Below are 57,497 nucleotides of genomic sequence, written 5' to 3' on the forward strand. Positions count from 1 at the left end.
ATGCCGGTCAAAACTTAACCGAACCCAAGGAAAAGCCGCCAAATGCTGGTGTTCTGCCCCTTGCGTTCTTTCATTGGAGAAGACCATGGCAAGGATCGCATTCATCGGGCTTGGCAATATGGGCGGGCCGATGGCGGCCAATCTGGTCAAATCAGGTCATGAAGTCTTTGGCTTCGATCTTGCGGCTTCGGTGCTGAAGGCGGCCGAGGAGAGCGGCGTCAAACCGGCAAGTCATGCCAGCCAGGCGGTCAAGGACGCGGAGATCATCATTACCATGCTGCCGCAGGGCAGGCACGTGCTGACGGCCTGGACCGATATCCTGCAGTCGGCCGCGCAAGGCACGCTGGTCATCGATTGTTCGACCATCGATGTCGACAGCAGCCGCAAGGCGCATGAGATGGCCAAGGCCGCGAGCTGCCTGTCGCTCGACGCCCCCGTCTCCGGCGGCACGGGCGGGGCAACCGCGGGCACGCTGACCTTCATGGCCGGCGGCTCGGAAGAGGCCTTCGCCAAGGCAAAACCGATCCTCGAGGCGATGGGAAAGAAGATCGTCCATTGCGGCGAGGCCGGCGCCGGCCAGGCGGCGAAGATCTGCAACAACATGATCCTCGGCATTTCGATGATCGGCGTCTGCGAGGCCTTCGTACTCGCCGAGAAACTTGGGCTCTCGCATCAGGCGCTGTTCGACGTTGCCTCGACCTCGTCGGGCCAGTGCTGGTCGATCAATACCTATTGCCCGGTGCCCGGACCAGTGCCGACTTCGCCTGCGAATAATGACTACAGGCCGGGCTTTGCCGCAGCCCTGATGCTGAAGGATCTCAGGCTTTCGCAGGAGGCGGCGCTGGCGAGTGGCGCGTCCACGCCGCTCGGCGCGGAAGCAGCGCAGCTTTTCGCGCTCTTCGAGAAGCAGGGTAATGGCGGAAGGGACTTTTCCGCCATCATCGAGATGTTCCGCGAGAAGGCTTAAGCGCCACGGGGTCAAGTCAACCCTTCGATACCGAGAAGCTGAGCCTGCTATTGCCGAGTTCGATGTCGATCTCGCCGGGTTCGGTCAGTTCGATCGCGCCGCTCAACGTGCCTGTGGTGATGAGCGCACCCGTCTTCAGCGATGTCTCGGGGCGCAAGCCATCATTGGCGTAATCGACGAGCCAGGTGAGAACGTCGCCCTTCGGATGCTGTGCCGGACCATCATAGATCGTGCGGCCGGCATGAGTGACCTTGAGCGGCGTTCCCCCGACGGTGTCGACAACGCTTTTTTCGAGCTTCGGACCGAGCACATAGCCGCTATTGCCGAGGCGGTCGGCGACGAACAGTAGAAAGGAAACGCTGCCGCTTTCCCTAACCGCGCTCACCAGCAGCTCGGCGCCGAGATGGACAGCGGAGATCGCCTTGACCACGTCGGCGCGGCTGTAGGGAACGCCTGTGCGGACCGGCAGATCACTGCCGAGACGGACGGCGATCTCGGTTTCGAATTTCAGGCCCGGATACCAGGGAATGTCAGCGCCCGAGACGGCTTCGGCATAGGGATGCAGCGGAGCGGTGACCGCCTGGCCCTGCGGCGAGACCGTCACCTTCCAGGCGTTGCTTGAAATACTGTCTGCAGCGGTGAGCAACTTCTGCGCCTCCATCGCCTGATGGAGATCGGCTGGCAGCGGGAAAGTGTCCGTTGCCTCCTGCCTGCCGGCCTGGCGCAGGCTGTGAAGCGTGGCTGCAACCGTGCGCGGATCGAATGTCTCTGTCATGCTATCTCCTCGACCTGATTTTCGAGGTGCCACACTAGAGCATGATGCCGAAAAGTGTGAGCGGTTTTCGGACGACATCATGCTCTAACTATATAATGTAGAACAGGATTCAGATTTTAGGCCGACCCGGCCTAAAATCATCCTGTTCTAGCGAGAAGGCAGGGACGAACAAGGCCGCTTTTGGAAAGACTCCTATTCCATCGCCGCGTACCAGCGGGTGCGATAGGCGGCCAGCCCCGGGATATCAGTCGGCGGAACATGCGTCTCGGCACCCGACACCGGCCGGATGCCGGTGAGAAGAGCGGCCCCCTGGCTGGTGCCGGTTGTGCCAGGAAGGGCCATGACCTCGCGGCCGGTTAGGGCGGCCAGCAGCGTGAGATAGGTCCCATTCAGGGCAAATGGGCCTTCGACGATAACAGGGCCTTTGGCGCCGATCAGTCCGAGGCAGGCATCGGTCATCAAGGCGAGATAGAGGCAGGCAGCGGCAGAGCGCTCCTCGCGGCTTGCCTCTTCAGCACCGATCCAGCGGCTTACCTTTCCGGGAAAAGGCCCGGAACCCGGCGCGATATTCGGCAGGAGCATCATGCCTTTGTCGATGACCGGGCCGATTGCCGCCTCGACGGCTTTTTCGTCGATAGGGCCGATCTCGGCAGAAAGAATTTCGAATTCCCGCCCGCCCATGAAACGCGAGGAGGGGACGGCCCGGCCATAGGCATCGACATTGGCGAGCGCATCGCGTTTCGGGTCGAGATGATCGAGATCGCCGCCGACGCCAAAATTGATGACCCATGTGCCGGTGGAGACGACCGCAAAGGGCGCTTCGCGACGCACCAGATGCGGCAGCAGCGAGGCATTGGAATCGTGAATGCCGCAATAGACCGGCACGGGTGCGGTAAGGCCGAGCTCTGCGGCGATGTCGGGAAGAACCGGGCCAAGCGCATCGAAGGCGGATCGGATCGGCGCCATGAGGTCGCGAATGCCAAGCCTGTCGACGAGCGAGGAATAGCTGCCGGCCCTCGGGTTCCAGAGGTCGGTATGACAGCCGAGCGAGGTCAGCTCATTGGCGGCAACACCCGTCAGCCGCGCCGTCCAATATTGCGCATATGTGAGGATGGTCGCAACCTCGGCGAATTCCTCGGGAAAGGCGGTCTTCTGGTAGTGCAGCTGCGCGCCGACGTTGAGGCCCATCGCGAGGTGCGGCGAGAAGGTTTCGTCGAAGGAGGGGCGCAGCCGCGTATAGGCGTCGCGGATTTCCTGCGGATATTCATGTTCATAGTCGATGACAGGCATGGCAAGCGTGCCGTCCCGGGCAAGGAGTGCTGCGGAGGCGCCATGGGTGGTGATCGAAATGGCGTCGAAGCCGGGCTCGCGCGCAAGGCTCTTCAGCGCATCGCGCGCAAAGGACCAGAGGGCCTCTACGTCGTAATGCGGATAGAGACCGGTTTTGATCGCGATATTCGGCCGTTTCAGGACGGCGACCTCGGCGCCCGTCTCGCTGTCGAGCACGACCACCTTGGCATTGGTCTTGCCGATGTCGAGGACGGCGATGCGGCGATAAGAGGTGGCGTTCATGGCATATGGAAGACGGTGACCAGGTCGCTCTGGACCGGCGAATTATCGGGATTGGTCGCCATGATATCGGCCATGTGCGCCCACCATTTTTTCATGACCGGATGGTCCGGCAGGCTTGCCATCCTATGGTCGGCGGGCCGCGTCAACACGCCGAACAGCGTGTTGGTCTCGCGGTCGAGATGAATGGAATAGTCGCTGGCGCCTGACTTGTGCAGGAGATCGACCAGTTCCGGCCAGATCTCGTCATGCCGCTTGCGGTATTCGGCTTCCATGCCCGGATTGAGCTGCATTTTGAAGGCGTGTTTTTCTAAAGTCATCGGGAGCTCATGACCTTGATGCGGCGGGCGATGATCGGGATGGCGATGGTGATGATCAGAAGCAGGCCGATGAAGATCGACATGACGATGCCTGGCACGTTCAGCAGGCCGAGGCCGAAGGTGACGAGACCCATGACGAAGGCGGCGATGACGACGCCGACGATGGTGCCGGAGCCGCCGAGGATCGAGATGCCGCCGAGCACGACCATGGTGACGACCTCAAGTTCCCAGCCCTGGGCGATTGACGGCCGGGTCGAGCCGAGGCGTGAGGTCAAGCAGACGGCGGCAACGCCGCTCATGACGCCGGTCAACAGGAAGAGGATGAATTTGACGCGCTCGACCGGAATGCCGGAGAAGCGGGCGGCGAAGTCGTTGTTGCCGATCGCATAGACCTGCCGGCCGAAATTCGTCGCATGCAGGAGGATGGCGAAGAGGATCGCCAGCACGATGAAGAGCACGAATTCGAAGGAGAATACCCAGACGACATAGCCCTGGCCGAAATAGGCGAAATCAGCCGGGTATTTGCCATAGGCCTGATCACCGAGGACGATATAGGAAATGCCGCGGAAAAGGCTCATCGTGCCGATGGTGACGACGATCGACGGCAGTTTCAGCACCGAGACCAGAACGCCGTTGAAGATGCCGCAGGCAAGGCCGGTGCCGATGCCGATCGCGACCAGGCCCGGTGTGCCGATGCCGACCTGCGCTGCCGCGCCCATTGCCGTCGAGGCGAGCGCGATGATCGCAGCGACCGAGAGGTCGATCTCGCCTGATATGACGAGCAGCGCCATGGCAAAGGCGATCATTGCCTTTTCGGTGAAGTTAAAGGTGGCGTCCGAGAGATTCCAGGCATCGAGGAAATAGGGCGAGGCGAGCGAATTGAAGATGAAGATCAGCACGGCGACGGCAAAGAGCAGCACTTCCCAGCTCGCGAGGATGCGGCGGAAGGGTGTGCCGAGGCGGTCGGGAATGACCCGCTTTTCGTGTGTGGACACGGTGCTCATGCTGCGGCCTCCGTTCTGATCTCGGCCGCGGCGCGGTCGCGCAGGATGATGCGGCCGCGGTTGCGCTCGCGCCTGGCGTTGAAGGCGACGGCGAGAATGATGACGGTTCCGGAGATCGCCATCTGCGTGAAGGGTGAAATGCCGATCACCGGCAATGCATTCTTGATGACGCCGAGGAAGAGCGCGCCGAGCACGGTGCCGGCGACCGAGCCGACGCCGCCGGCAATCGAGATGCCGCCGATGACGCAGGCCGCGACGCTGTCGAGTTCGAAGCCGTTGGCGATATCGACATAGGCAACAGCATAACGCGACACCCAGAGATAGCTCGCAAGGCCGGCGAGCGCGCCCGACAGGGCGAAGGCCAGGAATTTCGTCCAGCCCGTATCGATGCCGGCATAGACGGCCGCGGTCGGATTGCCGCCGGTCGCATAGGCCGAGCGGCCGAACTGGGTGTATCGGAGCAGGACATACATCAGGAGCACGATTATGATGCCCACCCAGCCGAGAACGGGCAGGCCGAGGATCGGCGTGCGCGGCACCGACAGAAAGACCGGCGTCATCTGGTGGGCGTTGACCCACGCCCCGCCCGACAGCACGAAGGCCATGCCGCGATAGATGGTGAGCGTGCCGAGTGTCACGACGATCGGCGGAATTTCGAGCGCCCAGACGAGAAGGCCGTTGATGGCGCCGAGGCAGGCGCCGATGACGATCGCGGCAAGGATGAGCACGACGAGCGGCAGATTGGGATAGGCGGCATTCATCATCGCGATCGCCATGCCGGTGAAGGCGAGGTTGGCGGCAACCGACAGGTCGATCGATTTCGTCAGGATGACCGTCATCTGCGCGAGCGCCAGGATGATCAGGATGGAGGTATCGTTGAAAATGCCGGCGAGATTCTCCGGCGTTGCGAAATCGGCAGCGCGCGTCGAAAAGATCGCGATCATCACGACGATGATGAGGAACAGCAGGGTTTCGCGTTTTCTGATCAGTCTTACCATGCTCTTACCTTATGAATTGCTGGGCCTTATGCATTGCGGGCCTCATGTATTGCCGGTGGCGGCGCGCACCAGCGCTTCCGGCGACAGCTCGGCGCGGTCGAAAATTCCGGCGGCGAGACCTTCCTTCATCACCAGGACGCGATCCGACATCCCGATGATTTCGGGCAGTTCGGACGAGACCATGATGATCGACAGGCCCTCGGCGGCGAGTTCGCTGATGAAGCCGTGCACGGCCGCCTTCGAACCGATGTCGATGCCTTTTGTGGGTTCATCGAGGATGATGACCTTCGGCGCCGTCGCCAGCCATTTGCCGATGACGACCTTCTGCTGATTGCCGCCGGAGAGCGTGCCGACCGGGACGGAAAGGGCAGCGGCGCGTAAGTCCAGCCGCTCGGCATATTTGCGCGCGAGCGCGAATTCGTTGGCCGCCCTAAGGAAGCCTCGGCGCGAGGTGCGGGCGAGCGAGGGCAGCGTCATGTTCTGGAAGATCGGCATCGGCAGCGCCAGCCCGTGGCGGCCGCGTTCCTCCGGCACATAGACGATGCCGGCCCGGATCGCATCCTGCGGCGAATGGATGGTGATCTCGCGGCCCTCGAGCATCATGGTGCCCGAGAGCGGCCTGGTGATGCCGAAGAGCGATTGGGACAGTTCCGAACGCCCGGCGCCGATCAGGCCGTAAATGCCGAGAATCTCGCCCTGGCGCAGGGTGAAGGAGATGTCGCGGAATTCGGTGCGGTGGCTGTAATTGCGGATCTCGAGAACCGGGCCGCCGATGGCGACATCGACCTTCGGAAAGGCATTCTCGACGTCGCGGCCGACCATCATGCGGACGATCTCGTCCTGCGGCGTTTCCTTGAGCCGGCCCTGGCCGACGGCGCGGCCGTCGCGGAAGACGACGAAATCGTCGGCGATCTCGTACACCTCGTCGAACTTGTGGCTGATGAAGAGGATCGCCTTGCCCTTTTCCTTCAGGCCCCGGACGATGCGGAAGAGATCGTCGATCTCCTTGCGGGAAAGGGCTGCCGTCGGTTCGTCCATGATGACGATGCGGGCCTCGATCGACAGAGCGCGCGCAATCGCCACCAGATGGCGCTGCGCGATCGAGAGGTCCTTCAGCCGGATCGTCGGATCGATATTGCTTTCGAGCGCGGTCAACAGCGCCTTCGCGCGGCTGTTCATCGCCTGCCAGTCGATGGTGCGCAAACGCGTGCGCGGCGCATGGCCGAGGAAAATGTTTTCGGCAACCGTCAGCTCGTCGAACAGCACGGTTTCCTGATGGATGGCGGTGACGCCGGCATCGATTGCGGCTTGGGCGCTGGCAAAGGTCACCGGCTGGCCGTCGACGAGGATCTCGCCTTCATTCGGCCTGTAGATGCCGGTCAGGATCTTGACCAGCGTCGATTTGCCGGCGCCGTTTTCGCCGATCAGCGCGGTCACCGTGCCGGGATGCAGCGCGATGCTGACATTGTCGAGCGCCTTCACGCCCGGGAAGATCTGGGAGATGCCGCGCATTTCCAGAATGGCGGGCGCATCACCGGTTTTGCTGTCCGTGGCGGTTTGTTGAAAGGCAGCGTTCATCGAGCTTCTACCAGTGTCGAATGAGAATCCCGGCGGCCATCAGGCCGCCGGGCTTTTATGCGTCGGCTTGGATCAGAAGACCTTGGAGAACTGGTCGATGTTCGTAGCGTTGTAGACGAAGGGATCGGCCATGGCGGCTTCGCCGTTGTCGCCGACCTTGATCTTGCCCATGCGGCCGGCCTCGATCTCGCTGCCCGGCTTGCCGTCGGTCTCGCCCTTGACGAGGCGATAGGCGATCTGCGTTGCGGAGTAGCCGAGATCGATCGGGTTCCAGATGGCGAATTCCTTCGTCGCGCCCGACTTGATCGCGCCGGCCATTTCGGACGGCAGGCCAAGACCGGTGACGTAGACCTTGCCGACAAGGCCCTTGTCTTCGACGACCTTCGACGCGGCGAGAACGCCGACCGTCGTCGGAGCGACGATGACCTTGATGTTCGGGTTCGCCTTCAGCAGGCCCTCGGCTTCACGGTAGGACTTGTCCGAGAGGTCGTCGCCATAGACCGTGGTGACGAGGTTGAGGCCCGGGAAATCCTTGAGCTGCTTCTTCATCTGGTCGATCCAGATGTTCTGGTTGGTCGAGGTGGTCGTTGCCGACAGGATCGCGAAGTCACCCTTGCCGCCGTCGAGATGGTCCTTGACGAGGGTCAGGCACATTTTGCCGATCAACTCGTTGGACGACGGGTTGAGCTGAAGGATACGGCCTTCAGGCGCGACGCCGGAATCCCAGGAGATGACCTTGATGCCGCGCTGTGTAGCCTTCTTCAGCGCCGGAACGAGCGCGTCGGGATCGTTGGCCGAAACGGCGATGGCGCTGACGCCCTGGGCGATCAGCGAGTTGATGACTTCGATCTGGCCTTCGGCCGTCGTCGTCGTCGGACCCGTATAGATGACCTCGACGCCGCCGAGTTCCTTGGCCGCTTCCTGCGCGCCCTTGTTGGCAGCATCGAAGAAGCCGTTGCCGAGCGACTTGACGACGAGACCGATCTTGATGTCGGCGGCACTTGCCGTGCCGGCCATCATGGCGACGGCAAATGCCACGCCGATTGCGAGTTTCTTTGCGAGTTTCATGCTTTCATCCTCCCACTTGATTGACACTCTTCACACCTGGCCGGCGCCTTATGCGACCGACGAGGAATCCTCCTTGATTGCCTGGGCGACCGGGCTCGCGACAATGAGCCTGATGCCGGCATTCTCGATCATCCTGACGGCTTCCTCTGGAATGCCGTCATCGGTGATGATCGTAGACACACGCTCGAGCGGGCACAGAATGAGGCTCGAGCGGCGATGGAACTTGCTGGAATCGGCCATGACGACCAGTTCGTCGGCCTGATGCATCAGCTTCTGCTCGCTCTGGATGATCAGCGCGTCGGCTTCCATGATGCCGAGCGGGCCGACGCCCTGCGCACCGATGAAGAAACGGCGGGCGTAGAAATTGCGGATCGCGTCGTTGTCGAAGGGGGAGAGGATCAGGCTCTGCTCGCGATAGATCGCGCCGCCCGGCACCGTCACCGTGTTCTTCGAATGCTTGACCAGATGTTCGGCAATCGCGAAGGAATTGGTCATCACCTGCAGGCGGTGGGCCGCCATGAAATGCACCATCTGGAAGGTGGTCGTGCCACCGTTGATGATGATCGCGTCGCCGGGATCGCAAAGCTCGACTGCCTGGCGGGCGATTGCGCGTTTCTTGTCGATATTGACCGATTCCGACACCCGGAAGGGACGCCCGGCGAGATTGCCGAGCTGCGGCGGATGCACCGCCTCGGCGCCGCCGCGCACGCGCCGGATCTTGCCCTGAACATGAAGAGCCGCGATGTCGCGCCGGATCGTCGCCTCGGAAGCCTCGGTCAGTTCGGAAATATCCTGAACCGTCACGACGGACTTTTCCTGAACGGCGCTCAGAATGATGCGATGGCGTTCGCGTTCGTGCATGGGGCTCCTCCTTTAATCGTTTATTTCGCACATATGACAATGTGTCAATCAAAAACGATCATAAATTTTCATATTGCGCTGCACAATAATCGAATTTGATCGTTTTCGATTGACAAGCTGCGTTTTGATGAGCGATACCGTCAGCGAAAAGGGCGCGAACTTTGCGTCCCGATGAAGATTTCATATGGGAGGATGACATGGCGGCGAACGTCCGGCTTCTGGAAAACCGGTGGGATGATGCTTACGCGGCAGGCCTCGATGAGCCTGGCAAGCTGCTCTATCGCTCCAACCTGCTCGGCGCCGACAAGCGCATCACCAATTATGGCGGCGGCAACACCTCGGCGAAGGTGCTGGAAACCGATCCGCTGACCGGCGGCAAGGTCAAGGTACTCTGGGTCAAGGGATCGGGCGGCGATGTCGGCACGATCAAGCTCGACGGTTTCGCGACGCTCTACCAGGACAAGCTGGAATCGCTGAAGAGCATCTACAAGGGCGTCGAGGACGAGGACCGCATGGTCGGCTTCCTGCCGCACTGCACCTTCAACCTGAACGCCCGCGCCGCCTCGATCGATACGCCGCTGCACGGTTTCGTGCCTTTCACCCATGTCGACCACATGCATCCTGATGCGATCATCGCGATCGCCGCGTCGAAGAATTCGAAGGAATTGACGCAGCAGATCTTCGGCGACGAGATAGGCTGGCTGCCCTGGCGTCGTCCGGGCTTCCAGCTCGGCCTCGACCTCGGTGCTTTCGTCGCCGCAAACCCGAATGCCAAGGGTGTCGTGCTCGAAAGCCACGGCCTCTTTACCTGGGCTGATGACGCCAAGGCCTGCTACGAGCTGACGCTCGATATCATCAACAAGGCGATCGTCTGGTTTGCCGAAAAGACCGAGGGAAAGACGATTTTCGGCGGTGCGCTCACTGAGAGCCTGGCCGCCGCCGAACGCCGCGCCATCGCCGCCCGGCTGATGCCGGAGATCCGGGGCCGCATCGGCAAGCAGGAGCGCAAGCTCGGACATTTCGACGATCAGGGCGCGGTGCTCGAATTCGTCAATTCCCGGGATTTGCGCCCGCTCGGCGCGCTCGGCACCAGCTGCCCGGATCATTTCCTGCGCACCAAGATCCGCCCGCTGATCGTCGATTTCGACCCGGCCAAGCCGGATGTCGACGCGATCGTTGCCGGTCTCGACAAGGCGCTGGAGGATTACCGCGCCGATTACGCCCGCTATTACAACGACTGCAAGCATGACAATTCGCCTGCCATCCGCGATGCCAATCCCGTCATCTTCCTCGTTCCTGGCGTCGGCATGCTGTCCTTTGCCCGCGACAAGGCGACGGCTCGTATTGCCAGCGAATTCTACGTCAACGCAATCAACGTCATGCGCGGCGCCTCGACGGTCTCGGAATATCAGGGCCTGCCCGAGCAGGAAGCCTTCGACATCGAATACTGGCTGCTCGAAGAGGCCAAGCTGCAGCGCATGCCGAAGCCGAAGAGCCTTGCCGGCCGCGTCGCCTTCGTCACCGGCGGCGCCGGCGGCATCGGCCGGGCGACGGCCGCGCGCCTCGTCGGTGAAGGCGCCTGCGTGGTGCTTGCCGATATTGACCAGGCAGCACTCGAGGGCACCGAAGCCGATTTCGTCAAGAGATATGGCGCTGACGCCGTACGCAGCGTCCGGCTTGACGTCACCAAGGAAGATGCCGTGATCGCCTCCTTCGCGGAAGCCTGCGTTGAATTCGGCGGCATCGATATCCTCGTCTCGAACGCCGGCATTGCCTCGTCCGCGCCGATCGAAGCCACCGAGCTGTCGACGTGGAACCGCAATATCGATATTCTGGCGACCGGCTATTTCCTCGTCTCGCGCGAAGCCTTCCGCCTGTTCCGCCGCCAGGCGCTCGGTGGCAACGTCGTCTTCGTCGCTTCGAAGAACGGTCTTGCCGCTTCGCCGAATGCGGCTGCCTATTGCACCGCCAAGGCTGCCGAAATCCATCTCGCCCGCTGCCTGGCGCTCGAAGGCGCGGATGCCGGCATCCGCGTCAACACCGTCAATCCGGATGCCGTCCTGCGCGGCTCGAAGATCTGGAGCGGAGAATGGCGCGAGCAGCGCGCCGCCTCGTCCAAGATCGAGGTGGACGATCTCGAGGAACATTACCGCAAGCGGTCGATGCTGAAACTCAACGTGTTTCCGGAAGATATCGCCGAGGCGATCTATTTCCTCGCATCGGACCTTTCTGCAAAATCGACCGGCAACATCATCAATGTCGATGCCGGCAATGTGCAGAGTTTTACGCGGTAAGAGGGACGCTCTTCTCCCCGGCGGGGGGAAGATGCCGGCAGGCAGATGAAGGGGGGCGCAGAGCGAAGCGATGCGTGTTCCGGGCAGGGCAGCGAAGGACCATTAATGTCCTACCCGGCCGCCCCCTCATCCGACCCTTCGGGCCACCTTCTCCCCGCTGGGGAGAAGGGGAGAAAGAAACAATCGGGAGGAAGAAATGGCCGAATTCAGGATCGCGCAGGATCTGGTTGCGACGGATAATGACAAGCGGGCAACAGCGCTGAAAGCCGATTACGAGGCACTGGGCGCGACGCTTGTCCGCCGTGGCGTCGATATCGCAGCAGTCACCCGGAAGGTTGCGGAATTCTTCGTCGCCGTTCCCTCTTGGGGCGTCGGCACCGGTGGCACGCGTTTTGCCCGTTTCCCCGGCACCGGCGAGCCGCGCGGCATCTTCGACAAGCTCGACGATTGCGCCGTCATCAACCAACTGACGCAGGCGACGCCGAATGTCTCGCTGCATATTCCCTGGGACAAGGCAGACGCCAGGGAGTTGAAGGCCAAGGGTGATGCGCTCGGCCTCGGCTTCGATGCGATGAATTCCAACACCTTTTCCGATGCGCCCGGCCAGGCCCATTCCTATAAATACGGCTCGCTCAGCCACACCGATGCGGCAACACGGGCGCAAGCGGTCGAGCACAATCTCGAATGCATCGAAATCGGCAAGGCGCTCGGCTCCAAGGCATTGACGGTGTGGATCGGCGACGGTTCGAACTTCCCCGGCCAGAGCCATTTCACCAAGGCTTTCGAGCGTTATCTCGCCTCGATGGCGGATATCTACAAGGCGCTGCCTGATGATTGGAAGCTGTTCTCCGAGCACAAGATGTACGAGCCGGCCTTCTATTCCACCATCGTGCAGGATTGGGGCACCAACTATCTGATCGCCCAGACGCTCGGCCCCAAGGCCTATTGCCTCGTCGATCTCGGTCACCATGCGCCGAACACCAATATCGAGATGATCGTCGCCCGCCTGATCCAGTTCGGCAAGCTCGGCGGTTTCCACTTCAATGATTCGAAATATGGCGACGACGATCTCGACGCCGGCGCGATCGATCCCTACCGGCTGTTCCTCGTCTTCAACGAACTGGTCGATGCCGAGCAGCGCGGCGTCAATGACTTCAACCCGGCCCATATGATCGACCAGTCGCACAATGTCACCGACCCGATCGAAAGCCTGATCAACAGCGCCAACGAAATCCGCCGTGCTTATGCACAGGCGCTGCTCGTCGACCGCAAGGCGCTCTCCGGTTACCAGGACGACAACGACGCGCTGATGGCATCGGAAACGTTGAAGCGCGCCTATCGCGCCGATGTCGAGCCGATCCTCGCCGAAGCCCGACGCAGGGCCGGCGGCGCGATCGACCCGATCGCCGTCTATCGCGCCAGCGGCTATCGCAGACAAGTGGCGGCCGAGCGCCCGGCATCCGCTGCCGGCGGCGGCGGCATCATCTGAACGACCGATTGTTTCGCATGGCCTGAAGCCATGCTGATTAGGGATGATGGTTGCCGGCAGCGCAGGGGTGACGCGCTGCCGGCGTCCCGCCGTTTACGGCTTCCAGGCCCCGGCGATCTGGCGGGTGGCGATGTTCAGCCGGTTCCAGACATTGATGTTGGCGATGGCGATGACGAGTGCCGCAAGGCTCCTGCCGTCATAATGCCGGGTCGCTTCGTCCCAGACATCGTCCGGCACAGGGTCGGCGCGGTCGCTGACACGGGTGACTGCCTCGGTCAGCGCAAGGGCTGCCCGCTCGGCGTCGCTGAAATAGGGCGAGTCGCGCCAGGCGCCGATGGCGAAGAGCCTTTCGTCGGTTTCGCCGAGCTTCTTTGCAATGCGGGGATGCCCGTCGACACAGACGCTGCAGCCGTTGATCTGGCTGGCGCGCAGGTTGACGAGTTCGAGCAGCTTCGGCGAAAGGCCGGTTTCGACCGGCACCTTGCTGAGCGCATTGAGCGCCTGCATGGCCGCGGGAAGGACGAGGGCGGGGTTTCCCATTCTCTCCTGCATGGTATGTCTCCTTGATGCGTTTACTGTTGTTCGACGATCCGCCGGCGCTGTCACATCGGCCGGGTTTCATTCGTCATGGCTTTGACGGAACGCAGCGGAGGAATGTGACAAATGGACGAGAAAAAATGGCTGGCCGATGAGTTCGAGGCGAACAGAGCGCATCTGAGGGCCGCAGCCTATCGCATGCTCGGCTCACGCAGCGAGGCTGATGATGCCGTTCAGGAGGCCTGGCTGCGGCTCAGCCGCACGGATACGACAGGGGTCGGCAATCTCGGCGGCTGGCTGACGACGGTGGTGGCGCGCATCTGCCTCGACATGCTGCGCGCCCGCAAGACCCGGCGCGAGGAACCGCTGGAGGTGCCCGTCCATGGCGGGATCGCCGATCCGACGGACGATCCCGAGCGCGAAGCCGCCTTTGCCGATTCGGTCGGTCTGGCACTGCTCGTCGTGCTGCAGACGCTGGCGCCCGCCGAACGCGTCGCCTTCGTGCTGCACGACATGTTCGACCTGCCCTTCGACGAGATCGCGCCGATCATCGGTCGCTCGTCCGCGGCCGCCCGCCAGCTCGCGAGCCGCGCACGCCGCCGGGTGCGGGGTTTGGACGAGGCACCTGATGTGGATCTCGGCCGCAAGCGGACGATCGCCGAGGCCTTTCTGACGGCGTCGCGCAACGGCGATCTGGAGGCGTTAATCGCGGTGCTTGCCCCTGACGTCGTCTTCCGGCCGGATGCCACGGCGGCCCGCTTCGGCACCATTGGCCAAATGCGCGGCGCAGCTCAGGTGGCTGAAGCCTTCAAGGGTCGGGCGCAGGCGGCAGAAATCGCCATTGTCGACGGCGAACTCGGATTCGTCGTGGAGATCCAGGGCCAGCTCCGCGTGGTGGTGGCGCTGACGATCGCCGATGGCAGGATCGCCGCGATCGACGCCATCGCCGATCCGGATCACCTGGAACGGCTTGACTATTCCATCCTTCGAGATTGAAAACAAACGCGAATTTATCGGATCTTCGAAACGGGCGTGCTTCGGAAGGAGCGCACCGCTTACGTTTCCTCAGTGGTGACGGCCACGTCATTTTTCTTGACAGCGGCGTCCTCAGCTTTATTCTATTATAAAGACTTATATAGCATTATTATGGAATTATGGCAATGCGGTGCCCTGAGGCGCCATCTCTAGCTTCCTCATTACTCTTCCAGAGCAACCCGCAGACGGATGACCGAGGAGCGATCCCGGTCCGAGACTTCGAAAGGAATGCATGTCATGCCCGGCGACCAGGCGAAGAAGCCGCTTCTCCTCACCAATGTCAAACCGATCGCTTTCGGTGCGGGCACATCCGAGGGGGCAATCGACATTCTCGTCAATGCCGGCGGCAGGATCGCCGAGATCGGTTCGTCCCTTTCAGTCTCGCAGGATGTGACGCGCATCGACGGCAAGGGCGCCTTCATTTCGCCCGGCTGGGTCGACCTGCACGTGCATATCTGGCATGGCGGCACTGATATTTCCATCCGTCCGTCCGAATGCGGCGTCGAGCGCGGCGTCACCACGCTGGTCGATGCCGGTTCGGCCGGTGAGGCAAATTTTCATGGCTTCCGCGAATATATCATCGAGCCCTCGCGCGAGCGCATCAAGGCCTTCCTCAATCTCGGCTCGATCGGTCTTGTGGCCTGCAACCGCGTTGCGGAATTGCGGGATATCCGCGATATCGATCTCGACCGCATCCTCGAAGTTTATGCCGAAAACAGCGAGCACATCGTCGGCATCAAGGTGCGCGCCAGCCATGTCATCACCGGATCCTGGGGCGTCACGCCGGTCAAGCTTGGCAAGAAGATCGCCAAGATTTTGAAAGTGCCGATGATGGTGCATGTCGGCGAGCCGCCGGCGCTTTATGACGAAGTGCTCGAGATCCTCGGCCCCGGCGACGTCGTCACCCACTGCTTCAACGGCAAGGCCGGGTCGAGCATCATGGAAGACGAGGACCTCTTCAATCTCGCCGAGCGCTGCGCCTCCGAGGGCATCCGTCTCGACATCGGCCATGGCGGCGCCTCCTTCTCCTTCAAGGTCGCCGAGGCGGCGATTGCGCGCGGGCTTCTGCCGTTCTCGATCTCGACCGACCTGCACGGCCATTCGATGAACTTCCCGGTCTGGGACCTGGCGACGACGATGTCGAAGCTGCTCAGCGTCGGCATGCCTTTCGACAAGGTGGTGGAAGCCGTCACCCATGCGCCGGCATCCGTCATCAAGCTGTCGATGGAGAACCGGCTTTCGGTCGGCTCGCAAGCGGAATTCACCGTTTTCGATCTGGTCGATTCCGATCTCGAGGCGACGGATTCCAACGGCGACGTCTCGGTCCTCACCAAGCTGTTCGAGCCGCGCTATGCCGTGATGGGCGCCGATGCCTTTGCCGCCAGCCGCTATGTGCCGCGGGCGCGCAAGCTGGTGCGCCACAGCCACGGCTATTCCTACAGGTAGGATCCGCTGAAAAGCGCAATGCTCAGCGGTTGCGCCAGCCCATCAGCTTTTCGATCCGTTCCGCTGAACTACGCACATGGGCCGTATAGTGGTTCTCGTCGGAAAAGGCCTTCTGTTCCGGCAGCACGATGGAAATGGTGGCGACGCACTGGCCATCGCGATCGCAGATCGGCGAGGCGATGCAGGCAACCGCATAATCGGATTCCCCCGCCTGGATCGACAAGCGCGACTCGAAGGCTTTGCCGGCGGCTTCCGACAGCGTACCCGGATCGATCTCGGCGCGGCCGGTCGGTGAAGAGCGGGCGCAGCGCTTGAACAGTTCGATGCGCTCCTGCTCGGGCAGGTGGCCGACGAGCAGGCGGCCGGAGGCCGTCCAGTTGAGCGGCACCCGGGTGCCAACGCGGGACGCGACCTGGAAGTGGCTCGGGCCGTCGGCCATGGCGAGCACCAGCATATAGTCGCCGTCGCGACCGCAGACCTGCACGGTTTCGCCGGCCTGGCGGCAGAGATCGTGCATTTCGTGGGTGGCGATGCTCATGAAATCCAATGACCGTGCGTAGGCAAGGCCGTAGTGGTAGAGCCGCGCGCCGAGCCAGATCGAGCCGTCCGTCTGCCGCGTCAGCATGTTCTTCTCGACGAGATCGTCGACGATGACGTAAACGGTCGAAAGCGGCGCCTTCACAGCCTTGGCGATCGCATAGACGCCGGCGGGCGATCCGGTCTCATAAAGATGATCGATCACCTGAAGCGCCCGGTCGATGCCGCTGACACGCGCGCGGCGTGCCCCCTTGCCATGGGCCTCGCTGGCAACGCCCTCATCTTCGGAGTAAACTGCGGATGATGTTTTTCCGTCCAATTCCACGCACCTCATGAAAACTGCGATCATGTTACATTACTATGGCATAGCGGTCGCTATGGCAAATCGCAACATTTTGCAGGTTGATCGTATGGGAGGCTGAGTGATACCCACGATATCGTCCACTTCATAACAGCCGATAATGCGCACCTACGATGCTGCAAGCTTTTGCCAGCCCCTTGTCCAGCGAGACGAGCGTGGCGTCGTTGCCGATCGCGACAGCGAGATGCAGAGCATCACCGGCGCGAAGACCGATATTAAATTGATCGGTCATTCGTGCCGCTTCGATGAAGTGCGACCGCGATATGGGCAGGAGCTCGAAGGACGTCGAACATAGCTCCTTGAACAGCGCCAAAGCCTTGCTGCGATCGTCCGGATCGAGTTGTCCGTTTCTCGCCTTAAGCGCGATGGCGCTCGAAAATTCGGTGATCGTCCAGCCGCTGACCGCGATCTCCTCGAATTGACGCGCTGCCAGCCATTGCTGCACGTCGTCCGTGCGGGTTTCGATCGTCCAGGCGGCGACGAGGACTGATGTGTCGATATAAAGCATCAGTAGCGATCATTGTCGCGCATGTCGCGGATGAAGGTCGCGGAATCGACCGGCTTGGCCGGCGGCTTCATCGAGGCGGTCAATGCCTTCAGCCGCGCGACATCGACCGGTTTTTTGCGCGTCTTGACGGGCACGAGTTGCGCCACCGGCTTGCCATGGCGCAAAATCTCGACGGTTTCGCCAGCTTCGACGCGATTGAGCAATTCGCTGAGATGGGCCTTGGCTTCCGCTAAATTAACACTCGCCATGACACCCTCTTGATGACCAATTTTCTAGTCATTTTAGTCCGAAAGCAAAACTGCCGCAAGACCGCTGGAACAACAAGTCTTAGCCTGAGTTTGCCCCCTGAACGCAGGAGGTCATGATGCCAAATTACCCGACACCCCCTTTTCCATCCCAGAAACAGCCGATGCCTGGTTTTACCACGCAGATGGACCCTATTCCCGATCACGGCGAGGAGAGTTATCGCGGCGCCGACAGGTTGAAAGGCAAGCGGGCGATCATCACCGGCGGCGATAGCGGCATCGGCCGCGCGGTGGCAATCGCTTACGCCAGGGAAGGTGCCGATCTGGTGATCTCCTATCTCGACGAGGATGAGGATGCCGATGAGACAAAACGGCTCGTCGAGCAGGCCGGACGCAAGGCTATCCTCGTCAGCGGCGACATCCAGGATCCGGCCCACTGCCGGCAGATCGTCGAGACGGCGGTCAAGGAACTTGGCGGTATCGACATTCTGGTCAACAACGCCGCGCATCAGGCAAGCTTCAAGAGCATTGACGAGATCAGCGACGAGGAATGGGAGCTGACCTTCAAGGTCAACATCCATTCGATGTTCTACCTGACCAAGGCAGCCGTCGCCCATATGAAACCCGGCAGCGCCATCATCAACACGGCCTCGATCAATTCGGACAGTCCAAACCCGACGCTGCTTGCCTATGCGACGACCAAGGGCGCGATCCAGAATTTCACCGCCGGCCTTGCCCAACTTCTGGCCGATAAAGGCATTCGCGCCAATGCGGTGGCGCCGGGGCCGATCTGGACGCCGCTCATCCCTTCGACACTGCCCGAAGAAAGCGTCAGCAATTTCGGCAAGCAGGTGCCGATGAAACGGCCCGGCCAGCCGGCCGAGCTGGCGACGGCTTATGTGATGCTGGCCGATCCCTTATCGAGCTACGTCTCCGGCACGACAATCGCGGTCACCGGCGGCAAGCCGATCCTCTAAAGCGGCAAGGGCCGCCGTCGGGTTATGACGGCAGCCCTTGACGGGGGCAGGGAGAGATCCCCAAGCTATTCAGGCGGCTTGTCAGCCGAAGCAGGGCATGGCCGGCAGATTGGCGCGGTTTGCGAGTGCTCCGATCATATTGCCCACCGAAGTCGAGCGCGGTTCGCGCTTGCGGGCGGCCGTCTCCAGGAGTTGCTTGAAATCTTCAAGCTTCACGCCGTCGGCGCGCAACACCATGGCAATCAGGGGGTCGCGAAGGGCTTCGGATATCGTCAGGTCATCTCTGGTCTTTGTCATGGTTGTCCTCCTTTCGTGGGCGGTCGCCCGTGTTCCACTTTCCGCTGCCATGCCCTCGGCATTGACTTTCGCGTTAGGTGGTGTTACCGGTAAGTAACAATGCATTTGTTACCGATCGGTCACATTGATGTCAAGGACTACGTCCGCAAAAAAATCAGAAACTTCGAATGAAATCTCCGCAGCCGTTCCAGAAGATCGCATCCCGCCGCGGGAGCGTATCGTCTCGACCGCCTCGGAGCTTTTCCGCGAGCGCGGCATCCGCGGCATCGGCGTCGACGCCATTGCCGACGCGGCTCTGACCAACAAGATGACGCTCTATCGGCATTTCGGCTCTAAGGACGAACTCGTCTGCGAAACGCTGCGCCGCGCCTCCGAAAAGGCGGGTACCATCTGGCGCGATCTGGATGCGGCCTATCCCGGCAATCCGCGCGCCCAGCTGGACGCCTGGGTGGAACTGCGGGCGCAGTGTCTGAACGGCGAGCCCGCCGGCTGCGATCTCGCCAATGCCGCCATCGAGCTGAAGGGCGAGGGCCATCCCGCCCACGAAATGATCGAGCGGCACAAGGCCGAACAGCGTGATCGCTTGGCCGCGCTCTGTTCGGCGGCCGGCGCGCGCGAACCCCAGCTTCTTGCCGATACGTTGACGCTGCTGCTCGAGGGTGCCCGCGTCAGCCGCCAGGCCATGGGCGCTGCCGGCTGCTGCGGTCATTTCGCCAAGGCCTGCCACGCGGCGATCGCTTCTTTCGCCTGACCGCCCTCTCTACAGCGCCGCGCGTCTTTTCAGACGCGCAAAGGACGCAGTAGCACTTTCAATCGCTGAATTATCAGCGGGGGGAACCTTACCGCTTCCATGCCGTTTTCCCCTCACCGGGGCGATGTGGAGGCAGGGAGATGAACTACGTCTATCTCAAGCGCCTATATGACAAACGCGCCGAGCTTGAAGCCAAGCTGGAGCTTCATGATGCGCGCTATTGCTTCGGCGAGGAAGAGGTCGATGATGGCACCGACATCGATCTACGTCAGCGGTTGAGCGAGATCTCCGAGGAGATTGCTACGCTGGAGAGCAGGCCGGGCCGTTAATCCGCGCCAAGGATCTCTATCGTCCGCTCGTCGAATTTTCCCTGATAGAAATGCTCGATCGCCCGGTGGAAGGGCGAACCATGGTCGCTGATCGCGGCAAACAAGGTCATCGACGAGCGTAGCTTGAGGTCGTCGGGTGAGCCCAGAATTTCATGCGCCGAGCGGCCGCCGACGGACAGAATCGCCTCGACACAGCGCAGCAGCCGGCTTGAGAGAATGGGATCGGCGAGATAGGCGCCGGCTTCCTCGGCCGAGCGGATCGCATATTTTTCGGCCATCGCCGACGTGCCGAGGCCGGCGATTTGCGGGAAGATGAACCACATCCAATGGGAGGTCTTGCGCCCGGCTTTCAGCTCTGAAAGCGCCTGTTCATAGACGCCATTCTGAGCATCGATGAAGCGATCGAGATTATAATCGACATCACCGGCCATGGTTCTTTTCCCTTCCCGCTGTCAATGCAGCCTGGGCTCAAGGTCTCCATGCCCGGCGATCTACAGCGCCGTGCGTCTTTTGAGACGCGCAAAGGACGCTGTAGCACTTTAAATTACCGCATAATTTTAGGAATTATGCGGTGGCTTTCCTGTTAGCAGACCCTCTCAGCGTAGGGGCTGCTGTCGCGGCAATGGCCGTAGGCCGGATGCTGCGGCATGTTATCGCCGGCCGGGGCGGCAATGGCCGATGTCGTCATCGGGTCTGTATTGCCGGAAGAATATGCGGCAAAACCCGCAAAGCTCAAGAGAACCAGCGCTCCGACCACGACAATGCGTTCGAAGGCCGAAAGTTTCTGTGCGCGGACATGTTCCACATAATCGCGCTCGCCTAAACCGGCGGTTTCGTCCTCTTTTACATGAAGGGTCACCATATCCTGGCGACGGCTTAAAGTTTCACAATCTGTCATTTTAATTACTCCTGCAACACATGCGGCGCCGGTCTCTCTAGAGCAAACTCTCACCCTCGTGCCGAACCGCTTCCGCATGCGTGCAGCATGTGTGTCTTCGATCGTGGCAATTGAAGGGGCGATATTCAAACGCAGTGTTCAAAAAATCGTACCAATAAACGCAAAATATCGTGAAGCTCTGGTTCACCGGAATGATCCGGGGTAGTCCAGAGAGGAACATCTTTCTTCTGGATAGTCCCATGAGCAAATCCTTCGGCGCGATGTCGGTCGCGCAACTTTCGGTCCTCATTCAAGGTGGCGCGGCCGACCCGGTCGAGGTGGCCGAGGCGGTTTTCGATTCCATCGCAAACCCTGCCTACAAGGCGGTTTTCACCACTCTGCTCGAAAGCCGGGGGATGGAGGAGGCGCGCGCTTCTTCGCGTCGTCTGCGGGAAGGGCGCTCGCTTGGATTGCTGGACGGCATTCCGATCGCCTGGAAAGATCTTTTCGACATCGAAGACTTGCCGACGACGGCGGGTTCCGTCGTTCTGGCAAAGGACATGCCGGCCAAGCGCGATGCGGCTGTTGTCGCTTTGCTCAAGCAGGCGGGCATGGTCGCTGTCGGGCGCACCAATATGAGCGAATTCGCCTTTTCCGGCCTCGGCATCAATCCGCATTACGGCACGCCCGTAAATCCGCGCGGCACCGATCTCCCACGCATTCCGGGCGGCTCGTCCTCGGGTGCCGGCGTCGTCGTCGCGGCCGGGTTGGTTCCGGTCGCCATGGGCACCGATACCGGCGGCTCGGTGCGTATTCCCGCCGCCTTCAACGGCATCGTCGGCTATAAGGCGACGCGCGGCCGCCACGCGATGGCAGGCGTCTATCCGCTGGCAAAGAGCCTGGATTCGCTGGGACCGCTCTGCCGCAGCGTCAGGGACGCGGTCTGGATCGATGCGGCGATGCGCGGCTTGACGGCGCCTGATGTTGTTGCGCGTCCCCTGCAAGGGCTGGAACTCATCGTGCCCGAAAACGTCGTCTTCGACGGAGCGGAAGCCGGCGTCGCCGCTGCGTTCGAGGCAGCTTTGGCACGTCTTCAAAAGGCCGGCGCCCAAGTCGCCCGCACCGTCATCCCCGCCTTTAACGAGATATTCGATCTGATGACGAGATATGGTCCGCTGGTGACGGCGGAGGCTTTCGCACTTCACCGCGAACGCTTGGCCGGACCGGACGCGGACAGGATGGATCATCGTGTCGTCATGCGTACCCGTCTCGGAAGCAAGACGACGCTGCCGGATTACTTGGCGATCCTCGAGGCGCGCCGCCGCCTGATCGCCGATGTCGAGCGCCTGGTCGGCGACCGGCTGCTCGCCTTTCCCACTGTTGCCCATGTCGCTCCACCGATCGGACCGCTGGAGCAGGATGACGAGCTGTTCTTCGCGACGAACAACAAGACGTTGCGCAACACTGCGCTCGGCAATTTCCTCGACTGGTGCGGCGTTTCCATTCCCTGCGGCACCGGCGAGGCTGGCATGCCGGTCGGCCTGCTGCTTTCGGCCACCGCCCATCGCGATGAAGCGCTGCTGGGGATTGCCCTTGCCGCCGAGCCGGTCATCCGCGACGATTTTGCCTGAATTGGCAATTGAACCGGCCGGATTTAGTTGCCATTGATGGCATGAGGAGATCCCGGAGGAAAGCAAGTGCAGGTTTTGCAAAACGGACGGTTCGCGGTTTCGACATGGTCGCTGCATCGGCTGCTCGGCGCCGTTTATGCCTATAGCCCCGATCCTGACAAAAGTGCTGCGGCGAAAGAACCCTATGGCCCCGGTGCGGCGGCGCTGATCGACGTGCCGGCGGCGCTCTCGGCACGCGGCGTCAACCGGCTGGAGGTCTGTTCCTTCCATCTACCGAGCCTCGATGCCGCCTATATAAGCGAATTGCGTGACGCAATGGCGGCCTCGAACGTGCTGTTCCAGACGCTGCTCGTCGAAGATGGCGACCCGAGCCATCCGGAGACGGCCGAACGCGACGTCAAATGGATGGAGGAGTGGATTGACATCGCCGCAGCCCTCGGGGCGCAGAGGATGCGCGTCATTGCCGGCAAGCAGAAGCCGACGGAAGAAAATCTTGCCCGCGCCGCCCATCATCTCAACTGGCTGGCCGGAAAGGCGGAAGGCAGCGGCGTGCGCATCGTCGTCGAGAACTGGTTCGATCTGCTGCCGTCGCCGGTCGAAATGAACTGGCTGCTGGACCGGCTGGACGACAAGGTCGGCCTCAACGGCGACCTCGGCAACTGGCCGGCGCCGGCCAAATATGAAGGCCTTGCCGACATCATGGGCCGGGCGGAAATCTGCCATGCCAAGGCCGATTACGGCGCTACCGGCCTCGATGCCGACGATTACCGCACGTGCCTGGAGATGTGCGAGAGGGCCGGTTACGCCGGTCCCTTCACGCTGATCTACGACTCGCCCTTCTTCCCGGATGAATGGGATGGCATCCTGCTGCAGAAGGCGTTCATCGAGGATTTCCTGGGCGAGGCGCGGGCGCGCAAGACGGCTTAAATCAGAAGCGATTCTTGCTCATTCCTGGCGAGGGAACCTTTGGTTTTCCTCCAGCACGTTCAGATCCATGTGGTTGCGCATGTAGCGCTCCGAGGCCTTCTGCAGCGGCTGATAGTCCCACGGATAATAGGCTCCATTGCGCAGCGCCGCATAGACCACCCAGCGGCGCGCCTGGCTTTCGCGCACGGCGGCGTCGAAATCAGCAAGGTTCCAGCGCCGACGTGCCTGTTCGACAAGCCGTGCCAGGGTGTCGGCGTGCGCCGGCTTTCCTGCCAGATTGTCGAGCTCCCGGGGATCGGCCTCGAGATCGAACAGCATCGGCGGATCCTTCTCGCAGAGCGAGAGCTTGTATCGTCCGTCCCGGATACAGACGAGCGGCGCTTCGGAACCCTCCGCGGCATATTCCATCGGCACAGGGCTGCGGCTGCCGGTGCCTTCGGCAAGCGCTGCGAGATCCTCGCCCTCGGTCCATGGCTTCAGCGAGGCGATATCGATCCCGGCAAGACCCGCCAGCGTCGGCGTCACGTCGAGGGTGGAGACGGGCTGGTCGATCCGTTTGGGCTTCCAGCCGGGTGCCGCGATCATCAGCGGAACGCGGGCCGATCCTTCGAAGAAGTTCATTTTGAACCAGAGGCCGCGATCGCCGAGCATGTCGCCATGGTCGGACGCGAACAGGATGATCGTGTTTTCGGCCATGCGGGTCCGTTCCAGGACGCCGAGAATGTCGCCGATCTTCTCGTCGACATAGGAGATATTGGCGAAATAGCCGCGCCTTGCCCGCCTGATCTGCTCATCGCTGATGTCGAAAGCATCGTGATCGCAGGCTTTCATCAAACGCTGCGAGTGCGGGTCCTGCTGCTCGAAGGCAATCGGAGCAACCGTAGGGTCAAGTGCCGGGCAATCCTCATAGAGGTCCCAGAATTTGCGGCGCGCGACATAAGGGTCATGCGGATGGGTGAAGCTGACGGTCAGGCACCAGGGGCGCTCGTCGTGTCCGCGCGAGAGATCGAACAGCTTGCGGGCGGCGTGGTAGGCGACCTCGTCGTCATACTCCATCTGGTTGGTGATCTCGGCAATCCCGGCACCGGTGACTGAACCCAGATTGTGATACCACCAGTCTATGCGTTCGCCGGGTTTGCTATAGTCCGGCGTCCAGCCGAAATCGGCCGGGTAGATGTCGGTCGTCAGGCGCTCCTCGAAGCCATGCAACTGGTCGGGGCCGACGAAATGCATCTTGCCGGAAAGCGCCGTCTGGTATCCGGCAGCGCGCAGATGATGCGCATAGGTCGGAATGTCAGAGGCGAATTCCGCCGCATTGTCATAGACGCGCGTTCGGCTCGGCAATTGTCCGGACATGAAGGAGGCCCGCGCCGGTGCGCAGAGCGGGCTTGCCGTATAGGCGTTGGTGAAACGCACGGAACGCTCGGCCAATGATTTCAGATGCGGTGCATGAAGAAAATCGGCCGGGCCATCGGGAAAGAAAGTGCCATTCAACTGATCGACCATCAGGATGAGGATATTCGGACGCGCCATGTGACATTGTCTCCTGGGATCTCAAAGGTCGGGAAAGGTCCTGCTGAGAGGTGCCCCTTGCTATTTGCAGATCTTATCAAAGCCAGTATCATCATGCTTGTAAAGCTGGCTTTTTTCGATCGTTGCCTAAAGGAATTTTTATGTCAGACCGCCGGCCTGAGCTTGGGTGGATGCGCATCTTCGCGGAGGTCGCAAGGCTCGGCAGCTTCTCGGCCGCGGCGGCAGCTCTCGGCCTTACGCAGCCTGCCGTCAGCTATCAGATCCGGCGGCTGGAAGAGCAGTTCGGCGTCAACCTGCTGCGCCGCCAGCATCGCGGCGTGGAACTGACCGGGGAGGGCGAGCGACTTTTCCAGGTCGCCGCCAAGGCGGTCGGTGACATCGATGCCCTGGCGCGCAGCTTCCGCACTGAGGCTCAAAGGCCGGTCGTCAGACTGAGAACCGACTATGCCTTTTCAGCGCTTTGGCTGATTCCGCGCATGCATGGCTTTCGCCAGCTTCACCCGGAAACGGATATACAGATCGTCGCGACCCAGAGGCTTGAGCCTGGCTTTCGTGACGATGGAGATGTGGTGGTGGTTTTCGGCACGCGGGCCGAATTCAGCGCCATCGGATCGCTTCTGCTGCAGGAAAAGGTCGTGCCCGTCTGCACTCGAGGATTTCTCGATCGCAACGGCCCGTTCGATGATCCGCAGCAGGTTGCCAGGGCGATCCTGATCCATCTCGATTCGCCGACGCCATCGCCCTGGTTCGATTGGCGAAGTTATCTTGCCGAATTCTCCGTTACTCGCGATCTCCATGCCGGCCGCGGCGATGTCAGCTTCAACACCTATTCGCTAGTCGTCCAGGCCGCTCTCAGCGAGCAGGGCGTGGCGATCGGCTGGATGGGGCTGGTCGATACGCTTCTCACTAAACATATGCTGGTGGAAGCCGGGCCGCCGCTCGAGGCACGCGACCGCGGTTACTGGCTGATACCGCCGCGATCGGCAAATATTCATAGCGAGAGGCTCAGCACCTGGCTTGTGGATGAAGTCGGCAGGACCTGACATTCAGACCGAGGCCGGCCCGTCATTGCATCCGGAATATGTTCGCGTTCAGGAGAGAAGTCTTGTCATGACCGACGCCGACCGACATTGTGGCATCGATTCATAGGGAAGGGCCGAAGCATGTCGCGAACCGTCGGATACGTCGTTGGACTGCTCATGATCCTCTTGGGACTGATCTGGATCGCGCAGGGAAGCGGTTATTTTCCCTATCCCTCATCCAGCTTCATGATCAACCAAAGCATCTGGGTTCTCTGGGGAAGCATCATGGCTGTCGCGGGGCTCGCCGTGACGGTCATCATTTCACGGCTGCGCCGGAGAGGATGAGCCGGCAACCCGTGCCTGGCTTTGAGGGAATTCGACATCGAAGAGTTCCCCGAGGTGAAATATCTGGCCGCTGGCGGCCTGTCGACTTGAGGAGAATGGCATGAGCGCAGGTGAAATCGACGGCTTTGCGGACCGGATCAGGCAACACCAGGGCGGGATGATCTCCGCCTGGATTGGTATTCCCGACGCCACGCTCGCCAATCACCTGGCGCAGGAGGCCTTCGACACCATCGTGCTGGATATGCAGCACGGCATGTGGGACATGCCCTCGGCAGCGAACGCCGTCGCCCAGGTGCGGCTTGCCGGCAAACCAGCGCTGGCCCGCATACCGGTCGGTGATTTCGCTTCCGCCTCGCGCCTGCTCGATGCCGGAGCCTCCGGCATCATCGCCCCGATGATCAATTCGGCCGAAGACGCGCAAGCCTTTGTCAAGACCACCAAATACCCGCCTCTTGGTGACCGCAGCTGGGGACCGTCGCTGGCGCTGAACCATACCGGCCTGTCGGCCGATGATTATCTGAAAAACGCCAACGCGCTCACCGTCGCCATCGCCATGGTCGAGACCCGGGCAGCACTCGAGGCGATCGACGACATTCTCGGCGTTGCCGGCATCGATGGCATCTTCATCGGTCCCTCCGATCTTTCGATCGCCCTGTCGAACGGCGACCAGGTTGCGCCGAACGCCGCCGAGATCGACAGCGCCATGCAGCATGCGGTTTCGCGCTGCCGCGCCCACGGCAAATTCGCCTGCGCCTTCGCCGGGGACGGCGAGCGGGCCGGCGAGCTGCTGAAATTCGGCTTCGATCTGGTCATTGCCGGTGCCGAGACAGCGCAGCTGCGCTCCGGCGCTCGCCGTGCCATCAATGCCGCCCGGAGGATTGCTTCTGCTTGAACTTCATTTCGCCGGTTTGACGGCCAGCCAGATGACGTGGCGGGCGCCGCCGCGTTTGCCGTTGGCACGTGTGTTGACCGCATCGACGGAAAAACCGCTGTCCTTGAGACGCCGCGTGAAATCGGGGTCCGGACCGGACGACCAGACGGCGAGCACGCCGCCGGCGCGCAACGCCTCGCGGGCGGCGCGAAGGCCGGCGAAATCGTAAAGCCGGTCGTTGGATTTGCGGGTCAGGCCATCAGGGCCGTTGTCGACATCGAGCAGGATCGCATCATAGGCGCCTTTACCGGAACGGATCGCCTCGCCGACATCGCCCTGATGGATGCCGACGCGCGGGTCGTCGAGGCAGCCCTGGAAAACCTCGGCCATCGGTCCGCGTGCCCAGGCGATCACGGCAGGCACCAGTTCGGCGACGGTGACGCCGGCATCTTCGGGAAGGACGGTGAGGGCGGCGCGCAGGGTAAAGCCCATGCCGAGCCCGCCGATCAATATCCTTGGCTTCGGGTGCGGCTTGATTCGTTCCCAGGAAAGCGTCGCCAGCGCTTCTTCCGAGCCGCTGAGACGACTGTTCATCAGCTCGTTGGCGCCGAGCATGATCGAAAATTCGCTGCCGCGCTGCTTCAGCCTGAGTTCGCCGCCTTCACCGGGAATGGTCGCGGAATCGAGCTGGATCCAGGGCAGCATGCGGTTTTGCCTCATATGAAAGAGACCGTCCCCTAGCATAGGGCACGCGAGGAGGCCAGCAAGCCGGCCTCAGATCATCCGCATGAAATGATCCTGCTCGAATTCGACGATGTCGTCCTGCGGCACGGCCGAACGGCGGCGGATGTCCTCCACCTCGTCGGGCCTCAGCCGGGCCTTCGGGTCGTCGAAGCGGACATCCGGATCGGGTACGGCCGAGAGCAGCAGACGGGTATAGGGGTGCAGCGGATTATCGATCACCTTGGCGACGCTGCCCCATTCGACAATCTGGCCGGCATACATCACGGCGATGTCCTCGGCGACGTAACGGGCGGTGGCGATATCATGGGTGATGTAGAGCAGACCGAGATTCATCTCCTGCTTCATCTCGTTCAATAGGTTCAGCACGCCGAGGCGCACCGAGACGTCGAGCATCGAGGTCGGTTCGTCGGCGACGATCACCTCCGGCTTGACGGCCAAGGCGCGAGCGATGTTGACGCGCTGGCGCTGGCCGCCGGAGAGTTCATGCGGATATTTTGGCGCGACGAGATCGGGATCGAGCCTGACGCGCTGCAGCAGTTCGCGGACCGCGACGTCGATCTCGGCCCCCTTGATCTCCGGACGATGCAGCTTCAGTGGCCGCCGGAGATGATGGGCGATGGTGTGGGCAGGGTTCAGCGAGGCGAAGGGGTCCTGGAAGATCATTTGCACCGAGCGGCGGTAACGGGCGATCTCAGCGGATTTCGCCGCCTCGACAGGCCGGCCCTTGTAGAGAATCCGGCCGGATGTTGGCAGATATTCGCGCATCGCCATGCGGGCGCAGGTGGTCTTGCCGCTGCCGGATTCGCCGACGAGCGCCAGCGCCCGCCCGGCATGCAGCGAAAACGAGATGGCGCGTGCCGCATGCACGGCTCCGGAACCATGGCCGAAGGTCTTCGTCACCCGGTCGAGTGCGAGAATGGCGTCTGTCATAGCAGCACTCCTCCGTGCAGTGAGGGGAAGGAGGCCCAGAGCTTTTTCGTGTAGTCATGCTTGGGCGTCCTGTAGATCGCCTCGGCCGTGTTCTGCTCCACCAGCTTGCCGGCGAGCATGATACCGATGCGGTCGCAGAACTGCACCATCAGCCCGAGATCATGGGTGATGAACAGCACGGAAAAGCCGAAGCTGCGACGCAGTTCGTTGATGCGCTGCAGGATTTCGCGCTGGACGACGACGTCGAGCGCCGTCGTCGGCTCATCCATGACGACGAGCTTCGGATCGAGCGCCATGCAGATGGCGATGACGATGCGCTGGCGCATGCCGCCGGAAAACTGGTGCGGATAGTCTCGCATGCGATCCGGCGCGATATCGACGAGCGTCAGCATCTCGGCGGTGCGCTCGCGGGCTTCCGCGCGGCTCATGTTCTTGTGAGTGCGTAGCATGTCGTAGAATTGCGTCTCGATGCGCAGCACCGGGTTCAGCGAGTTCATGGCGCTCTGGAAGACCATGGCGACCTCGCGCCAGCGGAACGCACTGAGCGCCTGCCGGTCGAGGCTGAGCACGTCGCGGCCATCGAGCAGGATGCGGCTTTCCTTGCGGATCAGCGCCGGTGGCTTGTGCAGGCGGCTGATGGCAAAAGCGATGGTGCTCTTGCCGCAGCCGGATTCGCCGGCGAGGCCGAAAACCTCGCCGGGTGCGACATCGAAGCTGACATCCTTGACGGCGCGGAAATCCTTTTCCTCGCCGATATAATCGATGGTGAGATTTCTCACCGAGAGCAGCGGCTGCGTCACAGGCGGCCCTCCCCGGAACGGACGAGCAGGGACCAGCGCTTCAGATGATTGCCGGTGCGCAGCCGTGGATTGGCGATCTCGTCGACGGCGAAGTTCAGCAATGACATGCCGATGCCGAGGAAGGCGAGCGCGAAGCAGGGGGTGAGAATATCCCACCAGGCGCCGACCGAAAGGGCCGAGGCCTTCTGCGCGTTGTAGAGCATGGTGCCCCAGGAGATCGCTCTCGGATCGCCGAGGCCGAGGAATTCCAGCGTCGCTTCGGTGATGATCGCGAAGATGACGCTGCCGATGAAATTGATGCCGACGATAGAAATCACGTTGGGAAAGATCTCGAATGTCATGATGCGCCATTGCGGCTCGCCCATCATCTCGGCCGATTTGACGAAATCCTTCTGCTTGACGGAGAGCGTTTCGGCACGGGTGACGCGTGCGCCCCAGGCCCAGGAGGTGGCGCCGAGGATGAGCGCGATGACGAGGGGACTTGCCTGGCCGATGAAGGCGGCAAGCACCAAGAGCAGCGGCAGGTTCGGAACGACCAGCACCATATTGGTGAAGAAGCTGATGATCTCGTCGGTCTTGCCGCCGCGATAGCCGGAGATGATGCCGAGTGCCGTGCCGACGAGCGTGATTAGCAGGCCGGCGCCGAAGCCGACGGCAAGCGAGGTGCGGGCACCGTAGATCAGCCGGGCAAAGACATCCTGGCCGATGCGCGTGGTGCCGAGGATATGGTCGAGTGACGGCGCCTGGTGCGGTCGTCCGGTGCGGGCGGCCGGGTCGTATTGCGTCAGGAGGGGCGCTGCGATCGCGACGAGGACGATGAAAGCGATGATGACGAGGCCGATCAGCGCCTTGCGGTTTTGAAGCAGGGTCTTCATCTCATGCTCCCTTCAGCCGCGGGTCGAGCAGCACATAGCTGACGTCGACGATAAAATTGGCGATCAGCATGGTCGCGGTCATGATGAGGAGCTGGCCCTGGATGACGGGATAGTCGCGGGCGAGGATCGCCTGATAGAGAATATTGCCGAGGCCGGGATAGTTATAGACGACCTCCGTCACCAGCGAACCGCCGAGGATGGTGCCGATGGCGATGGCAAGGCTGGAGACGGTCGGCAGCAGGGCGTTGCGCGCCGCATACCAGAGCATCACATGCCGGTCGGAAAGGCCCTTGGCGCGGGCCATGACGATATAGTCCTCGCCGAGCAGGTTGATCATGTTGTTGCGCATGGTGACGGTGAAGCCGCCGATCAGCACGGTGCAGAGCGTCACCATCGGCAGGATGCCATGATAGGCGAGGCTGCCGATATATTGCAGGCTGAAGGCCGGATCGAGTGATGGGTCGGCGGCATAACCGTTCGGAAACCAGCCGAGCGTGAAGCCGAAGATGAAGAGCACGATCAGCGAGGTGACGACGGCCGGCACCGAGGTGGCAAAGATCGCGCCGACGGAGACGACGACATCGAACTTGCTGCCGCGACGCCAGGCGGCGACGATGCCGAGGAAGGTGCCGAGCGCGAAGCTCACGATGGTGGCCGTGCCCATCAGCCCCACCGTCCAGATGAGCGCATGGCCGAGCACCGAGGTGACGGGCAGCGGGAAATACTTGATCGAGCGGCCGAGATCGCCGGTGAAGATGCTGCCGAGATAGGTGAGATATTGTTGCCAGAGCGGACCGTCGACGAAGCCGAAGGTGAGCTTCAACGCCTGCAGGCTTTCCGGCGGCAATTCGGTGCCGGCGCTGGAGAACATGATCTGCACCGGATCGCCCGGCATCAGCCGCGGCAGGAAGAAATTGATCGTCGCTGCCGCGATGAAGGCTGCCATGTAGAAGACGAGGCGGCGAAGCAGGAAAGCCATGGGGACTCCGTCGTGACGGAAGCGGCATTTCCTACGCCGCTTCCGGAGATCGTGATGCTTACTTGACCGGCTCGAGAGCGAGCAGATTCAGCAGGCGTGCCGGATTGGTCCGCGAGATCGACGGATTGACGAAGGGGTTTTCCTTGGTCGACCAGCCGGTGAAGCGCTTGGTGTTGTACTGATACCAGTTCGGATTGTTGAACACCGGAATCATCGGCATGTTTTCGGCGACGATGCGTTGCGCCTTGTTCATCGCGTCCTTCTGCTTGGCAAGATCGGCGGTCTGGGTGAACTCGGTGACGAGTTTCTCGACCTCCGGGTTGAACCAGCGCTGCGCGGTGAAGCGGGTCTTGCCCTTGTCCGAAGCGCTGAAGGCGCGCTTGTAGGGGTAATAGGGCGAGGCCGATGCCGGCAGGCTGTTGATCGCCGCATCGAAGGTGCCGTTGATGAGGTTGCCGGTCCAGACGGCTTCCTCCGGCGTTTCGATCTTGGCGTCGATGCCGACCGCCTGCATGCCTTCGACGGCGAGGTTGACGGTATCGATCCAGTCGGTCCAGGCGCTGGGGACGATGATCGAGAAGGAGATCTTGGTACCGTCGGGATTGTCGCGGAAACCGTCGCCGTCCTTGTCCTTGTAGCCCGCCTCGTCGAGCAGGGCCTTGGCGGCGTCGGCATTATAGGTTGCGAACTTGCCGAAGTCGGCCTTGACGGATGGGTCCGCCCAGCTCTTGTAGAGCTCGCCCATCAGGCCGGGGTCTTCGTTCAGCGTCGGATAGCCGTAGCCGGCGACGTCGATCATCGTCTTGCGGTCGAGCGCCATCGAGACGGCGCGGCGGAACTTCAGGTCGTTGAAGGCCTTCTTGTTGTTCTCGTTCGCCGTTTCCAAGTTGAACAGGAAGGCGACCATGCTGCTTGGCGAATACCAGTAGTGGAAATGCGCCGGATCTTTGGACACGTAGACATTGTCGATATCGGGAATGAAGGAGACACCCCAGTCGAGCGTGCCGTCGGCCGTTGCGGTCAGCATCTGGTTGTTGTCGGCAAGCTGCGGGAAGCGCATGCAATCGACCTTCAGATGCTCGTTATCCCAATAGTTCGGGTTGCGGCACTGGTCGTAGGTCTGGCCGGTGAAACGCGGCACTTCCGTCAGCGGGCCGCTGCCAACAGGGGTCTCGTTGGCGAAGGTGACCGGATCGGCGACATCCTTCCAGACATGTTCCGGAACGATCGGCAGCTGCGAGATCTGCTCGGCGGCAAGCGAGCTCGGGTTGGCGAGCGTGAAGCGCACCGTCTGGGCGTCGACCGCCTTGATATCGGTGATGAAGGTCCAGATGCTGACGAAGTCGAGCGCCGGAAACTTCTTCAGGTAATCATAGGTGAACTTGACGTCGGCTGCGGTCAACGGCTTGCCGTCCGACCATTTCAGGTTCGGGCGCAGCTTGAAATCGATGCTCTTCAGGTCGTCGGAGAGTTTGAAGCTTTCGGCCAGGCGATAGACCGGCTTGTTGCTGTCGAAGCGGTTGAAGATGACCAACGGCTCGTAGATGAAGTCGAGCGTGGACTGGCGCGACGAGGTCTGGTTGAACGGATTGAAGTTGCGAACCCAGGTCGTCGCCGGCTCGATATTCGCCGTCAGGATCGTCTGCGCCACGGCAGATCCCGAAAGCAGCGTCAGGGCGGCGGCGGCGAGAAGATATTTTTTCATGTGTTATTCCCCTTTTCTTATGTGGTGAGAGATGACGTGCCGGTCAGGAGACCAGCGCGCTTGCAAACATGTCTTCGACGTCTGCGTGGGCGGCGCGGACATCGACCTTGAGATTGCCGAGGCGGGCCTTGCCGGCGGCGATCCGCTGCAGGGCGGCTTCCGTCAGCGGACGGGCGGCTTTGGCGGCGGCTTCGCTTTCCGGAATGTCGCCATGGCTGTGGAGCGCAATGTCGAAGCCTGCGTCGAGCACCTGCTTGACGCGTTCCGGCAAGGTACCGGAGAGCGACTCCATGAAGATGCAGTCTGATATCAGCACGCCCTCATCCATCTCCTTGCGGATCACGTCGTGCATAACAGGCGAGACGGACGCCGGCAGCTCGGCGTCATAGGCCGAATAGACGACATGGGCGACCATGGCCCAGGGCGTATCCTTCAGCGCCACGAAGGGCTTGAAATCGGTCGCGGTGAGCGTCTCGCGGCTGGCGTCGACCACCGGACGCTCCTTGTGGGAGTCGAGCGTCGCGCGGCCATGGCCGGGAATATGCTTGATGACGGGCATGTTGCCGGTCTCGAGCAGGCCATCGACCACCTCGCGGCCGAGGGCAGCGATGAAATCGGGATCTGGGCCGAAGGAGCGGGCGCCGATGACCGCACTCGTCGTCTCGAAGACGAGGTCGAGAACGGGCGAGCAGCCGCTGGAAAGGCCGAGTTCCGTCATCATCGCGCCCATGGCCTGGGAGGAAAGGCGCAGTGCTTTTTTGCCGAGATCGAAATCGCGGCGCGCAAGTTCGGCAAACTGGCCGAAACTGCGGAAGAGCGGCCAGGGGCCGGCATCGAGATGCTGAACGCGGCCGCCTTCCTGGTCGGTGAAGACGGGCGCGTCGTCGCGGCCGACGGCCTCGCGGAAGCGGTCGATCAGCCGCTTCGTCTGTTCCGGCTCGCGCTGATTGCGCCGGCCGACGAACAGGCCGAGCGGATTGGTTTCGCGAAAGAGGGCGAATTCATCATCGGAAATAGTGGGATTCGGGAGGCCGACGAAAAGGGCGAGCGGGGTCGAGGACAATTCTGTAACTCCGGATCAGATGGTCATTTCGGCGTGCTTCTCAGCATGCCTTCGTAGATGCCCTTGTCGGGGGCGGGGATGACGATTGCGCCTGCCGTCTTGGCGTAGAAATCGACCGGGCCGGCATCGCCGATGAAGGCATAGGCGTGACCGAGCGTCTTCATGGCCTGAAGGCAGGCGGAAAAGAGGGCGAGCCCGATGCCCCTGCCACGCGCTTCGGGGTCGACGCCGGTCGGGCCGAAGAAGCCGCGCGCCGTCGTGTCATAGCAGGCAAAGCCCAGCAGCTTGCCGCCGTCGACGGCGATCAGGCAGGCAACGGGCTGACGGGAGAATGAGACTGTGACTTCGCTTGCCCAGTTCTCGCTGAACTGTTCGCGAACCCAGCTGACGATAAGATGCAGTTCCGGGGGGAGGGCCGGGCGGATGGAGACGCCGACATCGCCGGCCTTCTGTCTCAGGTCGGCGAGCTCAGTGGAATACAGGCTCACAAGCAGGTCTGGCACCTGTCACTCCTCCAGTTATTCCGTTATTGCGGAATGTATCCCCTTTTAGTGTCATAGATTTGGCCATCTGGCAGGGCTTGTCAACAAGGTTTTTCAACGAGAGAAAGGGACGCCCCGCCGCGGTCGCTGCGGTTTCAACGCAAAGTAGGTGCCGAACGAAAAAAGGCCCGGGAGGCCGGGCCGTTTTCGATTGGCGGCATGTTCGCTGAGCGAGTGCTTATATATCGTCTTTCCAGAGCGCATGAAAATGCTGCACCGGACCGTGGCCGGAGCCGACGGTGAGGTGTCCGGCAGCCGCGACCGCGCCGGCAAGGTATTCCTTCGCGATGGCGACCGCCTCCCGCGCCGAGGCGCCCTTGGCGAGCTCGGCCGCCAGGGCGCTGGAGAGCGTGCAGCCGGTGCCGTGGGTGTTCTTGGTCGGCACGCGCCTGGCTTCGAACCAGTGCAGGCCGGCGGCGGTGGCAAGCACGTCAGGGCTCTCGTCGCTGTCGAGATGGCCGCCCTTGACCAGCACTGCGGCCGGGCCAAGCGCGCGCAGGCGTTCGGCCTGCGCCGCCATGTCAGCGCGATTTGTCGCGACCGGCTGGTGCAGCAGCGCGGCGGCTTCGGGCAGGTTCGGGGTCAGCAGCGTGGCAAGCGGCAGCAGCCGATGGGTCAGCACGTCGACCGCTTCAGGCGCGAGCAGGGCGGCTCCACCCTTGGCGATCATGACAGGATCGATGACGATCGGAATGTCGCGGTGGTCAGTCAGCGCACCGGCAACGGCGTCGGCGATGCCGGCATTGGCGATCATGCCGATCTTGACGGCATCGACGCGGACATCGGCAAAGACGGCATTGATCTGGTCGGCGACGAATTGCGGCGGCACCAGATGCACACCGCTGACACCTTGCGTGTTCTGCGCCGTCAACGCGGTCAGCACCGCCATGCCGTAGACGCCGCGGGCGGAAAAGGCCTTGAGATCGGCCTGGATGCCGGCGCCACCGGAGGGATCGGAGCCGGCGATCGAGAGAACGTTGCGGATCATGCACGGGCCTTTCGGATTTCTGCGGCGATGCGGCGCGTGGCAGCTTCAGGGTCTGGCGTGCCGCAGATGGCGGAAACGACGGCAAGCCCTTTCGCGCCCGCGGCGAAGACTTGGGCGACATGATCCGCCTTGAGCCCGCCGATCGCGACCGATGGCACCGGCGAGGCCTTCACCAGCTTGGCAAGACCGTCAAAACCGATCGGCTGCTTGTGGTCGGCCTTGGTCGGTGTCGCAAACACCGGTCCGACGCCGGTATAATCGACCAGACCAGGATCAACGGCGGCGGCGAGCGGCGCGGTCTCGACCGAGAGGCCAAGGATCATGTCGGGGCCGATCATCGTCCGCGCTTTGTGTGCATCCATGTCTTCCTGGCCGATATGCAGACCGTCGGCGCCGATGGCGATTGCCGCCTCGACATCGTCGTTGACGATGAGCAGGGCGCCGGTCCCCTCCAATGCCTGTTTCAAGGCGCGGCCGGTCTCGATCATCCCGATGGTGGCGGCATGTTTGTCACGCAGTTGCACCATGGTCGCGCCGCCGGCAACGGCAAGTCGCGCCGTTTCGACCATGCCGATCCCGGCGCACAGATCGGGGTCGAGGACGAGATAGAGCGAAAGGTCGAAAGCTTTCATGCCGCCGATATCCTCGCCCTGGCGTCAAGCGTTTCGGGGTCGAGCGCAGCTAACGCATCGAGGAAACGCCATGAGAATGAACCGGGGCCGGCCGCCCCAAGTGCGGCCTCTTCGCCGGCGATGGCGAAGGTTGCTAGTGTCGCAACCGTCGCGCCGAAGATGTCTTCGGGTGCCGTCGCGGCAAAGGCGCCGACGAGGCAGGTGAGCGAGCAACCGAGCGCGGTGACTTGCGGCATCAGCGCCGATCCGCCTTCGATGCGCACGGCCTTCTCGCCGTCGGTGACGAAATCCACCGCACCGGTGACGGCGACGACCGCCCGCTGACGCTCAGCCAGCCATCGCGCAGAACCTTCCGCCTGTTCGACCGGGTCGCGGCTGTCGACGCCCTGGCCGCGGCTCTCTCCGCCAGCCAGGGCGATGATTTCGGAGGCGTTGCCGCGGATGATGGTCGGACGCAGCGCCAGGAGGTCGGCGACCGCGTTGCGGCGGAAAGCCGTCGCATAATGCGCGACCGGATCGAGCACCCAGGGCTTGCCGGCTGATGTCGCGGCCTTCGCCGCCGCCTGCATGCCGTCGATCCATTGCGTCGACAGCGTGCCGATATTGATTGTCAGCGCGCTGGCGATCCCGGCGAATTCGCCGGCTTCCTCAGCGGCGTGCACCATGGCGGGCGAGGCGCCGGATGCAAGCAGAACATTTGCGGCAATGTTCATGGCGACGTAATTGGTGATGCACTGAACGAGCGGCGGCTTTTCCCGCATCGCCTTCAGCATCGCTCCTGGTGTGGTCCTGGTCTGCATATGGCCCCTTTCAGGCGGGGGCGGGCACGGGGCGGTTCGTGCGGGCTAAGCCGCGACCCCGAGCGACTCCCTCCGCCGGCATTATCCGGTTCAGGTTCGAAGGGTGCTTCTCAGCCCGTCTTTCGACGAACGCCCCTGTCTCTCATCGCGCTCTTTTTCGCAGAGAACGGGCCTGATGTCACCTCGAAAATGACAATCATGCGACCGATGCGGCGCGACGATGGCTATGGATGATTTATGGGTCTGGATTGCCCTTCATAAGGACGAGAGATCGCCGCCGATTCGTGTCTTGACCAGGTTTTCCCGAATGTCGTCTGCGGGTTCTGTTCCGGGCTGCCCTCGTCGTTGCCGTTTTGCCATGCGGCTGTCCTCTCCTTTTCGAGAAGAATAACAGTAGCAACCGTGGGTGCAATGAATTTCTAAAATACATCTCTGTATTTGTGAGGAGCATCGAGAAAAACGCAGATGCCGGAGCGGCTCTTTTCTTCGAAGGAACGAGGCTCATCTTTTCAAGACTTCGCAGCAGTGTGGATAGTGCGGAATTATTCACCCTATCCGTTCATCTGTCGAATTTTCAATGCAAACGGGCAGGTGGACAGCTTCGCGTAAGTTGCGCGTCGTCTCATGGTCCTCGCCAATCGGTTTTATTCGAGCGTTGAAATCTCTTGGCGAATTCGTTGAGGGCGAGTCTCAGCCAAGGCAAGACTTAATCTCCCAGAACGTGAAGTAAATATCTAACGGAAACTTTACCGTGCTGACACGCTTAGGTTGACTAAATGACGGATTGTAGCGATACGGCTTTACACGCGAATAAAATCTTCCTGAAGTTGTATTTTCAATGAGAAAATTTTTGAGAATCGGCATGAAGCGGACTCGTCCGACTATCGCCCCTGTTTTGATATTCATTGCTTGTGCCAACCCGGCTTCTTCGCAATCACCTGTTCCGGCCGATCAAGGACCGGAACAGGTGCAGGCGCCCGCTCAACCGGCGCCGACCATGAAATCCCAGAAATTCGACGACTGGTATTATCGCTGCACCGGTTCGGCAGGCGCTGAGGCCTGCGAAGTCGCCCAGGTCGCGCAAGTCACCAAAGACGGCAAACCCATCAATATCCTGACGTTGGCGATCGCAGCTTCGCCGGCCGGTTCCCAGGGCAAGGGCGAAAAGGGCAAGGGCGACAAGGGCAAGCCGCGGCTGATGCTGACCGCCCTTCTGCCGCTCAACGTCTTCCTGCCCTCCGGCCTGTCAATCAAAGCCGATGGTAAGCCGGTCGCCAAACTCGACTATCGCAATTGCAACCAGTCCGGATGCTGGGCGCAGCAGGCGCTGGATACGAAGACGGCCGCGGCGCTGAAGAAAGGCTCTAGTGCTGAAGGGCTGGTGCGGCTGATGAACGGCCAGGACGTCAATATCCGTTTCTCGCTGAAAGGGCTGAAGCCGGCCCTCGACGAACTCCAGCCCACTGCCGTGAAGTAGCCGAATTTCAAGATGACGACAGACATTCGATCCTCCCTGGTTGTCGGCGCCGTCCTCATGATCGGTGCCGCTTCCGCCCACGCACAGTCGCCGGCCGACGATTTTAACCGCCGCCAGGAAGAGCAGACGCAGTCGCAGCGGCTGGATGCGCTTCGCCGTGCCACACCGGGCGGCAGCGCGGATGGGGAAAACGGATCTTTGCCCGCAGGCCCCGGAAATGGCGCCTGTTTCGACATCACGCGTGTCGAGATCGATGGGGCAAACCTGCTATCGGCACAGGAGATCGGCAAGGTGACCGCACCTTACGGCAACCAATGCGTCGGCCTTGCGGAGATAAATGCGGTGCTGCGCGATGTCACGCACCTTTATATCGATCATGGCTATGTGACCTCGCGGGCCTATGTGCCGCAGCAGGATATCGCCAAGACCAGGATCCTCCGCCTGCTCGTCGTCGAAGGCACGCTCTCGGACATCTATCTCAATGGCCAGAAAGTCGTCGGCAGCGGTTCGCTGGCGACAGCCTTTCCGGGCCTGATCGGCCGGGTCGTCAATATCCGCGATATCGAGCAGGGGCTCGACCAGATGAACCGGCTGCAGGCCAACGACGCCAAATCCGCCATGCTGCCCGGTCCCAACGACGGAACGTCGATCCTGAATATCGAAAACCGCCCGGGCCGACCCTGGCATGTCTCCCTCGGCAACAACAATATGGGGCAGGAAAGCACCGGTTTTTCCCGGAGCTCGGCATCGCTGGGCTTGGACGACCTGCTTGATATCAACGATCAGTGGAACTTTTCATACGAGCATAGCGGTCCGGACTATCCGTGGCGCAATGACGGAAAGGGATATGGCAACAGCTATTCTGGCAGCGTCAGCGTCCCCTACGGTTACTCCACTGTCTCGCTGAACGGCTCCTGGTACCAATATGAAAGTGCGGTCGAAGGAAATTTCTCATCGCTCGAAACCTCGGGCAACTCAGGGCAGGCAGGTCTCGGCATTGATCGCGTCGTCTTGCGCGACAAGGATTCGATTACGACTGTCCGCAGCAGCCTGACCTATAAACAGACGAACAACTTCCTGCTCGGCAATCTGATCGAGGTCGGCAGCCGCCGCTATACGGTCGGCGAGATCGGTATTTCCCATTCCCGCCGCATGTTCGGCGGCATCTGGGTGTTCGATGCCAGCTACGACAAGGGGCTCGGTCTCTTCGATGCCGTGGAACCGGGCGATCCCGGCGCCGGCAACGCCGATCCGCGATTTTCAAAGTTCAACGCTACGATCAGCGTGACGCAGCCGTTCACGCTGGCCGGTAGGCAGCTCGAGCTGACCTCGCTGCTCAGCGGTCAATATTCCCCCGACAATCTCCTTGGCGCGGAGCAGATCTCGCTTGGCAGCTACAGCAATGTCCGCGGCACGCGCGAAAGCGTGCTGTTCGGCAATAGCGGCATGTTCAGCCACAACGAGATCGTCTGGAGAACGAAATCCAACGAAAGCGGCGATGCAGTCGCGAAGGTCCTCGGCGAGCTGCGCCCTTACCTCGGCCTGGACTACGGCCATGTCTATTCGCAAAAACGCTTCGACATGACGGGGGGCGATCTCGCCAGCTGGACGGCCGGTATCCGCGCTGTCGGCGGCAATATCAGCGCCGACCTCGGCTATTCCGACATCGTTGCAAGCAGCCTCGACCAGGTCGACGGCGGGCTCTTTTATTTCAGCGCATCCACTCATTGGTAACGGAAGCAAAAATGACCACCGGCAATATTTCGAAGAATGATCTCACTCAGACCTTTTCAACATCGACAGCGCTGATTCTTGCCCTTTCCATCTCGCTTGCCGGCTGCGCCGGCCGGGATGCCCGGCCGGTCGCTTCGACCAACCCGACCGACAGCGCGTTCGATTGTGCCGGCATCGCACGTGAATTCGAGGCGAACGAACGGCAGATCACGTCGACAGTGAAGGAGCGGACGGACGCGCAGGGCAAGAATATCGTCCTCGGCGCGACCGGCGTCCTGCTGTTTCTGCCTGCGCTGTTTTTCATGGATCCGAAATCCCCCGAAAAGGTCGAGATCGATGCGTTGCGCAACAGGAACAATGTCCTGACCAGCATTGCCAAATCGAAAGGGTGCCCCGCGCCCAAGTCCCAGTTGACCGAGCTCTACAAGCATCTCGACGCCAAGGCCAAGCCTGCATCGTCGTCGGACAACAGGAACTGAATTTCGCTGACACTCGAACCCTATGCCTGAATCCCGGAGTTTCTCTATGCGTATCGTGCGTTTTCTAACCCTTCTCCTTCTGGCGGCGACACTTGCGTCCTGCGTCACCACCGACCCTCGGCTTGTCGCCGCGCTCAAGCAGACCTCGGTCTCGCAGATCCGGGTCGAGACGGCTCCGGATGTCACGATGGGCGGGTTCTTCGATCGCACGAAGCCGGACCCGCAGCTGCCGGCAGTCGTTCGCACATTGCAGAGCACCATGGCGCGCGAGCTGACCGGCTTGCCCGGCGGACCCGTCAAAGGTCGTCTGGTTGTGACCCTGCATACGGTCAACGTGTCGAGCAAGCCAGGACGCGTCATTGCCGGGACCGATAGCTACATCCAGGGAACGGTGCGGCTCGAAGATGTCAAGACAGGCCAGTTGATCGCCGAAGCCCAAAGCATTCGCGGCGACGATAAAGGCGTAAAGGGAGGTGGCGAAATCGGCATCGTCATTGCGATGGCCATTAACGCTGTGCAGTCCCAGGGAGAGGACGCGCTCGCCCAAAGGCTCTCCAATTCTTTCACCCGCAATGTGAAGACCTGGCTCAGCCAGAAATAAATCCTGCGATGAGGCCCAGCGCCGCCGCAGTGACGGCGGCGCCGAGCCACGATTGATATCGAGACACAAAACCAGTTGTGCGTTTGGGAAGACAAAACGATGCGTGAGAAAACCGGCCTTGGTTCTGAAGCAAGGGGGCTTGGCTGCCGGCTCGGCAGATTTGGCAATCGCTCGCTTGCCATCGTGCTCAGCACGCTCTTGGTCTTTCAGCCGATGCTTGCCAATGCGCAGTCGGTCTCTGCGAGCACCACGGCGCCCGCCGCCAACCAGCCGGGCGTCGGCGCCGCCCCGAACGGCGTGCCGCTGATCGACATCGTCACCCCGAATGCAACCGGCTTGTCGCATAACAAATACGACAATTTCAACGTCGGCACGCCGGGCCTCATCCTCAACAACTACAAGGGCGAGATCGGCAATTCCAATCTCGGCGGCGTCACGCCGGGCAATCCTAATCTGAATAATTCTGCTCCGGCATCGGTCATCCTCAACGAGGTGACCAGCGGCAATCGCTCGGCTTTGAACGGCCCGACCGAGGTGTTCGGCGGCCGCGCCGATGTCGTCATCGCCAATCCGAACGGCATCACCTGCGACGGCTGCGGCTTCATCAACACGCCGCATGCGACGCTGACCACAGGCGCGCCGCAGATTGGGGCCGATGGCAAGCTCAACGGCTTTATCGTCAATGGCGGGGATGTCACCATTGGACCGAACGGCGGCAACTTCGCTGCCGGGCCCGGCGCGGTCGATCTCTTCGACATCGTCTCGCGCGCGGTCCACGTCAACGGCCCGGTCTATGGCAAGGACCTGCGCGTGACGGCGGGTGCATCCAACTTCGACTACGCGACGGGCAATTCCCAGGCCCTCGCTCCGATCTCCGGCACACCGGAATATGCGATCGACGGCACAGCACTTGGCGCCATGCAGGCCGATCGCATCAAGATCGTCGTCACCGAAAAGGGCGCCGGCGTGCGCATGAGCGGCAATCTTGCGGCCAACACCAACGAATTGTCGCTGTCGGCCGACGGCAAGATCTCGCTCGGCAACGTCTCCGGCCAGCAGGGCGTTTCGATCTCCTCGAAGGCGAAGGTGACGGCCGCCAAGGTGGCGTCAAAAGCCAAGGTTGCCGTTCAGGCGGATCAGGGAATTACCCTCGATACGGTTGCCGCCGACGGCGACATCCTGCTTTCGAGCGGCAGCGGGTTGTTGAGTGTCGGCGCCGAGGTGAACAGCGCCGCCAACGTCCTGATGTCGTCGGATGCCGGCATTGCCGCCGGCAGCGTTATCGCCGGCAATGCGCTTACCCTGTCCAGCACGTCGGGTGACATTCAGGTCGCCGGTGCGGTAAAGGGCACCGGGGCGCTCTCCATCACCGCCACATCAGGCGCGATCTCGGCTGCCTCGCTCGTCAGCAGCAACAATATCGCGCTTTCCGCAGGCGCCGATATCGGCATCTCCGGCGATGTGCTGGCGCAGGGCAACGTCACGGCTTCAGGCCGTTCGATCTCGGCCGCTACGGTCGTCTCGGGTCTCGACATCGCTGCGACGAATGCGGCGGCAAACGGCAGCACAGTTCTATCAGGGGCCGGCGACATCCAGCTTGCCGCCAGCAGCGGCTCCGTCGATGTCGACGCGCTTCTGTCGGCCGGTGATACGTCGGTCACATCAGCGGCGCTGACAGCCCAGAGCGTCATTGCGCATGGCGCCATCGCGATCAACGCGGCCACTGACATCAGCGGTCAGATCCTCAGTGGCGGCAACATCGACCTCACCGGCTCGGCCATCGCAGCCGATGCGATCATCGCCGGCATCGACTTTGCGGGAACGGAAGCGGAGGGCGGCAATATCGTGCTGACGCAGAGCGGCGATCTCTCCCTTGCCGCCAGTGGTGACATCGATACCGGCACCCTGCTTGCGGCAGGCAACATCTCGGCTTCCGCCGCCAACCTCAGTGCCGCCGCCATCACCAGCCATGGCGCGATCGCGCTTTCCGGCAACACTGATATCACCGGCCAGCTCCTCGGCGCCGGCGATGTATCGATCAGCGGCGGTTCGATTGCAGCGGGCACGATCGTTGCCGGCATGGACTTTGCCGCCACCGCCGCCTCGCCGGGCGGTGCCATCGCCGTCGGTACGGCCGGCGACCTGATGCTTGATGCCGGCAGCAGCGGGAGCGTCGATATCGACACGCTGCTTGCCGCAGGCGCTCTCCTCATCGATGCCGGTCGTTTCCAGGCCGATAATGTCAGCGGCCACGGAGCCGTTACCATCAACGCCGATACATCGGTCACCGGCCAGCTCCTTGGAGCCGGCGACGTCTCGGTCACGGGTCCGGCAATTCAGGCCGGCGCCATCGTCTCCGGCGTCGATTTTGCCGCCACCGCGCAGTCGACCAATGGCGACATTGCCCTCGGGCAGACCGGCGATCTCACGCTCAAGGCGACGGCCACCGATATCAGCGCCGGCAACTTGCTTGCCGCCGGAAACGTCGACGCCAGCGCAGCGGGTGATGTCAGCGCCAACGTCGTTGCGCATCAGGACATGACGATCGCCGCCGGCGGCACGATCGACCTTACCGGCCAGTCGCTTGCCGCCGGCAACGCCAGCCTCTCGGCGCGGGATATCACCGTCGATACTCTCGTTTCCGGCCTCGACTTCGCCGCCACCGCTGCATCCGCCGACACGCTGAAGCTCCAGCAGACCGGCAGCATGAGCCTTGCGGCCACAAGCGGTTCGATCACGGCCGGCGACGCCCTACTGAGCAGCGGCGCTCTTTCGGCCAGCGCCGGCCAGAATATTGCCTATAACAAGCTCCAGAGCCTCAGCAGCGCTGCGCTCACTGCGTCTGGCGGCCAGATCAGCTACGGCAATCCCACCCGCACAGCCGGCAACCTGACGCTCACCACGACGAATATCGATCTCTCCAATGGCCGGGCGAGCAACATTGCTGCCGGCGGTACGCTGACGCTCAATGCCGCAAGCGCTAACCTCGCCAACAGCAGCCTCACTCTCGGCGGCCTGGCTCTCAATCTCTCCGGCACGGCCGATCTCAGCGGCGCCCGGGTCAATGCCATTACCACCGCCGGCGGTTCGGGCGATATCGCCATCGATGCGACCGGTCTTACGACGACGGCCGGCACCGCGCTGCTCGCCGCCAACGACCTGACGCTGACGCTGCCGTCGCTGATCAATGCCGGGCAATTGGCCGCCGGCAACGATCTCACCTTCAATGTTTCCGGCAACCTCACCAACAACGCCACGGGCCTCGCCTATGCCGGCAAAGACGCCAGCCTCTTCGTCGGCGGCGTGCTCACCAACAATCAGGGCGCCATCCTCGCCAACCATGACCTTCAGATCGCCGGGGTGGCGGCCGGGCTGAGAAACACTGAGTTCACCAATATTTCCGGCCTGATCCAGGCCGGAAACGACATGTCGATCCTGACCAGCAACCTGACCAACAGGCGGGTTGCCACGCCGCAATGGACGACCGGGACGCTGGTGTCTTCAGGCGTCGTCAGCGGTTTCACGCTGAATCCCGTTGCCGCCGGCCTGCCGTTCGGTTACCTCGAGACCGCAGATCAGAACATGTACCAGCTCTATGCGGGCGTCGATCCGGGCTTGTGGCAGGATTATCAGCCGCTGCTCTGGTCGAAGGCGACGCTTGCCGACGGCACGACTTACCGCGCCTGGACCTGGATCTCGGCCGACGGACCGGAGAAGGTCGGGCCGATCATCGACTGGATCAGGGACCGGGTGCCGAGGGACGCGAACGGCAATCCGGTTGCCGATCCCAACAATCCGTCGCGATACTTCATCGTCGACGAGGTGAATTTCAGCGGCTCGGACGAAAGCACCACCTACTCCTGGGATTGGTCGTCCCATCTCAGTCAGTCGGTCTACGAGGACCGCATGGTCGGCACGCTCAGCCCGGAAGCGACGATCCGGGCGAGCCGCAACCTTTCGATCGACGCCACGAATCTCACCAACTCCTACAGCTCGATCGAGGCCGGCGGCGACGCGACGCTGGAGGGCTCAACGCTGACCAATACCGGCGTCACCCTCTTTCGCACGACGACGACAACCTGCAACGCGCAGGGCGCCTGCACGGCCTATGATGCCAATGGCAACGCCAATCCCTCGAAGAACATCGCCAACGGCACGACGATCGTCAGCTCCGTCCAGGCGATCGGCGGCGTATCGGCCAACATCAAGGCCGGCGGCGCCCTCTCCGTCAATTTCGGCAGCGTCAACAACACCTCGGCGGCCGGCTCGATGGCAGGCGGCGCCAGCCTGGCGGCATCAAGCAATCCCGGCGATCCGCTTTCAGCGCTCGACGGCCTGACCGCCGGCGGCGCGTTGTTCAATGTCAACTCGGCGCTCGGCGGCGTCACCGCCAATGGCGGCAGCCTGCGTGCCGGGCTCGGCAATATTGCCGACCGCATCCGCGTCGACGGCGCGGCCCTTGCGGCCGCCGCCAAGCCGAAATCGGGCGGCGTCGGCGGCACCATACCCGGACAGATCTTCCTGTTCGAAACCCGCGCAGCCTATCTCGATGTCGGCAAGTTCTATGGCTCCGGCTATTTCATGAACAAAATCGGCTACGTGCCGGAGACGACAGTTCCGTTCCTCGGCGATGCCTATTTCGAGAACCAGCTGATCGACACGCAGTTGCGGCAGCTTGTCGGCGAAGGCCTCGGCAGAAGCACCTTCATCGCCGGCAATGACGCCATCGAGCAGATGAAGACGTTGCTCGACAACGGTGCCGACTATGCCAGGGATAACGGCCTAGTTGTCGGCCAAGGGCTTACTCCGGAGCAGGCGGCGGCCCTCACCAAGTCGATCGTCCTCTACCAGTGGCAGACTGTCGACGGCGTCCAGGTGCTTGCTCCTGTCGTCTACGTCGCCGCCGCCGACCGGCAGAAGCTTAGCGGCGCCGGCGCCGTCATGGCGGGCGGCTCGGTCGATATGAATGTCGGCAATCTGGACAATTCCAGTCTGATCGCATCCGCTGGCGGCCTTACCGTCTCCGGCAGCTCCATCCAGGGCAGCGGCACGTTCCTGTCGCGCGGCGACACGACGCTCAATGCCACCAACGGCATCACGCTGGCGGCCCAGACGATGACGATCGGCGGCCAGAACCTCGTCAATGCCAATGCAGGCGTGACGGCAGGCGGCAATCTGCTGCTTGCCGGCGGCAGCGGCGATCTGGCGCTGAAGGGCGTCAAGGTCAATGCAACGCGCGACGCCTCGCTCACCGGCAACAACGTGACGCTGGCTGCGGCCAAGGTTGACAACGCAGGCCAGCAGAATGCCACCGGCACCCAGGTCGCCAGTGGTAAGGCTCTGTCGATCAAGGCAACCGACAATGCCAACGTCATCGGCAGTTCCGCCAAGGCGGGAACGACGCTTGACGTGACCGCCGACAAGGGCTCGGTGGCCGTGGTGTCGACCGATGTCGCCCGCAACAACCAATCCGGCTACACCAAGACCCTCTCCACCGACCAGCAGCAATCGCAGCTATCCGCCGGCACGAATGCGACGATCAAGGCCGGCGACGACATCCTGCTCTCCGGCTCCTCCATCAAGGGTGGTGACAATGTCGCGCTGAATGCCGGCGACGATATCAATATCACTGCCGCTCAGGAAACATCCGCCAGCTCCTTCGGCAAGAAATCCGCCTCGTCGATCACCAATGTCGGCTCGGAGATATCCGCCGGCGGCGATCTCTCGGTGACGGCAGGCAACGGCAGCGGCGATCACGACCTCAACATCGTCGGCAGCAAGCTCGCCGCCGACGGCAAGCTTTCTCTCAAGGCCGATGGCGACGTAACCATCGCCGAAGCCACCGACACCGCCACCCTCGACACCAAGCTCAGCACCAAGGGCGGTTTCCTCGGCAGCAGCGAGAAGACGACTACGCATCTGGAAACGACGACGGCCGTCGGTTCCGCCATCACAGGCGGTGGCGGCGTCGATATCTCTTCGGGCAAGGACACGGTCATCTCGGCCTCGAAGATCGAAGCCGGCAACGAGGCCGGCGCCGACCCGGCGGACCTCAACATCAGCGCCGGCGGTGACCTGATCATCGCCTCCGGAATGGATACCAGCGCCAAGGACGACAAGAGCTCGCGTAGCGGCTTCCTGTCCAAGGGTTCGTCCAGCCACAAGAGCTACGATGAGACGACCGTCGCCTCCGAGCTCGGCGCATCGGGCAATATCAATCTGACCGCCGAAGGCGCGGCGGTGATATCGGGCTCGAAGGCCAATGCCGACGGATCGATTTCCGTCACGGGCGACAGCGTCTCGATCATCGGGGCGCAGGAAACCCACGAGCTAGAGGAGCAGCGCAAGAAATCCGGCTTCGGCGTCGGCGGCGGTGGCGGCTTCATTTCGATCTATGGCAGCCAGCAGAACAAGGGCGCCCAGGCGTCGACACTGAATGTCGGTTCGGCACTTTCGGCCGGCGAGGACGTCAATCTCAAAGCTCGAACAACCGACCTGAACATCATGGGTTCGTCCGTCGATGCCGAGAACGACATCAACCTGTCGGCTAAGCGTGACGTCAACGTGACGCCGGGTGCGGAAAGCTTCTCGCAGTCCGAACAGGAGAAGAAGTCTGGCTTCGGCATTTCCTTCGGTTCGAGCGGGGGCGGCTTCTCGGTAGGCATCGGCGCGCAGACGAGCAAGGACAGCTCGGCACAACAATCCGACACCAATGCGGCCTCGATGCTGTCTGCCGGCCGCGACCTCAACATCTCCGCCGGCAACAACGTCAATCTGCAAGCCGCGGGGGCCTCGGCCGAACGCGATGTCAACCTGTTTGCCGGCAAGGACATTAATCTTCTCTCGGCCAACGACGTCACCAATTACCAGGAGGTGCATGAGAAGACATTCGCCGGCGTGACGCTTAGCGTCTCCAGCCAGTTGGGAAGTGCAGCCCAGAGCATTATGAACGGGGCAGAGCGCTTGTCCGATCCGGGCGGCGTTAATGGACTGACCAACAGTGCGATTGCCGGCCTCAGCTTCTATCAGGGCATCAAAAACCTTCAGGGCGTTTATGACGGTCTGACCAGCGCAGATCCGAACGTCGCAACGGGGCTATCGTTCAACATCGGCATCAATGCCGGCGTCAGCCATCAGGAAAGCAGCTCGTCTTCGTCATCTTCGACGCCCGTCGTGACCGCTATCGGCGCCGGCCGCTCGATCACTATGGAGGCCGAGAATGGTTCGATCACCAGCGACGGGGCGCAGATCGTCGCCGGTTACGACAAGTTCGGACTGCCGACCATCTCCGACGATCCTCTGGCTGGCGATATCTTCCTGTCGGCGCAGAATGGCAATATCAATCTGAATGCGGCAACCGGCACGTCGGATACGTCAAGCAAGAACTCATCCTTTAGCGCCGGCGTCGGCGTCAATTTCGGCTGCACCACGAAGACAGGGTGCAGCGCAGATGTCGGCGCCAGCGGCTCCTACGGCAAGGGCGGTTCCGACACCGTCGGCACCAGCCATACGAACTCCCATGTCAGCGGCACCGGCGACGTCACCATCCTCACGAACGATCTGGCGTTGAGAGGGGCGTCTGTTACCGGCAATTCCGTGACGGCCGACGTCAGAAATCTGATGGTCGAAAGCCTGGTGGATACGACGAAGGCCCATGCCGATCAGCTCAGCCTCTCGGGCCAGATTGGCCTTGGCTCCACCGGCGTCTCCGGCGCGACGCAGAAGGCGACGGGCGACGCCGCCGTCGTCGCCGAACAATCCGGCATCCATGCAGCCGCCGGCGGTCTCAATCTCACCGTTGAAAAGCAGACGACGCTCGTCGGTGGCCTGATCACCAGCCAGGCTTCAGCGGAGCTGAACCACTTCGAAACCGGCACGCTCGATGTCGCCGATGTCGATACGCATTCTTCCTGGAAGGCCGACACCTACGGCGGCTCGATCGGCGCCGGCGGCTTGAGCTTCGCCAAGGTCAACGACGGGGAAAGCGCCAGCGGCAAGGCCTATTCGGCCATCGGCGGCAACATCGGCATCACCATCACCGACCCCGAGCACCAGACGCAGGACATCGGCACAATTCGCCGGGACACCGACAACACCAACACCTCGCTGCCCGGCCTGCCGGATCTGCAGAACATCCTGCGCGACCAGTATAAGACACAGGCCGATCTACAGGAAGCGCAGAAGACCATGGCGGGGTTAGTCGGGGACATCGGCAGTGAGCTCTACAAACAGGCTGCTCTGAACCAAGACCAAGTCGGAATGGATTACTGGAAGGAAGGTGGTGCTGGCCGTGCACTGCTGCACGCCATAGGCGGCGGCATCCTTGGTGGCGTTAACGGTTGGGAGGGAGCGATCAAAGCTGCTCTCGGTGGGGCTGCCACGACCTTAATGGCGCCGGCCATCGCCGAACTCGTCAAGGGCATGCTCAAGGGCACAAAATACGAAGGAACGCCGGAAGGCGACGCGCTCGCCAAGCTGATTGGTGCAACCCTTGCTGCTGGTGTAGGCGGAGCTGTGGGTGGCGCTGAAGGCGCTGGGTATGGCGCTGCTAACTATCAGTACAACTATCTCGATCACGCCGACAATGATGCGCTGAATGCTGCCAAAGCAGCGTGTGATGCCTCAAAGCGTACGGACACTAAAGCCTGCGGTGAGCAGACGCGCCTGGAGGCAAAGGATAAGCAACAGCAGGATGCTTACGTAGCTTGCCAGCCAGGCGGGTTCCAAGCAGCCGGCTGCGATGCTGTGTTCGCCAATATGGTGGCAGCGCTTTCCAGCTATAGTGGCACGGCCTCATGGCTTCTTCCCGAAGATCAGTATCAAGCTGCTCTCAAAGAGCTGCAAGACAATGGTGGCCTGGAACAAATCTGGAAAATCATGGCGCCTAACGGGCTCGATAAGCTTTCCGAACAAGAAAAACGCGACGGGTCAAAGCTTATCTATCTTCTCATTCGCGATCCTTCTGGCTTTACCGCCATCCCATCGCTTATCGCGAAAGCTAACAACGGCGACCTTCTCGCCCTCCTGCAGGTGTTGACGCTCTTCGCGAAGTTCAAGGCCTCCGGTGTAAATGTCGACGGGCTTCCTACCAATGCTGACAACGAAGCCGATGAAGTCGGTGAGTGCGTTGGAGGCTCATGCTCTGCTTGTTCATTTGACGGCTCAACCCTTGTGAAGACCGATCAAGGTTTTACCGCAATCCGCAATATTCAGCCGGGGAGCACCCAAGTTTGGTCACGAGATGAGCTTGGGCATGAGGGATTTAAACCCGTGCTTGCGCAATTCGGTAACAGACATTCTAAGACGGTATATCTGACACTTCGGATGGAAAAAGGAGGTCATCGGCAAACCATAACCACGACGCTGACGCATCCTTTCTTCGCGATCTCGAAGCAAAGATTGGCAAGTAACGCAGCATTCTCGGAGGGTCGCGATGTAATGGCGCGATTTGTCAACGGTTCGTGGGTTACGGCGCGTGATCTTAAGATTGGTCAGCAACTGTTCGATGCGGACGGCGGCTGGAGCGAGGTCGTTGGAGTTCGTACCGAAAACAAGCAGCTCGATGCCTACAATCTGACGATTGCGGACTTTCATACCTACTTCGTAAAGCAAGCGGACAACGACAATGCCCAGCCAGTGTGGGTGCACAACGCCTGCGGACCGGATATCAATAAGTTTATTCAGCAGAGCACGAAAACCCGCGCTTCCGAAGTGTTCGAGGCGGCGCAGTCTGAGTTCGACGTCTTGGCCAAGGGCGAAAGTGTCGGTACAAACGGCGGTTCTGTTTTTGCAGCATCCCTGAAGAGTGTTTCCCAAGAAGAGATACAATTTGCATATGATTCTGCGAATTCGGGAAACAAGGTCGTTATTCTTGGCGGATCCAAGAACGGAGGCCTGGACTTCATAATAAACGACCAGCGTTTCGAGTTGGCGACCGTATCAAAGAATAGCACCGTCACGGTGCAACGTTCTATCCTGGAAAAAATTGACTCTAAAACCCGGGTGGCCTCGGGGGCTTCGATTGTCATAGACGGCCGCGCCGCTAATCTGAGCCGCGGGACAGCCGAACAGGCCATGAAAAATGTCATGTCGGATGCCCTGTACGACCAGAACGCGCCAACTATAACGATTTACACGGCACAGGGTAAACTTGTGTATTCCTATCCAAAGTAGAGGTCGAAATGTCGGTTGATTACATGCTTTTGAATCTCGATACCGGGGACATGATCGCTGTTGGTAAGCAAAGGACCCATCCTGCTGTCCCGGAAATCGGGATCTTGGAAGATCATACGTTTTTTGACGGTATTCCTCACTGCGATCAGTCAGAGGATCGGGAGGAATTATACAGGCGATCGGGGCATATTCTAAATTTTTTCCTGGCTCACTCGAGAGGGTGCCGGATAATAGTCATGGCTACGCAAGATATTCTAGATATACTTGATGAAATGGATGAAGAGCCAGGTGAACCTATCATGCATGGCGGGTCCATGCATATTCAAAACGAAAGAGTTGGAGCGCCATACTTTCAAAGACGACTTCAGCATACCAAATCGCGACAGCCGAAATCGGACGCCGAAAAAGAGGTGCAAGAGAAAAGGGCTCTGCAATATCGTGATGAAATCAAACAGCTTATCAGGGCGAATGTAGTGAAGATACCGAACAAGATCGGCGAGCTTGTGCCGACCTTCCAAGCCGGTGATATGGATCCCGATCCCGTTTTCGTGCCTTGGGATGATCGTCGTAGATCGCGTTGATTCATTGTAGGCCGCGCCAGCGCGATGTCGCTCAAAGGAATGCTATGACACCAGCTGTCTGCGTGGCATTTACAGCGGGGGCGGCTTTCAAATTTAGGCAGCTTGAAGATGTATTTCCGAACATTTGAAAGACAATGACGGTGAAATCTTACCTCATTTATTAATGGCAGATTATTGCCGCCTTGTTGAACGAGTTCCTGACGATGAGTGGGTGAGAAGCTTCCTCGCCTACTTGGAGGATAATTTCTTGGGCCAAAGTGAATGGTTGACAGAATTGATCTCGGTTTCATTTGTCGAGCATCTTCTGCCAGACGAGTCTTTATGTGGCCCCGTCGTCAAACTTCTCGGCAAACGAATGCGGGAGGAACATCGACATATTTTCGGAATTGAATAGCCCCAAATAGAGCAGTCACGCGGTATTCCGATGGTATTTGCAGTGTGTCGTCTCCGCATTCGGCGAGTAAGAGAAATATCCTCTGCTGGCAGCATCGAATTTGATAAGATTTACAATGCAAACGGCTGGGAACTGATTTTCAGCAAAAGACCAGAGGACCTCCTCCCTGTGATCAAGCATGCCCTGTATGTCCATGACTGATGTGATTTTTGAATCGGAAAGCCTTTCCTTGGAGCTGGGGTTTTTAGAGCTGGATCCAAACGATCATCGCTCAACGCGTTGGAGCGTCCGGTTGAGCATAAAGCATTCGACTGGGTGTTTTTCCTACCTGGCGACAGATGTTTGGTTCGATACGGACGTGTGGGATGAATTTACAACCGGCCTTTCATCGCAAGAACCGAAAATCCTCAGGCTTGTGGACATGAGCGAAAACTTCCGTTTTGTCATCGAGCGAACTGCAACATCCTTTGAAACCACAATTCAAGTACTTGAACCAATCATTTCACAAGGGATGATACGCCTTGAAGCGCGCTTGGAAAGCGATCTCGATTGGCCGTTGCTGCGCAGCCTAAGGGGTTCTTTCGCCGCCTGCCCCAAGTTTTGGTAGGTCTACCGAATTGAGAGATGACAGGGGCCTAACTCAAATTATAACGAACATCAAAGACGTTGTTGTAATTGGGACGTAAACAATGCCGTCGATTGTTTGTAAGTGCGGAAACCGCCTGAGTTTTGGCGAAATACCGAACTCATGCGCGAAGTCCTGACAGCCGCTATCATCCTCCCCGCGATTGACTAAAAGCGTTTGGCGCCGGGATTTCGCCTCAACTTGCCGACGAGGAGCGTATCATCGGTGAGAATCACCCGCCCGTTCCGACAATTTATCGTGGTCCTTACCGGCCAGGTTTATTCGATGATTTGGCAAAAACGCTGGATCTGAATAAGCAAGAGGGCTTTGTGGCAAGGACTGCGGGCGCGTTCGCGGAGAATGCCATGCCTGAATGCGTGGGGGAATATGTCAGGGAAGGACATGTCCACACAGAGACCCATTGGATGAAGGCGGAACTCATCGCAAACCGCTTGGCTGAAATCTAACGACGGCTTCTGGCAAAGTTGCCTGCCATCAAATCGAAAGTCTACCCGACAACGTGCGAGTGGCACACCGCTTCGTTGCACTTCAATCTAGCTTTGCATCAGAGTCATCTGAGTACATGATGAGGCCTTCAAGATAGGGGCGATTCATGAAGTGCATCTCTGAACTTTTGATGGGATTGGCGGGGGCGACCTTGGTCGTTATTAGCGCAGTTCAACCGGCGGAAGCTAACAGTGACAATGGCGAAGACCCATCTTGTGAAATCGTCAACTTTGCATACGCGGCAACCATGAACGCTACCCGGTCGAGCGTGACGGCTTATGCCGAGCAGGACGATGGATCTTTAGTGTTTACTGCCGATTTGCGAACCCAGTTAGGTACTAATTATCTGAAAGATTCAACGCGAAAGCAATGGATCCGTTACCCACAGACAAAGTGGGTTCCAGCGGACGGATTTGGTCCAAAAATAACTGACTGTGTATTTAAGGGTGATGAAAGTCACCTGGATCTCGCAGCAAAGCACTATTCAGCTATCCGTCATGAGGGACCGCAGGTCTCTAAAGTGGATTTTTGGATTACGCATCACGATGGACGAATTGTTAAAATTCGAATTGGGCCGTGGGGAGTCAAGCTTAAGTCCGGACTAGGAGTAATTGAAATCCGGAAGTTCGATGATGAGGCATTGACCCCTCCGCTTTGATCAGCAGCCGCAACAGACTTGCGCTTCCATTCGAACGGTATGTCCGATGCTTTTGTCGAAATCCTGAAGCGGAATTACATGCGATAAAACTTGGGGGCAAGGTCAGCGGGAATAGCTTTTGGAAAATGCTAAATGGAGATCCAATGGATAAAACGATAAGGTCAATAAATTGATATATTCTGCGCTAATCGAGAAAATAGGAGATGATATCGAAGAAGAGGTTTCAGTGCTAATTTGTGAGGAGAGGCTAACTTGCTTCGCGAGTTATATGCCGTATCCAGTACATGTCGGAGAAGTATACGAAGTAGAACTGGTTGCTGTTGTGTTGAATGAGTATTTTATTGAAGAATCTAACGATGAATTGCCGTCAATTTTTCGGACGGGAACAGACTACTCATACTTATTGACTGGCATGTTGGACGAGGGAAATATTAACTGTGGAGCAATAGCTTTTTTTGATGACGTTCTCTCTGAGGATTTTGGGTTTCTCCGCGGAAAAATGGTTTCGTGGAAAGTGGATCGACTGGATATCTGTTTCTTGGAATAATATAGTACTCGCTACAAAGGCTACGGCGATCTCGACAATCCCGGCCTGATCGCCTCCGCCCAGCGGGCTTATCAATGGGCCAGAGCTTACTTCAAAATGGATTATTTCAACGGGGCAAGGTCAGACAAATTGAAAAGGATGCCCCTATCCGAGCAGGGCTGTTCACGCCGAAGGGGAGACCTATTGGATGAGATATGAAGCACCGGAAAGGAAAGGCGAGGAAGACATCGTTGAAACGCTTTCAAGAACGGATAACAGCCCTGAGGAGCGTATAGGAGCAGTACTTTCAGCGCTTTACTATGGTAAAAGCCTTGAATTTTCAGGCGACACACTGATTGGAGAGTTTTCCAGGGCGAAATACTCGGAAAGACGATCGTTGAAGAACTTATTTGAAACTTTCTATGGCATGTGCAGGACAAGCTATCGGGTTGACGACAGCATTGCACTTCTGGAAGCCTACCGGCGGGAAGTCCCAGAGTATGCGCCAGAAATCGATGCGACCCTCGAAGCGCTAAGCGAATATAAAGCAATGTTAAAGAATGTTTGACGTTTGGTTTGGGCGCCCCCGGTATGGTGACATGAGACGACATTGTTACTCTCAACCGTAAAAGGCCAGTTGATCAGTAGGAATTTTTACACTGCTGGATCGCTCGGGCTGCTTGAGATTGGTGTACTTGAATGCGCGATCAAGGAGGAGGCGTGGGAAGTGAACTAGACAGGCTGGAAAGAATATGGAGGCAAGATCGAACGAGATGACGCACGCGTCATTCCAGGTGTCGATCACGTCGATGGGGTCGAAATCGTCTATTTCTCCGATGATGGAAAAAGTAATTTTCGTAAGCAATTTCGAAGTCTCACTTCTTCTGTTGCCCAAGGGCAGCAACACGCGGTGGAATGAATGAACGAGGATGTAGGATCACACCGCCGAATGGCCCTTTGTTCCATGCGGTTGGATACCACGGCGACGTTGAAGGCTGGAGAAAGGATGTTCAAGCCGGGGCTAAGGCACGCGGCTTGTTGTTGGCAGCACCGCCAGACTTCTATACTCAACGGACGGCAGTATCTGGTTCAGTCCGAATCACTATGGAAGCTTTGAGGATCTATGAAATGATCTACTACAATAAAGCGCCAGACCCGACGGTTGGATACGATTTAGTGGTCCGGCTCGATAGAATTGTGGAGCGCGACGAAGATTTATTTCAGATGTTTTGGGGCCAGGGGGTGCTACCTGATTATTTTGGATGGAACGTAGATGCTCTCCTTGATAGTATATTTCTTTGGAAGACGAAGCTTAATAGAAAGAATATTCTCGTTGATTTCGTAGTTAATCTCGCGACTCCGTCACGGACGAACAAGGCTCTGTACCAGTGTTTGCGACGCCAAATCGAAATTTGGCGGGATGAGGACGGCGTTTTTGACGTCTATTTCAGAAGCGATCCCGACGGGGACGTTCGAAAGAAGGTTGAAAATTCAGGAAGGGTTATCACGCAAGCAGAATGGAATGAGAGGATGTCCAGTCGAAGCAAAAAGCGTAGCTAAACGTTCTTCAATGAATTTGACAGAAATTGATCACGAATTACGCAAAGCTCTGGTTTCAAGGGAGCAGTGTGTAGGTTTTGTCGTCCATCGAGGTGAAGCTATTTGGCTGATAGATCAGGTTGATTACTTTACCCCTGATCAACAGAAAAACATTGATGCCATGTGTACTGAGCAACGGTATCGCAGATTTATGCCCGCTGGTTTAACAGCCCAACAGTGGAGCAAGAAATTGCAGAGTGAATTTCGCAACGGCATTCCGCAGCTCACCGCGGATCTCTTTCCCCGATATAGGGATGGTGAAACCGCGAAGGTTGACTCAGCGGACTTTGCTGCGCCGGGAGCTCTTCTCGGAAGACGAAGGCCAGTATGCTGAGTTGGAGACGGAGCTTTTATTCAACACGCCGATGCGAGAAGAACTGGTTCAGCTGCGGATACGGCTGTTTTCGAAGCGGCCGAAGTTCTACATTAATTACGACCGCAAAATATTTATGCATATGGTGCATGGTCGTTCCTATGAAGCGGTCGTGCTTGATGGTTGGTGGGGGGCTGAAGGCGATTTTGAGCATATGATCCCGACATACCATCGTTATTGGGTTAGAAGCACCTCTGAAGACTTCTGGGCTGTTACCAATTTCTCAAACGGCTAGGCAGGGTGGGCGATGTATGAGGCATCTGCCGAATTGTCGAACCACGCGACCATATGTTTTGTGAAGTTTACGCGTTTCCGCCGGTTGCTATCACCTGTGCCAATTGGAGCATCCAAAATCGTCGAGGTTCCAATCGCCGCCGGATGAAACTTCGGGGTCTAAGGTAGCAGCATGGCGAAAAGGGCAGAGATAGAGAACCGCTTCCTGGAGGTCGCGCAAAAAATTAGGCTGCCTACCGGAAAAATGACCTGCCACTGAACTTTCATCCAGCGGCGGTTAGAGCCTCGGCGGCTTTGAATACGCCAAATGGCGCGGTGTGAGCAAC

Annotated in this window: 52 protein-coding genes, 1 pseudogene and 1 riboswitch; of the genes and pseudogenes, 25 read left to right on the forward strand and 28 right to left on the reverse strand. The window is 60.4% G+C overall.

Annotated elements, in window-relative coordinates:
* Positions 1-85 precede the first annotated feature (85 nt).
* The gene (gene mmsB / locus BS629_RS05295) at positions 86-967 is read left to right on the forward strand and encodes a 3-hydroxyisobutyrate dehydrogenase (RefSeq protein WP_018246526.1); all 882 of its coding nucleotides are present in this window, start codon (positions 86-88) and stop codon (positions 965-967) included.
* A 16-nt stretch (positions 968-983) separates the two neighbouring features.
* On the opposite strand, the gene BS629_RS05300 is transcribed toward mmsB, so the two are convergent.
* From BS629_RS05300 to BS629_RS05335, 8 genes are all read right to left on the reverse strand, one after another.
* Positions 984-1,742 (reverse strand): fumarylacetoacetate hydrolase family protein, encoded by a 759-nt coding sequence (locus BS629_RS05300; RefSeq protein WP_018246527.1) that lies wholly within the window; start codon positions 1,740-1,742, stop codon positions 984-986.
* Between the two features lie 192 nt (positions 1,743-1,934).
* Positions 1,935-3,314 (reverse strand): FGGY-family carbohydrate kinase, encoded by a 1,380-nt coding sequence (locus BS629_RS05305; RefSeq protein ID WP_018246528.1) that lies wholly within the window; start codon positions 3,312-3,314, stop codon positions 1,935-1,937.
* Positions 3,311-3,631: an L-rhamnose mutarotase gene (gene rhaM / locus BS629_RS05310; RefSeq protein ID WP_018246529.1), complete on the reverse strand. Its 321-nt coding sequence runs from the start codon at positions 3,629-3,631 to the stop codon at positions 3,311-3,313. Before rhaM ends, BS629_RS05305 begins: the two co-directional genes overlap by 4 nt.
* Positions 3,628-4,635, reverse strand: a complete 1,008-nt coding sequence (locus BS629_RS05315) for an ABC transporter permease (protein ID WP_018246530.1) — start codon at positions 4,633-4,635, stop codon at positions 3,628-3,630. The genes rhaM and BS629_RS05315 overlap by 4 nt, the downstream gene beginning before the upstream one ends.
* Positions 4,632-5,633, reverse strand: coding sequence for an ABC transporter permease (locus tag BS629_RS05320; protein WP_018246531.1), 1,002 nt, complete (start codon positions 5,631-5,633; stop codon positions 4,632-4,634). The genes BS629_RS05315 and BS629_RS05320 overlap by 4 nt, the downstream gene beginning before the upstream one ends.
* 42 nt (positions 5,634-5,675) lie before the next feature.
* The gene (locus tag BS629_RS05325) at positions 5,676-7,211 is read right to left on the reverse strand and encodes a sugar ABC transporter ATP-binding protein (RefSeq protein WP_018246532.1); all 1,536 of its coding nucleotides are present in this window, start codon (positions 7,209-7,211) and stop codon (positions 5,676-5,678) included.
* Between the two features lie 72 nt (positions 7,212-7,283).
* Positions 7,284-8,279 (reverse strand): rhamnose ABC transporter substrate-binding protein, encoded by a 996-nt coding sequence (gene rhaS / locus BS629_RS05330; protein ID WP_018448549.1) that lies wholly within the window; start codon positions 8,277-8,279, stop codon positions 7,284-7,286.
* Between the two features lie 48 nt (positions 8,280-8,327).
* Positions 8,328-9,140: a DeoR/GlpR family DNA-binding transcription regulator gene (locus BS629_RS05335; RefSeq protein ID WP_018246533.1), complete on the reverse strand. Its 813-nt coding sequence runs from the start codon at positions 9,138-9,140 to the stop codon at positions 8,328-8,330.
* A gap of 197 nt (positions 9,141-9,337) precedes the next feature.
* On the opposite strand from BS629_RS05335, the gene BS629_RS05340 reads away from it, so the two are divergent.
* Together BS629_RS05340 and rhaI are read left to right on the forward strand one after the other, a co-directional pair.
* Positions 9,338-11,434 carry a bifunctional rhamnulose-1-phosphate aldolase/short-chain dehydrogenase gene (locus BS629_RS05340; RefSeq protein WP_018246534.1) on the forward strand — a complete coding sequence of 699 codons (2,097 nt, stop codon included), beginning with the start codon at positions 9,338-9,340 and terminating at the stop codon, positions 11,432-11,434.
* A gap of 196 nt (positions 11,435-11,630) precedes the next feature.
* Positions 11,631-12,923 carry an L-rhamnose catabolism isomerase gene (gene rhaI, locus BS629_RS05345; RefSeq protein ID WP_018246535.1) on the forward strand — a complete coding sequence of 431 codons (1,293 nt, stop codon included), beginning with the start codon at positions 11,631-11,633 and terminating at the stop codon, positions 12,921-12,923.
* A 93-nt stretch (positions 12,924-13,016) separates the two neighbouring features.
* Here rhaI and BS629_RS05350 read toward each other — a convergent pair whose 3' ends face one another.
* Complete coding sequence (locus BS629_RS05350; RefSeq protein ID WP_018246536.1) at positions 13,017-13,475, reverse strand: carboxymuconolactone decarboxylase family protein; 459 nt, start codon at positions 13,473-13,475, stop codon at positions 13,017-13,019.
* A gap of 111 nt (positions 13,476-13,586) precedes the next feature.
* Between BS629_RS05350 and BS629_RS05355 the strand changes: the two genes are divergently transcribed.
* Positions 13,587-14,456: a sigma-70 family RNA polymerase sigma factor gene (locus BS629_RS05355; protein WP_018246537.1), complete on the forward strand. Its 870-nt coding sequence runs from the start codon at positions 13,587-13,589 to the stop codon at positions 14,454-14,456.
* A 276-nt stretch (positions 14,457-14,732) separates the two neighbouring features.
* The gene (locus BS629_RS05360; protein ID WP_032980994.1) at positions 14,733-15,941 is read left to right on the forward strand and encodes an amidohydrolase/deacetylase family metallohydrolase; all 1,209 of its coding nucleotides are present in this window, start codon (positions 14,733-14,735) and stop codon (positions 15,939-15,941) included.
* 22 nt (positions 15,942-15,963) lie between these two features.
* On the opposite strand, the gene BS629_RS05365 is transcribed toward BS629_RS05360, so the two are convergent.
* The 3 genes from BS629_RS05365 to BS629_RS05375 all read right to left on the reverse strand — a co-directional run bounded on the left by BS629_RS05365 (position 15,964) and on the right by BS629_RS05375 (position 17,595).
* A complete protein-coding gene (locus BS629_RS05365; protein WP_032980995.1) occupies positions 15,964-16,812 on the reverse strand; it encodes an IclR family transcriptional regulator in 849 nt (282 codons plus the stop codon).
* 112 nt (positions 16,813-16,924) lie between these two features.
* Positions 16,925-17,347: a type II toxin-antitoxin system VapC family toxin gene (locus BS629_RS05370; protein WP_018246540.1), complete on the reverse strand. Its 423-nt coding sequence runs from the start codon at positions 17,345-17,347 to the stop codon at positions 16,925-16,927.
* The gene (locus BS629_RS05375; protein WP_018246541.1) at positions 17,347-17,595 is read right to left on the reverse strand and encodes a type II toxin-antitoxin system Phd/YefM family antitoxin; all 249 of its coding nucleotides are present in this window, start codon (positions 17,593-17,595) and stop codon (positions 17,347-17,349) included. The genes BS629_RS05370 and BS629_RS05375 overlap by 1 nt, the downstream gene beginning before the upstream one ends.
* Positions 17,596-17,711: 116 nt before the next feature.
* Between BS629_RS05375 and BS629_RS05380 the strand changes: the two genes are divergently transcribed.
* The gene (locus tag BS629_RS05380) at positions 17,712-18,569 is read left to right on the forward strand and encodes an SDR family oxidoreductase (protein WP_026188778.1); all 858 of its coding nucleotides are present in this window, start codon (positions 17,712-17,714) and stop codon (positions 18,567-18,569) included.
* Positions 18,570-18,650: 81 nt separating this feature from the next.
* On the opposite strand, the gene BS629_RS05385 is transcribed toward BS629_RS05380, so the two are convergent.
* Positions 18,651-18,866 (reverse strand): hypothetical protein, encoded by a 216-nt coding sequence (locus BS629_RS05385; protein ID WP_018448558.1) that lies wholly within the window; start codon positions 18,864-18,866, stop codon positions 18,651-18,653.
* 127 nt (positions 18,867-18,993) lie between these two features.
* On the opposite strand from BS629_RS05385, the gene BS629_RS05390 reads away from it, so the two are divergent.
* Together BS629_RS05390 and BS629_RS05395 are read left to right on the forward strand one after the other, a co-directional pair.
* Entirely contained in the window at positions 18,994-19,617 is a 624-nt protein-coding gene (locus BS629_RS05390) for a TetR/AcrR family transcriptional regulator (protein WP_018246544.1), read from the forward strand.
* Between the two features lie 140 nt (positions 19,618-19,757).
* A complete protein-coding gene (locus BS629_RS05395; RefSeq protein WP_018246545.1) occupies positions 19,758-19,946 on the forward strand; it encodes a hypothetical protein in 189 nt (62 codons plus the stop codon).
* On the opposite strand, the gene BS629_RS05400 is transcribed toward BS629_RS05395, so the two are convergent.
* On the reverse strand, positions 19,943-20,377 hold the full coding sequence (locus BS629_RS05400) for a DUF1810 domain-containing protein (RefSeq protein ID WP_018246546.1): 435 nt from the start codon (positions 20,375-20,377) through the stop codon (positions 19,943-19,945). The two genes, BS629_RS05395 and BS629_RS05400, sit on opposite strands and share 4 nt — an antisense overlap.
* A gap of 152 nt (positions 20,378-20,529) precedes the next feature.
* Positions 20,530-20,808, reverse strand: a complete 279-nt coding sequence (locus tag BS629_RS05405) for a hypothetical protein (protein ID WP_018246547.1) — start codon at positions 20,806-20,808, stop codon at positions 20,530-20,532.
* A 275-nt stretch (positions 20,809-21,083) separates the two neighbouring features.
* On the opposite strand from BS629_RS05405, the gene BS629_RS05410 reads away from it, so the two are divergent.
* Together BS629_RS05410 and BS629_RS05415 are read left to right on the forward strand one after the other, a co-directional pair.
* Positions 21,084-22,454: an amidase gene (locus BS629_RS05410; protein WP_018246548.1), complete on the forward strand. Its 1,371-nt coding sequence runs from the start codon at positions 21,084-21,086 to the stop codon at positions 22,452-22,454.
* A gap of 66 nt (positions 22,455-22,520) precedes the next feature.
* The gene (locus BS629_RS05415) at positions 22,521-23,381 is read left to right on the forward strand and encodes a sugar phosphate isomerase/epimerase family protein (protein ID WP_018246549.1); all 861 of its coding nucleotides are present in this window, start codon (positions 22,521-22,523) and stop codon (positions 23,379-23,381) included.
* Between the two features lie 18 nt (positions 23,382-23,399).
* Here BS629_RS05415 and betC read toward each other — a convergent pair whose 3' ends face one another.
* Positions 23,400-24,914, reverse strand: coding sequence for a choline-sulfatase (gene betC, locus BS629_RS05420; RefSeq protein WP_018246550.1), 1,515 nt, complete (start codon positions 24,912-24,914; stop codon positions 23,400-23,402).
* Positions 24,915-25,054: 140 nt separating this feature from the next.
* On the opposite strand from betC, the gene BS629_RS05425 reads away from it, so the two are divergent.
* From BS629_RS05425 to BS629_RS05435, 3 genes are all read left to right on the forward strand, one after another.
* Positions 25,055-25,957, forward strand: a complete 903-nt coding sequence (locus BS629_RS05425; protein ID WP_018246551.1) for a choline sulfate utilization transcriptional regulator — start codon at positions 25,055-25,057, stop codon at positions 25,955-25,957.
* Between the two features lie 120 nt (positions 25,958-26,077).
* Positions 26,078-26,281, forward strand: coding sequence for a hypothetical protein (locus BS629_RS05430; RefSeq protein ID WP_018448564.1), 204 nt, complete (start codon positions 26,078-26,080; stop codon positions 26,279-26,281).
* A 100-nt stretch (positions 26,282-26,381) separates the two neighbouring features.
* Positions 26,382-27,173 carry an HpcH/HpaI aldolase family protein gene (locus BS629_RS05435; protein ID WP_018246553.1) on the forward strand — a complete coding sequence of 264 codons (792 nt, stop codon included), beginning with the start codon at positions 26,382-26,384 and terminating at the stop codon, positions 27,171-27,173.
* A 3-nt stretch (positions 27,174-27,176) separates the two neighbouring features.
* Here the strand turns inward: BS629_RS05435 and BS629_RS05440 are convergent, their stop codons facing one another.
* The 11 genes from BS629_RS05440 to thiM form a co-directional block, all read right to left on the reverse strand.
* Positions 27,177-27,857, reverse strand: coding sequence for a spermidine synthase (locus tag BS629_RS05440; protein WP_018246554.1), 681 nt, complete (start codon positions 27,855-27,857; stop codon positions 27,177-27,179).
* Positions 27,858-27,926: 69 nt separating this feature from the next.
* Positions 27,927-28,826, reverse strand: coding sequence for an ABC transporter ATP-binding protein (locus BS629_RS05445; RefSeq protein WP_018246555.1), 900 nt, complete (start codon positions 28,824-28,826; stop codon positions 27,927-27,929).
* Positions 28,823-29,626 (reverse strand): ABC transporter ATP-binding protein, encoded by an 804-nt coding sequence (locus BS629_RS05450; RefSeq protein ID WP_018246556.1) that lies wholly within the window; start codon positions 29,624-29,626, stop codon positions 28,823-28,825. Before BS629_RS05450 ends, BS629_RS05445 begins: the two co-directional genes overlap by 4 nt.
* The gene (locus BS629_RS05455) at positions 29,623-30,501 is read right to left on the reverse strand and encodes an ABC transporter permease (RefSeq protein WP_018246557.1); all 879 of its coding nucleotides are present in this window, start codon (positions 30,499-30,501) and stop codon (positions 29,623-29,625) included. The genes BS629_RS05450 and BS629_RS05455 overlap by 4 nt, the downstream gene beginning before the upstream one ends.
* Position 30,502: 1 nt before the next feature.
* Positions 30,503-31,480 carry an ABC transporter permease gene (locus BS629_RS05460; protein WP_018246558.1) on the reverse strand — a complete coding sequence of 326 codons (978 nt, stop codon included), beginning with the start codon at positions 31,478-31,480 and terminating at the stop codon, positions 30,503-30,505.
* A 58-nt stretch (positions 31,481-31,538) separates the two neighbouring features.
* A complete protein-coding gene (locus BS629_RS05465; protein WP_018246559.1) occupies positions 31,539-33,185 on the reverse strand; it encodes an ABC transporter substrate-binding protein in 1,647 nt (548 codons plus the stop codon).
* A gap of 43 nt (positions 33,186-33,228) precedes the next feature.
* Entirely contained in the window at positions 33,229-34,248 is a 1,020-nt protein-coding gene (locus tag BS629_RS05470; RefSeq protein WP_077988051.1) for a glycoside hydrolase family 3 N-terminal domain-containing protein, read from the reverse strand.
* Positions 34,249-34,271: 23 nt separating this feature from the next.
* Positions 34,272-34,751: a GNAT family N-acetyltransferase gene (locus BS629_RS05475; RefSeq protein WP_018246561.1), complete on the reverse strand. Its 480-nt coding sequence runs from the start codon at positions 34,749-34,751 to the stop codon at positions 34,272-34,274.
* A 217-nt stretch (positions 34,752-34,968) separates the two neighbouring features.
* Positions 34,969-35,778 carry a bifunctional hydroxymethylpyrimidine kinase/phosphomethylpyrimidine kinase gene (thiD, locus tag BS629_RS05480; protein WP_018246562.1) on the reverse strand — a complete coding sequence of 270 codons (810 nt, stop codon included), beginning with the start codon at positions 35,776-35,778 and terminating at the stop codon, positions 34,969-34,971.
* The gene (gene thiE, locus BS629_RS05485) at positions 35,775-36,410 is read right to left on the reverse strand and encodes a thiamine phosphate synthase (protein WP_018246563.1); all 636 of its coding nucleotides are present in this window, start codon (positions 36,408-36,410) and stop codon (positions 35,775-35,777) included. The genes thiD and thiE overlap by 4 nt, the downstream gene beginning before the upstream one ends.
* Positions 36,407-37,210 (reverse strand): hydroxyethylthiazole kinase, encoded by an 804-nt coding sequence (gene thiM / locus BS629_RS05490; RefSeq protein WP_018246564.1) that lies wholly within the window; start codon positions 37,208-37,210, stop codon positions 36,407-36,409. Before thiM ends, thiE begins: the two co-directional genes overlap by 4 nt.
* A 50-nt stretch (positions 37,211-37,260) precedes the next feature.
* Positions 37,261-37,357, reverse strand: a riboswitch (TPP riboswitch).
* A 691-nt stretch (positions 37,358-38,048) separates the two neighbouring features.
* Between thiM and BS629_RS05495 the strand changes: the two genes are divergently transcribed.
* From BS629_RS05495 to BS629_RS05545, 10 genes and pseudogenes are all read left to right on the forward strand, one after another.
* Positions 38,049-38,687, forward strand: coding sequence for an invasion associated locus B family protein (locus tag BS629_RS05495; RefSeq protein WP_018246565.1), 639 nt, complete (start codon positions 38,049-38,051; stop codon positions 38,685-38,687).
* A 12-nt stretch (positions 38,688-38,699) separates the two neighbouring features.
* A complete protein-coding gene (locus BS629_RS05500) occupies positions 38,700-40,421 on the forward strand; it encodes a ShlB/FhaC/HecB family hemolysin secretion/activation protein (protein ID WP_018246566.1) in 1,722 nt (573 codons plus the stop codon).
* Positions 40,422-40,432: 11 nt separating this feature from the next.
* Complete coding sequence (locus BS629_RS05505) at positions 40,433-40,900, forward strand: hypothetical protein (protein WP_018246567.1); 468 nt, start codon at positions 40,433-40,435, stop codon at positions 40,898-40,900.
* A gap of 46 nt (positions 40,901-40,946) precedes the next feature.
* Entirely contained in the window at positions 40,947-41,501 is a 555-nt protein-coding gene (locus tag BS629_RS05510; RefSeq protein ID WP_018246568.1) for a hypothetical protein, read from the forward strand.
* Positions 41,502-41,600: 99 nt separating this feature from the next.
* Positions 41,601-51,674, forward strand: a complete 10,074-nt coding sequence (locus BS629_RS05515) for a hemagglutinin repeat-containing protein (protein ID WP_077988052.1) — start codon at positions 41,601-41,603, stop codon at positions 51,672-51,674.
* A gap of 8 nt (positions 51,675-51,682) precedes the next feature.
* Positions 51,683-52,255: a hypothetical protein gene (locus BS629_RS05520; protein ID WP_018246570.1), complete on the forward strand. Its 573-nt coding sequence runs from the start codon at positions 51,683-51,685 to the stop codon at positions 52,253-52,255.
* A gap of 581 nt (positions 52,256-52,836) precedes the next feature.
* Positions 52,837-53,256, forward strand: a complete 420-nt coding sequence (locus BS629_RS05525; RefSeq protein ID WP_108565348.1) for a hypothetical protein — start codon at positions 52,837-52,839, stop codon at positions 53,254-53,256.
* A gap of 137 nt (positions 53,257-53,393) precedes the next feature.
* Positions 53,394-53,507, forward strand: a pseudogene (locus BS629_RS40460) (RNA ligase family protein); the annotation flags it as partial.
* Positions 53,508-53,887: 380 nt separating this feature from the next.
* Positions 53,888-54,439 (forward strand): hypothetical protein, encoded by a 552-nt coding sequence (locus BS629_RS05535; RefSeq protein WP_018246574.1) that lies wholly within the window; start codon positions 53,888-53,890, stop codon positions 54,437-54,439.
* A 734-nt stretch (positions 54,440-55,173) separates the two neighbouring features.
* Positions 55,174-55,533 (forward strand): hypothetical protein, encoded by a 360-nt coding sequence (locus BS629_RS05545; protein ID WP_018246576.1) that lies wholly within the window; start codon positions 55,174-55,176, stop codon positions 55,531-55,533.
* Positions 55,534-55,584: 51 nt separating this feature from the next.
* Here BS629_RS05545 and BS629_RS05550 read toward each other — a convergent pair whose 3' ends face one another.
* Complete coding sequence (locus tag BS629_RS05550; protein ID WP_018246577.1) at positions 55,585-55,830, reverse strand: hypothetical protein; 246 nt, start codon at positions 55,828-55,830, stop codon at positions 55,585-55,587.
* A gap of 263 nt (positions 55,831-56,093) precedes the next feature.
* Here BS629_RS05550 and BS629_RS05555 point away from each other — a divergent pair, with 263 nt between their 5' ends.
* Together BS629_RS05555 and BS629_RS05560 are read left to right on the forward strand one after the other, a co-directional pair.
* On the forward strand, positions 56,094-56,525 hold the full coding sequence (locus tag BS629_RS05555; protein ID WP_245268296.1) for a barstar family protein: 432 nt from the start codon (positions 56,094-56,096) through the stop codon (positions 56,523-56,525).
* A gap of 236 nt (positions 56,526-56,761) precedes the next feature.
* Positions 56,762-57,172, forward strand: a complete 411-nt coding sequence (locus BS629_RS05560) for a hypothetical protein (protein WP_130768815.1) — start codon at positions 56,762-56,764, stop codon at positions 57,170-57,172.
* Positions 57,173-57,497: the final 325 nt, after the last annotated feature.

Origin of the sequence: Rhizobium leguminosarum bv. viciae USDA 2370 (assembly GCF_002008365.1) — a bacterium.
Lineage (GTDB): Bacteria > Pseudomonadota > Alphaproteobacteria > Rhizobiales > Rhizobiaceae > Rhizobium > Rhizobium leguminosarum.

Coding starts and splice junctions, on each gene's coding strand:
- mmsB (WP_018246526.1), top strand. CDS start 86: ATGGCAAGGATCGCATTCATCGGGCTTGGCAATATGGGCGGGCCGATG.
- BS629_RS05300 (WP_018246527.1), bottom strand. CDS start 1,742: ATGACAGAGACATTCGATCCGCGCACGGTTGCAGCCACGCTTCACAGC.
- BS629_RS05305 (WP_018246528.1), bottom strand. CDS start 3,314: ATGAACGCCACCTCTTATCGCCGCATCGCCGTCCTCGACATCGGCAAG.
- rhaM (WP_018246529.1), bottom strand. CDS start 3,631: ATGACTTTAGAAAAACACGCCTTCAAAATGCAGCTCAATCCGGGCATG.
- BS629_RS05315 (WP_018246530.1), bottom strand. CDS start 4,635: ATGAGCACCGTGTCCACACACGAAAAGCGGGTCATTCCCGACCGCCTC.
- BS629_RS05320 (WP_018246531.1), bottom strand. CDS start 5,633: ATGGTAAGACTGATCAGAAAACGCGAAACCCTGCTGTTCCTCATCATC.
- BS629_RS05325 (WP_018246532.1), bottom strand. CDS start 7,211: ATGAACGCTGCCTTTCAACAAACCGCCACGGACAGCAAAACCGGTGAT.
- rhaS (WP_018448549.1), bottom strand. CDS start 8,279: ATGAAACTCGCAAAGAAACTCGCAATCGGCGTGGCATTTGCCGTCGCC.
- BS629_RS05335 (WP_018246533.1), bottom strand. CDS start 9,140: ATGCACGAACGCGAACGCCATCGCATCATTCTGAGCGCCGTTCAGGAA.
- BS629_RS05340 (WP_018246534.1), top strand. CDS start 9,338: ATGGCGGCGAACGTCCGGCTTCTGGAAAACCGGTGGGATGATGCTTAC.
- rhaI (WP_018246535.1), top strand. CDS start 11,631: ATGGCCGAATTCAGGATCGCGCAGGATCTGGTTGCGACGGATAATGAC.
- BS629_RS05350 (WP_018246536.1), bottom strand. CDS start 13,475: ATGCAGGAGAGAATGGGAAACCCCGCCCTCGTCCTTCCCGCGGCCATG.
- BS629_RS05355 (WP_018246537.1), top strand. CDS start 13,587: ATGGACGAGAAAAAATGGCTGGCCGATGAGTTCGAGGCGAACAGAGCG.
- BS629_RS05360 (WP_032980994.1), top strand. CDS start 14,733: ATGCCCGGCGACCAGGCGAAGAAGCCGCTTCTCCTCACCAATGTCAAA.
- BS629_RS05365 (WP_032980995.1), bottom strand. CDS start 16,812: ATGAGGTGCGTGGAATTGGACGGAAAAACATCATCCGCAGTTTACTCC.
- BS629_RS05370 (WP_018246540.1), bottom strand. CDS start 17,347: ATGCTTTATATCGACACATCAGTCCTCGTCGCCGCCTGGACGATCGAA.
- BS629_RS05375 (WP_018246541.1), bottom strand. CDS start 17,595: ATGGCGAGTGTTAATTTAGCGGAAGCCAAGGCCCATCTCAGCGAATTG.
- BS629_RS05380 (WP_026188778.1), top strand. CDS start 17,712: ATGCCAAATTACCCGACACCCCCTTTTCCATCCCAGAAACAGCCGATG.
- BS629_RS05385 (WP_018448558.1), bottom strand. CDS start 18,866: ATGACAAAGACCAGAGATGACCTGACGATATCCGAAGCCCTTCGCGAC.
- BS629_RS05390 (WP_018246544.1), top strand. CDS start 18,994: ATGTCAAGGACTACGTCCGCAAAAAAATCAGAAACTTCGAATGAAATC.
- BS629_RS05395 (WP_018246545.1), top strand. CDS start 19,758: ATGAACTACGTCTATCTCAAGCGCCTATATGACAAACGCGCCGAGCTT.
- BS629_RS05400 (WP_018246546.1), bottom strand. CDS start 20,377: ATGGCCGGTGATGTCGATTATAATCTCGATCGCTTCATCGATGCTCAG.
- BS629_RS05405 (WP_018246547.1), bottom strand. CDS start 20,808: ATGGTGACCCTTCATGTAAAAGAGGACGAAACCGCCGGTTTAGGCGAG.
- BS629_RS05410 (WP_018246548.1), top strand. CDS start 21,084: ATGAGCAAATCCTTCGGCGCGATGTCGGTCGCGCAACTTTCGGTCCTC.
- betC (WP_018246550.1), bottom strand. CDS start 24,914: ATGGCGCGTCCGAATATCCTCATCCTGATGGTCGATCAGTTGAATGGC.
- BS629_RS05425 (WP_018246551.1), top strand. CDS start 25,055: ATGTCAGACCGCCGGCCTGAGCTTGGGTGGATGCGCATCTTCGCGGAG.
- BS629_RS05430 (WP_018448564.1), top strand. CDS start 26,078: ATGTCGCGAACCGTCGGATACGTCGTTGGACTGCTCATGATCCTCTTG.
- BS629_RS05435 (WP_018246553.1), top strand. CDS start 26,382: ATGAGCGCAGGTGAAATCGACGGCTTTGCGGACCGGATCAGGCAACAC.
- BS629_RS05440 (WP_018246554.1), bottom strand. CDS start 27,857: ATGCTGCCCTGGATCCAGCTCGATTCCGCGACCATTCCCGGTGAAGGC.
- BS629_RS05445 (WP_018246555.1), bottom strand. CDS start 28,826: ATGACAGACGCCATTCTCGCACTCGACCGGGTGACGAAGACCTTCGGC.
- BS629_RS05455 (WP_018246557.1), bottom strand. CDS start 30,501: ATGAAGACCCTGCTTCAAAACCGCAAGGCGCTGATCGGCCTCGTCATC.
- BS629_RS05460 (WP_018246558.1), bottom strand. CDS start 31,480: ATGGCTTTCCTGCTTCGCCGCCTCGTCTTCTACATGGCAGCCTTCATC.
- BS629_RS05465 (WP_018246559.1), bottom strand. CDS start 33,185: ATGAAAAAATATCTTCTCGCCGCCGCCGCCCTGACGCTGCTTTCGGGA.
- thiD (WP_018246562.1), bottom strand. CDS start 35,778: ATGATCCGCAACGTTCTCTCGATCGCCGGCTCCGATCCCTCCGGTGGC.
- thiE (WP_018246563.1), bottom strand. CDS start 36,410: ATGAAAGCTTTCGACCTTTCGCTCTATCTCGTCCTCGACCCCGATCTG.
- thiM (WP_018246564.1), bottom strand. CDS start 37,210: ATGCAGACCAGGACCACACCAGGAGCGATGCTGAAGGCGATGCGGGAA.
- BS629_RS05495 (WP_018246565.1), top strand. CDS start 38,049: ATGAGAAAATTTTTGAGAATCGGCATGAAGCGGACTCGTCCGACTATC.
- BS629_RS05500 (WP_018246566.1), top strand. CDS start 38,700: ATGACGACAGACATTCGATCCTCCCTGGTTGTCGGCGCCGTCCTCATG.
- BS629_RS05505 (WP_018246567.1), top strand. CDS start 40,433: ATGACCACCGGCAATATTTCGAAGAATGATCTCACTCAGACCTTTTCA.
- BS629_RS05510 (WP_018246568.1), top strand. CDS start 40,947: ATGCGTATCGTGCGTTTTCTAACCCTTCTCCTTCTGGCGGCGACACTT.
- BS629_RS05515 (WP_077988052.1), top strand. CDS start 41,601: ATGCGTGAGAAAACCGGCCTTGGTTCTGAAGCAAGGGGGCTTGGCTGC.
- BS629_RS05520 (WP_018246570.1), top strand. CDS start 51,683: ATGTCGGTTGATTACATGCTTTTGAATCTCGATACCGGGGACATGATC.
- BS629_RS05525 (WP_108565348.1), top strand. CDS start 52,837: ATGTCCATGACTGATGTGATTTTTGAATCGGAAAGCCTTTCCTTGGAG.
- BS629_RS05535 (WP_018246574.1), top strand. CDS start 53,888: ATGAAGTGCATCTCTGAACTTTTGATGGGATTGGCGGGGGCGACCTTG.
- BS629_RS05545 (WP_018246576.1), top strand. CDS start 55,174: ATGAGATATGAAGCACCGGAAAGGAAAGGCGAGGAAGACATCGTTGAA.
- BS629_RS05555 (WP_245268296.1), top strand. CDS start 56,094: ATGATCTACTACAATAAAGCGCCAGACCCGACGGTTGGATACGATTTA.